We start from the raw sequence: 53,590 nt of genomic DNA, 5'->3' as shown, positions 1-53,590 counted from the left end.
GACATACTTCGGGGGCAATTTCCGCCTAAATTCACGCCGGTTGACATACTTCGGAGGCAATTTTTGACAAAAAACACACCGGTTGGCATACTTTGGGGGCAATTTTCGCCAAAATTCAGTATGGTTGACATACTTTGGGGGCAGATTTCGACAAAAATCAGACCGGTTGACATACTTCGGGGGTGATTTTTGACAAAAAACACACCGGTTGACATACTTCGGGGGCAGATTTCGACAAAAAACACACCGGTTGACATACTTTGGGGGCAATTTCAAACAAAATCCAAGCCGGTTGACATACTTTAGGGGCGATTTTCGCCTAAATCCAGGTCGGTTGACATACTTTGGAGGCGACAACCGACAACCAGCAATGGGCAGCCCCCAGCCAACCACCGCCCCAAGCAAAAACCGCCAAGCCCTAAGGCTTGACGGTTTACTTTACTTTTCAACAAATGAGGCATCCGGCACCCGGATTAGGTAAAAGCACTTGGCGCTCTTGCTAGCGTGCATCCCCAGCCCGTTGGCCGCGGTGTTCTTGTAGCTCGCCTCGTACACGGCTACGTAGGCCTTCTGGTACTGGGCGTCCTTTTTTACCAGGGCCGCCTTGCTAAAGGGCACCCCGCTCGTCGAAGCGGCGCCGGCCGGACTGGACCCCGTCACCACGGCCGCCTTGCCGGTCGGTACAGTATACTTTTTGCCATTTATATAGTAAGCGTAGCTGCCAGCCGCCTCCTTGACGTAGTAGCTCTTGACCGCGCTAGGCTCCAGAACCAGAGCGTGGTAGGTCACGCGGCTTTCGACCTGCGACCGGTCCGTCAAGTCCGGCTTTTTAAAAAGAGTCTCCCAACCCAAGAAGGCGATGGCAACTAGCAACACAGCAACTTCCAGGCAGCTGAGAAGAAAATTTTTGACCTCAAAAGTCCGCTGGCGGGTGATGATCATCTTGAGGCGCCGCTGGCGGATATTTTTAATGACAAAAACTAAATAAACAATGACGGCGACCCACAGGGCCACCCCTAAAACATTCCAGCTCCACATGGCGCGCCCACCTTACTTGGCAGCCTTAGCCTCCTTGGCAGCTTCCCGGGCAGCCTTCTCGTTTTCCTTGATCTGCTTGATCTTCTCGCTCATGGCGGAGGTCAAGAGGTCAGTGGCCTTGTCCGGGTCGGCAACCAGGTCCTCGCCGTCCATCAGGAGGTCGATGCGGAAGTGGGAGGCGTTCAGGTCGTCGTTGGCCGTTTCAAAGTAGACCTTGACCGGCACCTCCTCGTCTTCGTCAAAGAAGTTGATCAGCTTTTTATAATAAGCTAGTGGCAAGTTGACAATGTTGGTTTCCAGAGCAAAAGTAATCGGGCTCTTTCCTTCCAAAACCAGCTGGACCTGCATGAGGGAATTTTTCTTCAAAGCCAGCGCCACCTCGCTAACCATCTTAGCGGCATGCTCGCGGAGCTTCTTTTTACTCCGGGAAACGTCCGCGTACTTGATGTTCTCCATGTCGGACAGGTAAGCCTGGTCTTCGATTGCTTGCGTTAAGTCTTTCAAATTTATCTTCATTTTTTCCGCCTACTTACTTGCATGATTCTGTATTAACCTTAACCAAAAAAAGGCCAATGTGCAAGCATCTTCATTCGAAAAAAAGAGCCGGCCAGAGCCGGTTCTCATTAGGATTAATAGGAAAATATAGGTTGTCACCAGCACTTGACTGATTTATAACCTCCCGGCATCAGAAACATGGGGAAAACACTGATTGCCAGGGAAATAGAGTCTCCTCTATTACCCGCTTATTTTACCATATTTTTATACGCAAATCTTGGAAAAAATGATTATGATGCGGTACTAAACGCAACTATTAAATCCCTATAACCAAATTCCGCTAACATCCTAGCAATCTTCTCTTGTTGTTCTACATTCTCTAAAGCTACCGCTTTATAATACTTGGCTAGCAGTTTATTGATCATTTTCGATTTTAGATTAAAAATTGTGTCGTTGAATTCCCAAAGCAACGATGATTTTCCGAAAGAGGTACACACCAATAGTTAAGCCAAGAAAGTTTGACCAAAATGTACTAAACGACAATTTCTCAAATAAGTATTGGATTGGCAGAATGCAGGCAAAAAAGATTGTCAATGAGATAGCAGCTCTTGCATACTTATTTTTCGGCATTTTCTTTTTTAGCTTATCCATATTTTCTCCCATCTTAATCTAGATAATACCAAATTACACCATATAATTATATGCCTGTTCGCTGACTTTTCCTGCTACACTACCTAAGAAAAGATCATTCCAAGCTTTTTTGAATTTCTTTAATGAGATTTTTTTCATGACAGCTTTTGGCAATTTCTTGGTTACAAATATTTTGCCAGACATAGTTCAAAAAATCACAAAAATTTCAGATTTGGTAACCTTTTTCATATTTTCATTTCTCACTTTGATGCCGATGCAGCCGGCTAACTCAGGAATTTTTTCTCAAAAAGCGCCCGAGCCCGCTGCTTGTCAGTCTCCGACAAAGCCAAGTTTGCTGAGATGTTGTCCAAATACTTATCGGCGCTATACACGGCCAGCAGTTCCTGGGGGTTAATCTTGTCAAAGGAAAAAGTGATCGCGACAATTTCGTTATTCCGGCCCCGTTTGAGCTCATATTTAAGATCTCGGAAAAACGGTGCTAACTGCAAAACAGCCTCGTCTAGCTTTCTTACAACATAAGTATTTCGGTAACATGGCTGAATGCCAAGCAGACTGCGCAAGTCCGGGAACGACGCTTGGTAAGCCCCTTGGTTGGCCAATTGAACAAACTTGCGAAACAAGGTTTTAGCATTATTTGATTTAATCTTGCTAAAAATCCAATTATTCCAAGAAATAAAGTCTGGCGTGTACTGGTTAAACAGCGGCAAGTCCCGGTCATTGAGCGTCACGCTTAAATTACCAGATTCAAACTTTGCCTGCCGGAAAACTGGCATTTCCTGCATTACGGCAGCAAGGTTGCCGATCAGCACCTCAAACTTTTTATGGTCTTTGCTGCGATAACCCGCTGCCTCTTTCAGCTCATTAGCGGTTAAACTGATCTTTTGCCGGCCTTGACCATAGAGCCGCCCAACAATAATCCAAAAAAGATTCTGCTGCGTAGCATTTAGGCCAGTCATCGGCAAATCGTTAAGCTTTTTGGCATAGCAAATATTCTGCTCAACTGGCAGATGCCAGCTAACTGTTTGTTCCATTTGTACCAGTTTGTCAAAATGCTGCTGAGTCAGCTTAAAGCGAACATTATCCAGATACACTCGCTTATTTGGAAGTCGACTTTTCTGAATAATCCGCGTAATATCCTGAATTTGCTCTGCCCTTAAATAGCACTGGTTAAAGCCCTCGCTCACGGTTATTGTGAGCTCACCTAAGGTGCTAACCCTAGCCCCTTTATGCTCTAGGCTAGTTTGACCGTTAAAATCAAAGTTTTCATGATTATCTCGAGCAATGACGACAACAATATTTTTGACAAGGTTATTAGGAACAGAATATCCTGCACTTTGCAAAGCTTGTTTGACAGCTTCTTTATGGAAGGTAATTTGTTGGTAGATGGCTGGCGAAAGATTTTTTACATTAAAGTAGTTGCCGGTAAAATTGCGCACCTTAACTTCAATGCAGTAAATGCCAGTACTGGTAACGACCAAATTATCAATTTGATTATCAAAGTCCCCATTTCTTTGCCCGTATTGATAAGGCAGAAGAACATCATGAAAAACGATGGTAGTCTGGTTAACTAGCTTCCTTAGTGCTTGATCAACTAGTTGCTCGCCTGCATCCCCAGTGAGCAGATAGTTGACATTGTTCAACTGATCCTGGGACAAAATCGGGTACGGATCGCTAAGTCCAAGCTGGTTGTAACTATTTAAAATGTTGTTTATCCAATTGATTCCGGGCATGTTAGTCGTGGACAGCTGAACCGGATAGGTATAACTAGGATTGTAAATCAGCTCACTTTTGCGGGCTGATTCAATAACAGTGTCATTATCGATTTGTTCTTCATTGGTTGTGGTAAACCAATGGTCAAAAATTCTGTTCATGGTAATCCCCCTTCACTTATTATTACAACAAAAAAGCCAAAATCACCGAAATTAGTGGCTAAAAAGTAGGTGGTATTTGACAGTTTTCGTTTTTGTAAAGTTGGAAGGTGGGGGGTGGTGCGGCTGGGGTGGACGGGGTGGCTGGGGCAGCTGAGGTGGACGATGCAGCCCCCAAGTTGACTCAACCGGACTGGGGTTTGACGTTTTTCGCCCCCAAGTTGACTCAACCGGACTCGTTTTTGCGGTTTTTTGCTCCCAAGTTGACTCAACCGGACTCGTTTTTGCGGTTTTTTGCCCCCAAGTTGACTCAACCGGGCTGGGTTTTGACGTTTTTTGCCCCCATGTTGACTCAACCAGGCTGGGTTTTGACGTTTTTCGCCCCCGAGTTGACTCAACCGGGCTGGGTTTTGACGTTTTTCGCCCCCGAGTTGACTCAACCGGACTCGTTTTTGACGTTTTTGGCCCCCAAGTTGACTCAACCAGATTTGGTTGACATACTTCGGGGGCTTTTCTCACCTAAATCCAGACCGGTTAACATACTTTGGGGGCGATTTCGGACAAAAAACAAACCGGTTAACATACTTCGGGGGCAATTTTCGCCTAAATCCACGCCGGTTGACATACTTCGGGGGCAATTTTCGACCAAATCCACACCGGTTGACATACTTCGGGGGCAATTTTCGACCAAATCCACACCGGTTGACATATTTCGGGGGCAGTTTTTGCCAAAATCCACACCGGTTGACATACTTCGGGGGCTTTTTTCAGCAAAAATCAAACCGGTTGACATACTTCGGGGGCTTTTTTCGCCTAAATCCACGCCGGTTGACATACTTTGGGGGCGGTTTTCGACCAAATCCTCGCCGGTTGACATACTTCGGGGGCGATTTCGGACAAAAAACAAACCGGTTGACATACTTTGGGGGCAGTTTTCGACCAAATCCAAACCGGTTGACATACTTTGGGGGCTTTTTTCGGCCAAAATCAAACCGGTTGACATACTTTGGGGGCAATTTTTGCCTAAATCCACACCGGTTGACATACTTTGGGGGCTTTTTTCGGCCAAATCCACGCCGGTTGACATACTTTGGGGGCGATTTTCGGCCAAAATCAAACCGGTTGACATACTTCGGGGGCGATTTTCGGCCAAAAACAAACCGGTTGACATACAACAGCAACGGCGATCCACGCCAACAAAAAAGGACCCTGTTACCAGGGTCCTTCTATCAAGGCGGCCGAATTGTCAAAAATCAGTACGGCATAGACGGCCGTGACTCCTTCTCGTTCACATCAAGGGTGTGTCAGCATCGACGCTTCCCGCGTCTGGCAGTTAAGCCGGATGCCCTCTATCTCAAAATACGCACCATGCGTTTTTCTCGACTCGTCAGTCAACATTATAGCCCCTCCGGGCCAAATTGTCAAAAAGCCTACCGCCGCAGCCGCGCGCGCCGACGCTTAATCAGCTTGTTCAGCGCCTCCTGAAACAGGGTCGACAGCAAAAAGCCCAGCGCGATCGCCACCGTGATGATGGCGACGCGCATGATCATCTGCATCCCTGCCATGTAGTGGCCATCGATAAAGCGCCGCACCGCCATGTAGGCCGGCGCCCCCGGCACCAGCGGCACTAGCCCCGGCACACTAAAGAGGGTCACGGGACACTTTTTCCATTTGGCAAAAAGGACCGCGACTAAGCCTACGACGAAGGCACCAGCCACGTTGGACAAGAGCCGTCCCGCCGACGCCAGCGTCAACAGCCAGTAGACCATCCATCCGGCCAGCCCGCACAGGCCGCTGTAGTGGATCACCCGGTGCGGGATGTTGACCGTCAAGGCAAAGCCGACCGTAGCGATGTAGGAAAAAATCAAATTGATGACCAGGTCAAAGCTGGTAAAGTGGATCCCCATCATGGCTAGGCCCCCAAAAATCTAATCACCATCCCGACGCCGCCGCCCAAGGCGATCGCCGTCATCGCGGCCTCGACCATGCGGACGATGCCGGACACCCAGTCGCCCATGAAGAGGTCGCGCAGGGCGTTGGTCAGGGCTAACCCTGGCACCAGGGTCATCAAGGCGCCGACCAAGATGTTGTTCAGGTTGCAGGCCGGCCACAGGGCATGCGCCCCCACGGCGAGCAGCCCCATCACGGCCGCTGATACCATCTCGGCCAAAAAGCGCACGCGGGTGTGGCTGTTCAGCCAGTCGTCAAACCAGTAGCCAAAAGCACCGATCACCCCGGCCACCGGCAGGTCCAGCCAGTCGTACACGTTCAAAAAGAGCACCATCAAAGTCGCACTCAAGGCGCCGGCGCCCAGCACCTGCAGCCACAAGGGAAAAGTCGGCGTGCGCTCGTCGACGTCGCAGAGCCGGTCCTCCAGCTGGTCCAGGTCGATCCGGCCGTCGGCGAATTCGCGCGAAAGCTCGTTGAACCGGTCGACCAATTCCAGGTTGATCGACCGCTTTTTAACCGACTCAAGCTCGGTCACCGTACTATTGGTCCCGTCGTCTAGGGACACGAAGATCCCGGTCGGCATGCCAAAAACGTTGACCTCCTTGATGCCGGCGTTTACCGCAATCCGCCGCATCGTGTCTTCAACCCGGTACATTTCACTCCCGCCGATCAGCATCAGCCGGCCCGCCTTCAGGCAGGTATGAACCACTCTCTTGGTGTAGGCATCTGTACTCATAATTTTTACCAAATGAAAAAACTTACATCGTTTCTAAGTCAACGACCTTGTCCACCCAGTCGCCTTGGAAAAAGTCTCGCTCGTGGCTAACGACGATAATGCCGCCCGGAAAAGCCATGATGGCCTTACGCAAACTGTCCTTGGTTTCGTTGTCCAGGTGGTTGGTCGGTTCGTCCAAAAAGAGGAGATTGGCCGGCTCAAACTGCATCTTGGCCAGCTTAACCTTTTCCTGCTCGCCCCCGGACAATTCTTTTAGCGGGCTCATCACTAATTGGGCGGTCAGCCCCATCCGGGCCAGGGCCTGGCGGAGCTCTTTGGGCTTAACCTGCTCAAACTCGCTGGCCAAATACTGCAGAGGCGTCATGTTCTGGTTGGGCCAGGTCAGGTCCTGCTTAAAGTAGGCTAATTTGACCGTTGGCGACATTTCAAAGCCGCCATAAACCGGGTCCAATGCCCCTAGCAAAGTTTTCAAAAGCGTCGTCTTCCCGATCCCGTTGAAACCGGTGATGGCGACCTTTTCCCCATTGGCCACGCTGAAGTTAAAAGCCGTCTTGACCAAGGCTTGACCGCCGTAGCCGATGACCAGGTCCTGGGTCTGCAAAAGCAAATTAGAAGCCGTCGCCACATAAGGGAAGGTGAAGTTGGCCTTTTTCCCCTTGGTTGGCGGCGTCAAGACCTCTAGCTTGTCCAGCTGCTTTTGCCGAGAACGCGCACTTTTGGCCCGGGTACCAGCCTTATTTTTCCGGATATAGGCCTCGGTCTTGGCAATCTTGCGCTGCTGGTTGGCGTAGGCCTTGAGGTAAGTGACCCGGTTGGCCTCCTTTTGCCGCAGGGCCTGCTTCAAGGTCCCAGTGTAGCGAGTGATGGTGCCAAAATCGATGTCGATCACGCAGTTGGTGATCCGGCCCAAGAAGTCGTAGTCGTGGCTGACCACGATGAAGGCGCCGGCAAAAGCGTTCAGGTAGTCGACCAGCCAGTCAATGTGGCCCACGTCCAGGTAGTTGGTCGGTTCGTCCAAAACCAGGACGTCCGGCTTTTCCAGTAGCAGCTTGGCCAAAATCAGCTTGGACCGCTGGCCGCCAGACAGCTCGCTCACATCTTGGTCCAGGCGGGCAAAGCCGAGCCCGCGCGCCACTTGGTCGATTTCCGTGTCCAGGTCGTAAAAATTGTGCTCCTCTAAGTCGGTCTGGAGGGCCCCGGCCTTGGCCAGCAGCTTGTCGTCGCCGCTTTCGCCGTAATCGACGTAAAGTTGGTTTAGCCTTTTTTCTTCCTCATAGAGCCCCGCAAAGGCCGTTTGCAAAAAGCCGCGCAAAGTCAAGCCCGGCGTTAACTTGGCGTACTGGTCTAAGTAGCCCACCGTGACCTTGTTTTGCCACTTGACGCTTCCGCCATCGGGCAGGATTTCCCCGGTCAAAATCTTGATCAGGGTCGACTTGCCGACCCCATTTTGCCCAGTGACCCCCATGTGGTCTTCTTTATTTAAGACGAAATTGGCATCCTCGTACAGGGTCTTGTCGCCAAAGCCCTGACCTAAGCCTTCAACAGTTAGTAAACTCACAGTGCACTCCTATAAGTGGAAATTCTCGGCCTGATCGCGTTCCCGGTCGTATTTTTTCAAGATCTTGAGGATTTTTGGCCAAAAATAGCGCGGCGCCGTCAAGTGCAGGCGGTCGTCAGCCACCCGGAAGTAACTGGGCGACATGTTGGTCAATTTGGACAAAAATTCCTCGTCCAGGTGGTACTTGTCGGCAATCCGCTCGATTTCGGCGATCGCGTATTCCGTGTAGGAGGTGCTGGCAAAAACCAGAACCGCACCGATCACGCCCCAGATGGCGGACAGGCCGGTGGTCATGGCAAAGGAGTGCCGGCAGATGTAGAACATGGCGATAAAGGTTAAGAAGCCGGAAAAGGCTCCGTAGAGATAAGGGTAGTACTTTTTCAAAATTTTTCCCTCCTTAAATTTATACATTTATCTTAGCTTATTTAGCCGCAAAAAACAGGCCCGAACAGAAAAAACTAGGGCGCGGGGCCCTAGTTTACCAGCCGCTGTGCGGCGTGAGTGAATTCTCATTGTAGATGGTGTAAGTGGTGATCACGCTGGACGAGGTAAAGTCAACTCCGTTGTAAGTCTCATTCAGGGTGTTCTGGCGCGTCTCCTGGTTGGACAGGGTCTGGGTTGCCAGGCCCAGATTTTTCCGCAGCTTGTTGGACCACTTCTGGAGTTCCTTGGTAGAGGCGATCTGGAAGCTGGTCCCGTCGATCGTGGCGTCGTGTCCCTGGATGTAGCCGCTTTGGATGTTGGCCGCCGCTGCCCGGTAGTTGAGGGCTAGGCTGGTCATGTCGCCGAAGGTCAGGTTGGTCTTGACGTATTTGGCAAAAACCTTCAGCAGCTTTTGGTAGTTGGCCACGCCATTGACACTGAGGGCCTTTTTGACCACGGCTTGGATGATCTGCCGCTGGCGCATCTGCCGGCCATAGTCACCCTTGGGGTCGTCATACCGCATCCGGGCGTAGGCAATGGCGTGGCGGCCGTTTAAGTGCTGCCAGCCCTTTTTAAAGGTGCACCAGTCATAGGTAAAGTTAAAAGGCACCTTGACGTCCACCCCGCCAAGAGCGTTGACCAGGCTCTTCAGAGCCTTCATATTGACTTCGACATAATAGTTAATTGGCACATTGAGCATGGTGGAAATCGTCTTGACCGACCCGCTGCTGCCGCCAAACTGGTAGGCGGAGTTGGCCTTGAACATGAAGTAGCTGGTGCTGGAGCTTTCGCCCAGAATCTCGGTCAGGGTGTCCCGGGGAATCGAGGTCATGGTGGTCTTTTTGGTCGTCGGGTTAACGGTGACCAAGATGATGGTGTCGGAATTCCCCTGGTCATGGCGCCCCTCCATCCCCTGGTCCACGCCCAAAATCAGCAAGGAAATCGGCTTTTTAGCCGCGATCTGGAGGCTGGTCGCCGTGTTGCCGGTCTTGTTCATGCTATTGGCGGCGGAATTGATGGCAAAGTAGGCATGGGTCGCCCACACGCCTGCCGCCACTAAGGCAAAGCAGATGACGAAGAAGATCGCCGCTGGGCCCTTTTTCATTTTTTTTCTCGCAGGCTTGCGGCTGACCAGGGTCACGTTGCGCAAAAGTTTCTGCTGTTTTCTCTTGTTCCTTCCTTGATCCATGCCCCTAGTCCTTCCTTGAAATGTCTTGTAATATTTTCTCATTAAAAAGCAACATAATAAAGGAAAAAGGATAAAATTTTAAGCTATCTTATTTTTTGGCAAAAAAGCTTCGAAGATAGTAGAATACTAGTATTCAGTTAAGAACCAAAAAAGAGGTAACAACATGGAGATTCCATTACGCGGACAGGTGCCAGAAAGCGAAACCTGGGACTTGAGCCGGATTTTTAAGAGCGTCAGTGACTGGCAGGCTGCTTGCGACCAACTGGACCAGGAAGTGGAGCAAGTGGGCGATTTAGAAGCTGACTTTACGGCCAGCGGCCGCCAGCTCTACAAGAATTTGACGCAGATTTTTGACCTAGACCGGCGGGTATCCAAGGTCTACGCCTATGCGGGGCTGGCTAGCGACGTCGACACCAGCGACAAGTTCTTGCTCGGGGTCAGCGCCAAGGCCCAGCAGCTGGCCGCCAGCTACCAGGCCAGCGTATCCTTTATCTCCCCGGCGCTGCTAGCCTTAGGGGAAGAAAAGCTGGAAGCTTTTTATCAAGAAGAGCCGCGGCTGGAAAATTACCGCCACTATCTGGACCAGATCATGCGTAAGGCCGACCACGTCTTGCCAGCTGAGGAAGAGCGGTTGGTGTCTTTGGCAGGGGATGCCCTGGGCGCGTCCAGCAACACTTTTAACGTTTTGAACAATTCGGACCTGGAATTTCCCTTTGTCGAAGATGAAGATGGGGACACGGTGCAATTGACCGAGACCCGCTACGACCTCTTGATCCAGTCAACCGACCGGGACCTGCGGATGGACGCCTTTGAGGCGCTCTACTCTAGCTACGAGCAGTTTGAGTCGACCTTTGCTTCGACCTTGGCCGGGAACGTCAAGGCCGACAACTACCGGGCCCTGGTCCACGACTACCCCAACGCCCTGGTGGCAGCGCTAGACGAAAATGCCATTCCCGTCTCCGTTTACGAGCAGCTGGTCGGGACCGTCCACCAGCACCTGGACTTGCTCCACCGCTACGTGGACCTGCGGGCGCGGCTGCTTGGTTTAACGGAGCCTGAGGACGAATTTGGTATGTGGGACATGTACGTGCAGCTTACGGGGACTCCAAGCTTGTCCTACAGCTTTGCCGATGCGAAAAAAGAGGCCCGCGCGGCGCTGGCGCCGCTGGGGCCGGACTACTTGAGGCATCTTGATTACCTTTTTAACAATCGAGTAATCGACTACGTGCCGAACATGCACAAGCAAGGCGGGGCTTACTCGGGCGGGTCATACGATACGGATGCCTACGAGCTTTTGAATTGGCAAGGCGACCTGGACTCGCTCTACACCCTGATTCACGAAAGCGGCCACTCGGTCCATAGCATGTACACGCGCGAAAACCAGCCTTACGTGTACGGGGACTATCCAATTTTTACCGCAGAAATTGCCTCCACAACCAACGAGAATCTGCTGACCAACTACTTTTTAGACAAGGTTACCGATAAAAAGACCCGGGCCTTCCTCTTGAACTACTACCTGAACTCCTTCAAGGGGACGGTCTACCGGCAGACGCAGTTCGCGGAATTCGAGTGGTTTATCCACAAGAGCGACCAAGAGGGGCAGCCTTTGACGGGCGATTACCTGTCAAACTACTATGACGACTTAAACCGCGCCTACTACGGACCACGGATCGAGACGGGAAGCGAGATCCGGCTGGAATGGGCGCGGATCCCGCACTTCTACTACGACTTCTACGTGTACCAGTACGCGACGGGCTTCGCGGCTGCCACGGCCCTGGCCAATAAGATCAGCTACGGGACAGTAGAGGATAAGGAGAACTACCTGAACTTCTTGAAGTCGGGGTCCAGCTGCTATCCAATCGCCACCATGCAAAAAGCCGGCGTGGACATGACCAAGCCGGATTATTTGGAAGATGCCTTTAAGATCTTTGAAGAGCGCCTGGATGAGTTCGAAAAATTGATGACTGAGCTTTAGTTAGGTACGGAAGTGCCCCCGTGAGGGGGTGCTTCCTTTTTGTTTTTGGGTTGCGGTGTGCGGGGCGTTGGGGGACGTCGGGGGCGTCGCCCCCGGTTTGACTCAACCGGTGTGGATTTTGCCATTTTTCGCCCCCAAGTTGACTCAACCGAGCTCGTTTTTCCCGTTTTTTGCCCCCGGTTTGACTCAACCGAGCTCGTTTTTCCCGTTTTTCGCCCCCAAGTTGACTCAACCGGGCTACTTTTTCCCGTTTTTCGCCCCCAAGTTGACTCAACCGAGCTACTTTTTCCCGTTTTTTGCCCCCAAGTTGACTCAACCGGGCTACTTTTTCCTGTTTTTCGCCCCCAAGTTGACTCAACCAAACTCGATTCTCCCGTTTTTCGCCCCCAGTTTGACTCAACCGAGCTCGGTTTTCATATTTTTCGCCCCCAAGTTGACTCAACCGAGCTCGTTTTTCCCGTTTTTCGCCCCCAAGTTGACTCAGCCGAGCTACTTTTTCCCGTTTTTCGCCCCCAAGTTGACTCAACCGAGCTCGTTTTTCCTATTTTTCGCCCCCGGTTTGACTCAACCAAACTTGGTTGACATACTTCGGGGGCAATTTTTGACAAAAAACACACCGGTTGACATACTTTGGGGGCGATTTTGACCAAAATCCACACCGGTTGACATACTTTGGGGGCAATTTTTATCAAAATCTAGACCGGTTGACATACTTTGGGGGCGATTTTGACCAAAATCCACACCGGTTGACATACTTTGGGGGCGATTTTGACCAAAATCCAGACTGGTTGACATACTTTGGGGGCGATTTTTATCAAAATCCACACCGGTTGACATACTTTGGGGGCGATTTTGACCAAAATCCACACCGGTTGACATACTTTGGGGGCGATTTCGACCAAAAATCGGACCGGTTGACATACTTTGGGGGCAATTTTTACTAAAATTCACACCGGTTGACATACTTTGGGGGCAATTTTTATCAAAATCTAGACCGGTTGACATACTTTGGGGGCGATTTTGACCAAAATCCACACCGGTTGACATACTTTGGGGGCGATTTTGACCAAAATCCAGACTGGTTGACATACTTTGGGGGCGATTTTTATCAAAATCCACACCGGTTGACATACTTTGGGGGCGATTTTGACCAAAATCCAGACTGGTTGACATACTTTGGGGGCGATTTTGACCAAAAATCGGACCGGTTGATATACTTTGGGGACAATTTTGACCAAAATCCAGACCAGTTGACATACTTTGGGGGCCACCCCATGCCTACACTCACATCAGCTAAAGTCATCCTTCTCGCCTTTTTTTCTCACTCACACACTTAATATCCTTTAAAAAAGTCGCGCGCCCATCTTTAGTTTAAAAAATAAGCACCCCCAAGCCCATCAAGGGCCTGGGGGTGCAGCGGTTTAAAAAATTACAGATTTACAAAACCATCCTCTTAGTGGTGGGATGCACCAGAAACAGCATCAGTGCCGTCTTTCTTAATTTGGTTCACAGCAGTTACCGGGTAAGGCTTGCGAACGCGTGGGTCCGTGCTGGATGGACGGGTGTCGCCTGCGTATTCAAAGTGGGTCAAGCGCGCGTGCTTAACGTCTTCGATGGTCTTGCAGCCAGTCAGTTGCATGTCGATCTTCAATTCGTCGTTCAACTCGTTAATTACGGAAGCAACCCCGTGAGGGCCACCCAAGGCCAAGCCGTAAAGGTAAGGACGGCCAATGCCAACCAGGTCAGCGCCAAGGGCCAAGGCCTTGAAGATGTGGGAACCGCGGCGAACGCCACCGTCGAAGATGACTGGTACGCGGCCGTTTACCGCCTTCACAACTTCTGGCAAAACGTCGATGGTTGCTGGTGCACCGTCGATTTCCCGGCCACCGTGGTTAGTAACGTATACGCCGTCGGCACCAGCAGTCAAGGCGACTTCAACGTCTTCAGCGCAGTTGATCCCCTTGACGATGACTGGCAAGCCGGACATTTCCTTGATCCGCTTGATGTCGTCTGGACCGATGTTTTGCGCACTTGAAGCGTACATTTGGGCAACAGTTTGACCTTCACCCTTGGCACCTTGGAAACGAGTGAAGAAGTCAAGTGGTACTGGGAAAGCGAAGTCAGTCCGCAAGTTAGCTTCCCGGTAGCCTGATACCAAGGCATCAACCGTCAGCAGGATTGCCTTGTAGCCAGCAGCCTTGATAGCATCAAAGACCATTTGGTTGAAGTCCCAATTCTTTGACAGGTAAAGCTGGAACATCCGCGGTGCGTCTGGAGCAGCTGCTGCAATTTCTTCAACTGGCTTGTTGCCATAAGTTGAGGAGCTGAACATAGCGCCGGCTAGAGCAGCACCCTTTTGAGTAGCAACTTCGGCATCAGCGTGGGAAATCCCATGGCAGGCAATTGGGGAAATCATGATTGGGGTTTTCAGCTTCATCCCCATGAATTCCGTTTCCGTTGATGGGTTGTCCATCCCCGTCAAGGAGCGAGGCACGATTTGGTAGTGGTTGTAGGCGTTGGTATTGTTTCTCCAAGTCCATTCGTATTCTGAACCAGAAGCAACGTAGTAGTAGGCGCCTTCTGGCATGACTTCCTTGGCTCTTTCTTCCAATTCGTCAACGTTAACAAACTTTAAATCTTCATCTGCTTCGCTTTGTGGGAAGCCCTTAATGTAACGAGTCATTCGCTTTTTCTCCTAATCATTTAAAAATTACTATCAATTACTTATTACTCACAAGATTTATCATAGCATTTAATCGCTATCAAAGTAGCACTTTTTTCTAGGACTTTTTTAATTTTTCAAAAAATCTTCCCGTTAAAAATGCAAGTTGCCAGTTGCCAGACCGACTGCGTACAAGAAGACGCAGATGATCACGGTGTAGATCCCGCACCACTTGAAGGCGCGCTTGAGGATTTCCCCTTCACTGCCTTCTTGGCCGATGGCCGTACTTGCGACCGCGATGGATTGCGGGGAGATCATCTTCCCGGCCGTGGCGCCGACCATGTTGTTGGCAACGACCCAGGTCTTGTTCACGCCCAGGGTTTGGGCGGCTGAGTATTGCAACTTAGCAAAGAGGATGTTGGAACTGGTGTCTGAACCAGTGACAAAAGTTCCAAGAGCCCCGATCACTGGTGCAATCAGCGGGTATACTGGACCCATCAATTTAACCAGAGCAACAGCGATAGCACTGGTCATGCCGGCATAGCCCATGACCTTGGCCAGGGCCACGATTGAAGCGATGGTGACGGCCGTCTTGCCGATCCCCTTGATCACGTCACCCAAGACGCCGAAGATTTCGCCAACCTTCATGCCTTGGATCAAGGCCCCGATAAAGGTGGCAACCAGGATCAAGGTACCAGGTGAAGACAGCCAGTTGAGGGAGAACTGACCAGCATTTTTACCAGTGTAGATCTGGAACTTGATGGTGGCTGAGTTCAAAGCCTGGTTGATGGCTGGGAAGAGTGAGGAAGCAGCCAGCACAAAGACGAAGACCAAGATAAATGGTGCGCAGGCTTGAAGGAGCTCGCCGGCCGTGTGCTTAGGTACCTCTTCTGACGCTACGGCGTATGTTGGGTCATCCTTGTGCTTTTTAGCCAGAAGAGCCGTAACCAGGATGCAGACGATGGCGCCGGCGATAGCTGGCAGTTCGGCGCCGACATACTTGGAAACCAAGACCTGCGGCAAGGCAAAGGCCAGACCGGACATGAAGGTGATGAAGCCCACGCCCTTGATGGCCTTAACGCCGCCAGTCAGCCCCACCAAGATGTAAGGGATGACCAGGATCAAGACGCTCAGCTGGAGGGAGACGATAAAGGCGGTGTGCATCACGTCCAGGCCGGCGGTTTGCGCCAGGGTGATGACTGGCAGGCCGACTGCCCCGAAAGCCGTTGGGGTGGTGTTGGCCACCAAGCAGATCACGGCCGCTTCGATGGGATTAATGCCAAAAGTCATCAGGATCGAAGCCGGGATGGCCACGGCCGTCCCAAAGCCAGCAATCGCTTCGAGGAATCCCCCAAAGCCCCAGGCAATCAGCAATACCAAGATCCGTTTGTCAGTCGTCAGGCTGCAGAGCATGTCTTGGATTTTTTGCATGGCACCGGATTTAAAGGTCACCTTGGAAGTGAACATGGCAGCCACGATGATGTAGACGATTGGGAAGATCCCACCGACGATCCCTTCTAAGGCCCCGGTGGCCGTGTCCAAAACTGGCAATTTAAAGGCAAAAATTGCCAAAAGCATGGCCAAGAGCAAGGCGATAATCCCGGCGCGAGCTGCCGGCATTTTCAAGGCGGTTAAAGAGACCACCAGCCAGACGATCGGGATTAAGGCAAAGATAAAGTTAACCCACATACTAAAACTCCATTCTTACGGTTAAAAATATTCTTCTATAAATATTTTTTAGCCTAAAATTTGTCATTTATTTCTTCACGCTTTTTATTATACATGAAAGCGCTTAATTTGTCATGTGAATTTTTAGATTTTTTCCCGTCCTACCGCCCTTTAAAAAGCACTTTTTTTCACAAAGTCTGTCTATCCAATGAAAGAAGCAAAGAAAAAAGCCCACGGCTGTGGGCTTTTGTTCAATATTCACAAATGTCATTTGTAACAAATTGTGCAAAAAACACTAAAACTTTTTCTATTATTTAAGTATTATCGATTAGCTTTTTATCAAAAAAGCCAGCCTAAACCCGCTTGCGGCGGGAATGGGTGAAGTAGACCGACAGGTAGGCCCCCACTTCAATAATAGAGATGAAGAAGGTGACCGGCCAGTTGGTGATGTAACCCAGGCACAGGCCAATCCACACCCCGGCCAGAGCCAGGCCGACCGACCAGGCGATCATGGACGGGATGGACTTGCCCAGGTACTTGGCCGTGGACGGCGGCATGGTCAACAAAACAAAGACCAGCATGGAGCCGACCACCTGAGAGCCAATAGATACCGCCATGGCCAAAGCGACTAGGAACAAGACGCCAACTAGGCCCGTATTTAAGTGGTGGGCCACGGCCCCGATGTGGTCAAAGGAGTCGTAGTTGATCGGTCTTTGAATGGCCAGGATGAGGATCAAGACAATGATGGACAGGCCCACCAGCTGGTAGACGCTAGAGCGCGACACCCCGATAATGGAGCCAAACAAAATGTTAGTCGCGTAGCTGCTGGCTGAGCTGGACAGAGACAAAAAGAGGATGCCCAGGCCGACAAAGAGGGCCGAAATGGCGGAAATGGACGATTCCTTTTGCTCAGTCCGCATGGACAATTCCCCCACCCCAATGGAGCCTAAAAGGGCAAAAATCAGCATCCCCGTTAAAGGCTTGAGGCCCATCAAGACGGCGAAGGCCGCCCCAGCAAAGCCGATTTCCGACAAGGTGTGGGCCAAAAAGCTAAAGTTGCGGGCAACGACGTAGACCCCCACCACCCCGCAGGTGATGGCGATGAAAGTCGCAGCCCAAAAGGCATTGCGCATAAATTCATAAGCAAACATCAGTTGAACCTCTCCTTAAAATCTGCCATCTTCCCCTGCTGGACCGTGCCGCCGCTCAGGTACAAGTAATCCTTCATGTAGCGCTTGGCCAGGGCCAGGTCGTGGGTCACGAACAAAACCGTCATCTTGTGCTCTTCATTTAAGTGGGCAATCAGGTTCATCAGCTCTTCTTTAGCCTTAGGGTCCAAGCTGGCCGTGGCTTCGTCTAAGATGATGAAGTTGGGCTGATCAAGCAGGGCCTGGGCCAGGTAGGCCCGCTGCTTTTGCCCGCCGCTGGCCTCCCCCATCCGGATGTCAGCCAAGCCCTTCAGGTAGGTTTCCTGCAGGATGTGGTTCACCTGGTCCTTAACTTTTTGACTCTTGAAAAAAGGCGTGTTCAGCTCAATAAAAGACCGGATGGACAAGGGATAGTCGGGGTCGATGTTGCGGAACTGCGGCACGTAGCCGACCTTGACGTCGTCAGCCAGGTCATAGTAGCCCTTGGTCGGCGTCAGCATCCCCATCAAGATCCGGACCAGGGTGGTCTTGCCTGCCCCGTTGGGGCCGAGCAGCGCCGTCATGGAGCCCTGTTCCAGGCTGAAGTTCAGCTTATTAAAAATCTCCTGGTCGCCAAATTTCATGCTTAAGTCGACCACTTGCAAAGCTTTGCTCATAGCTTCTCCTATCTACTTAACAAATCCAGCATCTTGTCTTGGACGGCACTTTCGTCGCTAGACCCAATCAGGTGATTGGCGGCGCGCTTGGCTTCAGGCAAAGCCGTCGCTGTTGCGTAGCTGGTGCCGGCATATTCCAGCATGGCCACGTCGTTGCCGCCGTCGCCAAAGGCCACCATTTCGCTTCGCTTGATGTCATAGCGCTGGCCGAGCAGCTTCAGCCCAACCGCCTTGTTCATCCCTTCCCTGCTGATGTCAACGGCAGCGTTAGACCCAGCCACCATGTCCAGGTTCGGGTACTTTTGCTTGAGCAGGCGGGCCATGTCGCTGGCCTTGCCGACCTCAGTTGAAATGGTGAACTTGAAGATACGGTCGTTCACTTCGCTGTAGTCATCCACCACCGTCATTTTTTCGTAAAAAAGGTGCAGGTGCTTGATAAAGTCTTCCCCATACCGCTTCAGGGTGTAGGCGCTGTTGACCCCGGCCAAAACGGTCTTTTGGTCATCGTATTCTTTTTTGATCTGCCAGATGGTGTCTAATTCTTCTTGGTTCAGGTCAATGATGTTCAGGATTTCCCGGCCCTTTAAGACGTAGGCCCCATTTTCCGCCACAAAGTAGAGCTGGTTCAGGTATTCCTTAGGAAAGCGGGTCAGCAGGTTTTCGTACTGGTTGCCGCTGGCGATCACGAATTTGACGCCTTGTTCCTTAGCCAGTTTCATGATCTGCTCGAACTTTTCGTGGTCGTATTCTTTTTTAGAATTCAGCCAAGTCCCGTCCATGTCAGTTGCCATTAATTTAATCATATTTTTCGTTTCTTTCTAAGTTAGTTCTGGGTTATTTTTCACTTACAAATCGTCAGCAAATTCGTAAGATTTGAGTGTAACAAATTTTTCTCAACAAGTCTAGTTTATCATTTTTAAGCACGAAAAAAGCGAAGACTGCTTAGTCTCCGCTGATTCCGGTTATTGTTGTTAGTGTAGTTAAAAATTAATTACTTGTTTTCTGAAACTGGCTTTTTCCAGAAGCCCAAGATCAAGGCAGCGACGATTGAGCCGGCTGCTACGGCTAAGAAGTAGCCAAGTGGGTTGGAAGCCAGGGCGATAACCCAGAAACCACCGTGAGGGGCTGGAACGCCAACGTGCAGGAGACCTACCAAGAAGCCGCCGACAGCACTACCGATGATTGAGGAAGTGATGACGCGCAGTGGGTCAGCACTGGCAAATGGGATGGCACCTTCAGTGATGAAGGAGAAGCCCAAGATCCAGTTGGAAACGCCGGCGCGGCGTTCGTCTTCAGTAAACTTGTTCTTGAAGAAGGTAGTAGCGATGGCAGTTGCAAATGGGGCAACCATCCCGCCGACCATAACGGCAGCCATCAAGATAGCGGCAGTCTTAGAGTTAGGGTCGTTAGCAAAAGCACCAGAAGCGAAGACGTAAGCAGCCTTGTTGAAAGGACCACCCATGTCGATACTCATCATGCCGGCCAAGATCGTGGTCAACAGTACCAGGTTGCCAGTACCCATGCCGTTCAAGAAGGCAGTGATTACAGCGTTCAAGGCACCAAAGATTGGGTTGACGATGTAGTACATGATGAGCGCTACAAGCAGCAAGCCAAAGATTGGGTAAAGCAGCATTGGCTTCATCCCTTCAACGCTCTTAGGCAAGTTAGCAAACAGCTTCTTCAGGCCCAAGATCAGGTAACCAGCGATGAAACCGATGGCGATCCCGCCTAAGAACCCAGCTGGGGAAGCAGCCTTGACGTTAACGTTAACAGCATAGCTGCCGCCCAGAGATGAGTTGGTGATGGAGGCCATGAAACCGCCGACGAAACCAGGCATCAAGGCTGGCAGGTCACCGATTGATTCAGCGATGTAGCCGGCCAAAACTGGAACCATGAAGGCGAAGGCCAAGTTACCAGCACTGTTCAAGAAGATGAAGGCTGGGCTCTTCGCACCGCCCATGTATTGTTCAACCAGGAAGGAGATGGCCATCAAGATACCACCACCGATAACGAATGGCAACATGTGAGAGATACCACTCATCAGGTGCCGGTAGATGGTTGACCAAACGCTGCCGTCGCTTGAAGCAGTTTCGGTTTGTTCACCAGCTTCTGCGTGGTAAACGCTGCCCTTGCCGGACAAGATGTCGTCAATCAATTGGTCTGGCTTGTTGATCCCGTCAACAACTGGGTGCTTTACCAGTTCCTTGCCGTCGAAGCGGGCCATCTTAACTTGCTTGTCAGAAGCAATGACAACGCCGACAGCACGCTTGATTTCGTCAGGAGTCAATTCGTGCTTAACGCCTTCAGAACCGTTGGTTTCGATTCTCACTTCAACGCCGCGCTTTTCACCGGCCTTGATCAGGGCTTCTTCAGCCATGTAAGTGTGGGCAATCCCGTTGATGCAGGCAGTAACGCCGACGATCAATGGCTTTTCGCTGTCGTCAGCCTTAGCTGCTTCAGCCTTCTTGGCTGCTTGCTTGGCTTCACGTTCAGCGTCTTCCTTGTCCTTAGCAGCTTCAGCTTCGGTGAAGAGGTCAATGACTTCTTCAGGCTTAGTAGCACCCTTCAGCTTGGCAACCAGGTCAGGGTTGATCAAGAGACTGCTCAATTTTGCCAAGGCTTGCAAGTGGGTGTTGTCAGCGCCGGCAGGAGCAGCGATCATGAAGAAGAGGTGGACTGGTTGACCATCGAGTGAGTCGTAGTCAATCCCCTTTTCACTTTTGGCAAAAAGCACTCTAGCCTTGTTGATGTATTCGTTTCTAGCGTGTGGCATCGCGATGCCTTCGCCGATACCAGTAGTGCCTTCCTTTTCTCTAGCCCAGATTGATTCAACAAACTTTTCCTTGTTGTTGACAATGCCGGTTGCGACTTCTAGGTCAGCCATTTCGTTAATGGCTTCTTCCTTGGTAGTGGCCTTCAAATCCATAATCATGGATTCAGGGCTCAAAATATCCTTAATCCGCATTAGCTTTTCCTCTCACTCTTTACTTTATTCAACAGTGTCAATCTTAATTTGTGGCAAAACCGCGTCGATTTGGCTCTTAACGGCGATGTCTTCGGTGAAGGCCGTAGCCCCGCCGCAGGCACTGCCGACTCTCAAGGCTTCGGCTGGGTCATGGCTTTCAAACCAGGTTCCAACGAAGCCGGCAATCATGGAGTCGCCCGCGCCAACTGAGTTAACGGCAGTGCCCTTAGCTGCGTTTGCGTGGTAGACATGGTCCTTGGTTACCAGGTAAGCCCCTTCGCCGGCCATGGAGATCATCACGTTTTGGGCGCCCTTTTCCAGAAGCTTTTTAGCAGCTTCCAGCATATCGGCAGTCGTGTTAAAGCTGGTGCCAAACAAGTCGGCCAATTCGTGGTGGTTAGGCTTGATTACCAGTGGATTAAACTTCAGAGTTCTGAGCAGGGCTTCGCCAGTGGTGTCAACAACGAATTCTGCGCCCTTTTCCCGGATTACTGGAAGCAGGCTTTCGTAGAAGTCAGTTGGCAGGCTTGGTGCCAAGCTGCCGCTTAAGACAACCACGTCGCCTTCCTTTAAGTCGTCCAGACGAGCCTTGAAGGCAGCAACTTCTTGATCGGTGATGTCAGGACCGGCAGCGTTGATTTCCGTTTCTTCTTGAGCGTGGATCTTCACGTTCACGCGGGTGTCGTCGCTGATTCTGACGAAGTCGCTGTTGATCTTTTTAACATTCAATTGGCGAATGAGTTCTTCGCCGGTGAAGCCACCGACAAAGCCCCAGGCAGTGTTGTCAACTCCCAGCTGGTTCAAGATTTGGGAAACGTTGATCCCCTTGCCCCCAGCTAAGAATTGCGTATCATTTGACCGATTGGTTTCCCCATCCTTAACTTCTGGCAATTGCAAAACATAGTCAAGGGCTGGGTTAACAGTCACGGTATAAATCATTATTCAGCCTCCTCAAGTTGAATATTTACTGGTAAATATTGCCGATCTTCCTTTTTTAGCTTGGAAATCAGGGTGACCTCTTCGCTTTTAGCAAATTCGGCAAAGGTTACTTCGTTGATCTTGCTGCGATCCAGCAAAACGAAGGCGTGCTGGCTCTGGGCGATGGCCGTCTTCTTCACTTCGGCCTCTTCCGTGTCGGGCGTAGTCAGGGAGCCTTGTTGGCTCAAGGCATTAGCCCCGATGAAGGCTGAATTGAAGTTCAGCTGCTTCAGCTTGGCCACCGTGGTTACGCCGACGGTCGCGTGGGTCTCTTCCTTGACCCGGCCCCCCAGCATGCAGGTGGAAATGCCTGCGTCCGTGAGCGCCAGCGCCGTGTCCATGCCGTTCGTCACGACGTGGAGGTCCGGAATCTTGGCTAAGAAGGGCACCATTTCGTAAATGGTCGTCCCCGCGTCTAGAAAAAGGTAGTCGTGGGGGCGGACCTTGCTGGCGGCCTTCTTGGCGATGGCTTCCTTGTCGGCGTGGTTCATGGTAAAGCGAATTTTCTGCGCCACGTCCTGGCCAAAAGTCTGGATGCTTCTAGCCCCGCCGTGGACCCGCTTGAGCCGGCCTTGGTCTTCCATTTCGCTTAGATCGCGTCTAATCGTCGATTCAGATGATGACGTCAGTTGGCAAAGTTCTGCTACCCGGCAGATTTGATGTTCGTCAACATAGCGGGCAATTAGTTGTTGTCTTTCTTCCGTCAGCATCTTCGTCTCACCTCGTATAATATTGTAAAGGCTTTCTCAGTCAAAAGCAATCAAAAACAGTCAAATTTGTGCATGAAATTCTGTGAAATTAGAATTTAATCTTTTCAGGCGATGGGAAGGGGTTTAGTTGGGTGCCACGCTTGGTTTTATTAGCTTTTTATGGGGGATTTGTTTCGCTTTTTAAGTAGGTGGTGCGGGGTGGTTGGCTGGTGTGGCTCGGCCGTGATTGTTTTTGACTGATTTGGATGGACGCGGTGACCGCTTTCATAGAAGTGTGTGCTGTCGGGAGCTTGTTAGGTATGGATCTGGTGTAGGGCATCGTTGCAATGTTGGTGCGGGACACATGAACTTACCCAACCGGACTGCTTTTTCTAAAATTTCGCCCCCAAGTTGACTCAACCGGACTGCTTTTTCCAGGAATTTCGCCCCCAAATTGATTCAACCGGACCACTTTTGCCGAAATTTCGCCCCCGAGTTGACTCAACCGGACTACTTTTTCTTAAAATTTGACCCCGAGTTGACTCAACCGGACTACTTTTTCTTAAAATTTGCCCCCGAGTTGACCCAACCGGACCACTTTTGCCAGAATTCCGCCCCCGAATTGACTCAACCGGACTACTTTTTCCGAAATTTCGCCCCCGAGTTGACTCAACCGGACTACTTTTTCTAAAAATTTGCCCCCGAGTTGACTCAACCGGACTACTTTTTACGAAATTTCGCCCCCAAGTTGACTCAACCGGACTACTTTTTCTGAAATTTCGCCCCCAAGTTGACTCAACCGGACTACTTTTTCTTAAAATTTGACCCCGAGTTGACTCAACCGGACTACTTTTTACGAAATTTCGCCCCCGAGTTGACTCAACCGGACTACTTTTTACGAAATTTCGCCCCCGAATTGACTCAACCGGACCACTTTTGCCAGAATTCCGCCCCCAAGTTGACTCAACCAAACCTGGTTGACATACTTTGGGGGCGAATTTCACCAAAATCCAGAACGGTTGACATACTTCGGGGGCAAATTTCACCAAAATCCAGACCGGTTAACATACTTTGGGGGCAAATTTCACCAAAATCCAGACCGGTTAACATACTTTGGGGGCGAATTTCACCGAAATCCAGACCGGTTGACATACTTTGGGGGCGAATTTCACCGAAATCCAGACAGGTTGACATACTTTGGGGGCGAATTTCACCGAAATCCAGACAGGTTGACATACTTCGGGGGCAAATTTCACTGAAATCCAGCGCGGTTGACATACTTTGGGGGCGAAATCCGCCTAAAATCAGACCGGTTGACATACTTCGGGGGCGAATTTCGACAAAATCCAGACCGGTTGACATACTTTGGGGGCGAATTTCACCGAAATCCAGACCGGTTAACATACTTTGGGGGCGAATTTCACCAAAATCCAGACCGGTTGACATACTTTGGGGGCGAATCCAGCCTAAATCTAGCGCGGTTGACATACTTTGGGGGCGAATCCGGCCACGCGCCACGCAACCCACACACACCGGCTGCGCAGCGACGCAACGCCGACCGCACCAACACCGCCACACACGCATCAAAAAAAGACCGAGGCAACGCCTCGGTCTTACATAACTAATCAAATAAATATTTTTGGCAAGCGGCCTTCGGGTCCGCGCCGGCGCGGATCTGCAGAGCTAGCTTAATCGTTACGTCAGCCAGGATCGACTGCGGATCAATCACGTGGTACGGGTGGTCCGGCGCTTTTTCCTGAGCCAGGGACAATTCCGTGCAGCCCAACAGCACAACGTTGCAACCGTAGTCGTCGTGCATCTTGCGCAGGATTTCATGGTAGAGGTCGCCGTCGACTTCGCCTTTTTCCTTGATGTCCCGGTAAATCAGCTCGGTCACCATCGGCTGGATCTCCGGCCCGCCGAATTCAACTTCCCGACCAGCCCGGTGGATCTCGTCTTCATACAAGTGGTCAAAAATCGACCCTTCCGTCGCAATCAAGCCGATCTTTTTTTCATCGGGATACTGGTCCACAAACTGATGCACCGCGATGCGCATCATGTGTAAAAAAGGAATATCGGTCAAAGCGGCCAAATCATCATAAAAGTAGTGGGCGGTGTTACACGGCATCACCATGAAGTCCGGCTTCAGCTGGGCTTGCCCCAAAACATCTTCTTTCAGATCGTAGAAAAAGTTAGGCTTACTGTGGTCCATGATGTAGGACGTCCGGTCCGGAACCTCAGCATCGTTGACCAAGATATAGTTCAAATAGTCCTGGTCCTTTTCGATCTTTACCCGGTGGTTGATCAGCCGGACATAGCTCTCGGTGGCAATGGTCCCCATGCCACCAATAATGCTAAAGAAATGTTTCAAAAAATATCAATCCTTACTTTTCTAATTCTTGGATCACCCGGCGGGCCACCACGATGTCGCCATCGTATGGGGTGTCAACGCCGCGGATCTTTTGGAAGGCGTCAGCGCCCTTGCCGCAAAGGAGCACCACGTCGCCAGTCTTGGCTTCTTGGATGGCTTCCTTGATCGCTTTTTCCCGGTCGAGCTCGATCACGGTCTCGCACTTGGAGTGGTCGATGCCACTGTCGATTTCTTCGGCGATGTCTTGGGCGTTTTCAAAACCAGGGTCATCCGTCGTCAAATAAGCCTTGTCGGCTTCGGCAGTCAGACTTTCGCTAAAGCCTGGCCGACGGGAAATCCCCTTGTCGCCTGGGGCGCCAACAACCACGATTACACGCGGGTTGGCAAATTCCCGGCGCATGAATTTCATCAAGGCCAGCATTGAGGCCTTGTTGTGGGCGTAGTCGACCACTACCAGACCGTGGTCCTTGGTTACAACGGTTTCCATCCGGCCTGGGATAGTCACGTGGCGGATGCCCTTAGCGCAGTTTTCGTAGTCCATGCCGGCTAAGCCTGCCCCGATGATGGCACCAGTTGCGTTAGTTTCATTAAAGTCGCCGATCATCTGCAGGGTGTATTCACCGGAAATTGGCAGCTTCCGCGCCTTGCTGGAGGCCGTAGTCAAGCTAAACTTGGTTTCCGCCAGGTCAGTTTCAATGGACTTGTAGCGGAAGTCGATTGGCTGCTTCAGGCCCGGAATTTCAAAGCCGTCTCTAGCAAACAGGTAGATGCTGTCTGGGTTGGTCGTGGTCGTTGCTGCTGCATAAACGTCGCTAAAGCGGTCGGTTTCAGCGTTGATGATGCACTTGCGGGAGTTGACCAAAAGCTGCAATTTGCAGTGGAGGTAGTCTTCAAAGTTCGGGTGCTCGTTGACGCCGATGTGGTCTGGGCTGATATTTAAGAAAAAGCCCAAGTCGTAGGTCAGACCGAAGACACGGTTCTTTTTATAAGCTTGAGAAGAAACTTCCATGACCATGTGGGTCATGCCGTTGTCGACAGCCCGGCGCATGTCCCGGAAGAGGTCCAGGGATTCTGGCGTGGTCAGGCTAGACTTAAAGGTGTCTTCTGGCGCACTCCCCAAAATATTGTTGACAGAAGAAAGGAGCGCGGTCTTGCCGCCATTTAACTGGTCCAGCATCCCCTTCAAAAAGTAAGCAGACGTGGTCTTGCCCTTGGTGCCGGTAAAGCCGACCAAGAAGAGGTCGTCTTGCGGGAAGCGGTAAAAGGCTGCTGACAAGAGAGCCATGGCCTTAGCCACGTTGCGCACAATCAAGGCGTGCATCCCCGTGCCTTCTGGGTAAGGCTGCTCAGCCACGTAGGCAATGGCGCCGTTTTCCTTGGCCATGGTCAGGTAAGTTGGCCGGAAGCCCGCACCCTTGCAGAAGAAGAGGCTGTTGTTTTGCACGTCGCGGGAGTCGTAAGAGACGGCTTCCATTCTGGTTTGGACCGTGTCTTGGATCGCGCTTGACTTAAGCAAGTGATGTTCCTTTAAGATTAAAATACAGGTATTTAATGAGATACTCATTGTTCTCCTCACTGTCAAATAGAATTCAGTTCAAATTATACCACACGCTGGCTAGCCGCGCCGTTCAGCTTGGGCGTTCTGGGCAAAAGGATGATGAAACTGGTCAGCTTCTCGTTTGATTCACAGCGAATCGTCCCGCCGTGGAGCTCGACAACGCCCTGGACGATGGACAGGCCAAGCCCCGTCCCGCCCGTCTTGGTGTTGCGGGAACTTTCGACCCGGTAGAAGCGGTCAAAAATCTTCCGCAGCTTATCTTGCGGGATCGGCTCACCATTATTTTCCACCCGCAGCTCAACCTGCTTTTTGTTGATCAGGTTGGCTACGAGGTTGATCTCGGTCGCCCCGGCTGCATACTTCAGGGCGTTAGAGATCAAGTTGTTGTAGACCCGGACCAATTTTTCCACGTCAGCATTGACTATCAGGTCTTTCGGCCGGGCTTTGATGTTAAAGACGATGCCCTTTTTCTCTGCTTCTAGCTCAAAACCAGCAGCCACCTGCTCCATCATGCCCGCAATGTTGATCGGCGTCACGTTCAGCTTAGTCTTGGTCGACTTCAAGGTCGTGTACTCAAAGAGGTCGTTAGCCAAAGACTTCATCTGCTCGGCCTTGTTGTAGGCGATATTGATGTACTTGATCACGTCGTCGTGGTTGGTCACGGCCCCATTTTTTAACAAGCCCAGGTAACCGATAATGCTGGTCAAAGGGGTCCGGATATCGTGAGACACATTGGTGATCAGTTCGTCTTTAGACTGCTCGATCGCCTTTTCCTCATTGATGGCGGCCACGGTCGAATCAACCAGGGAGTTGATCGAATCAATCACCTTCTGCATGTCGGTATTGACGCTAAAAGAAATCCGGTGGTCAAAGTGGCCATTGGCGATGTAGTGGAGCTCGGAAATAATGTGCCGCAGCTGCATCTGGTGGTAGCGGCGCACGAGGCGCCAGTAAACGACGATGACGTCGGCGATCCCCATGATGACGATCCCGACACGCTCCCAGGACCAAAGGTGGTAGCCCGGCCCGATGGTCATGGTCTGCTTTAAAAAGTAAATACCGTCAACCAAGCTCTGGTCCTGCAGGATGGCCAGGTGGTAGAGGATGATCACCGACATGTTTAGTAGCAGCATGATGATGATCGTCACGACGGCTTCGGCAAAAAGCTCACTCTTCTCAGCGGCGGTCAGCTTGACCCGCGGCTTCTTCCCCTGAACGACGGCCTGATTTTTATGCTTATTAGGCTTCAACCTTGTACCCTACACCCCAAACAGTCTTGATTACTTCTTCGCCGTCAGTTGCCTTTTGGATCTTGTCACGGAGGTGTGACACGTGGACCATGACGGTCTTGGCGCTGACGATGGATTCTTGTTGCCAAACGCGCTCAAAAATTTCATCGGCAGAAAAGACCCGGTTTGGGTGACTGGCCAAGAGGTAGAGGATGCCAAATTCCAAGGCCGTCAGCTGGATTTCCTTGCCTTCCACGGTCTTGACTTCGTGGGAGTCCTTGTTGATGATCAGCGGACCAACTTCCAAGACGTCTGGCTCTTCTTCTTTAACCTGCTTTTGGCTCCGGCGGAGCAGTGACCGTACCCTGGCCATGACTTCCAGCGGGTTGAAAGGCTTAGACACGTAGTCGTCGGCCCCAGTGATCAGGCCTTGGATCTTGTCCATGTCGCCGGTCTTGGCGCTGACGATGATGATCGGAATATCGGAGTCCTTTCTGACTTCCTTAACCACGTCGATGCCGGACATATTAGGCATCATCACGTCCAGGATCATCAGGGCAATATCAGGCGTGGTGGACAATTTAGTTAGGGCTTCCTTGCCGTTGTAAGCAGCGATTGGCTCATAGCCTTCATTTTTCAAGTAAATGCTTAAGAGTTCCACAATTTCGTGGTCGTCGTCGACAACGAGAATTTTTGTACTCATCTAAAAAATCTCCTATCTCATAGTATCCTACCGTATATTGTAACCTATTTATTGCCCCTAATAATAGCAAAAAGAGTGTCCTTTCCGGGGCACTCCTTGCTTGATTTTATCAAAACTTATAAACAATCCATGTGAAAAACTACTGGATTTCCTTTTTGCCAGTGTAGAGCTCGTAGTAGTAGCCCTTCTTGGCCAAAAGCTGATCGTGGTTGCCGGCTTCGATGATATGGCCGTGGTCCAGAACCAGGATCAAGTCAGAGTTGACGATGGTGGACAAGCGGTGGGCGATGACAAAACTGGTCCGGCCCGCCAACAGGTTGTCCATCCCGGATTGAACCAGACGCTCAGTCCGGGTGTCGATGGAACTCGTGGCTTCGTCCAAGATCATGACTGGCCGGTCAGCGATCATGGCCCGGGCAATGGACAAAAGCTGCAATTGCCCTTGGGACAGGTCGCTGCCGGAGCCATCGATCACCGTTTCGTAGCCATCATCCAGTTCGTGGATGAATTCGTCGGCTCTGGCCAGGCGGGCTGCTTGGTAGACGTCGTCATCACTGGCATCTGGCCGGCCAAAGCGGATGTTGTCCATGATGGTCCCAGTAAACATGTGGGTATCCTGAAGGACAATCGCCACGGATTGGCGCAGCGAATCCTTTTGGATGTCGGAAATATCAATCCCGTCGTAGCTGATAGTCCCAGAGTTGATCTCATAGAAACGGTTGATCATGCTGGAGATGGTCGTCTTCCCGGCACCTGTTTCCCCAACCAGGGCCACCTTCATGCCGGGCTTGGCATCCAGGGAGATGTCATACAGGATCTGCTTGCCTGGCACGTAGCCGAAGTTGACGTGGTCAAAGGTAATGTGGCCCTTGACCGGCACAGCCTTAGTGCCGCCATTTTCTGGCACCTGCCATTGCCAAGCGTTCTTGACGCCTGGCTTTTCGGCGATGGTGACTTGACCATCATCGACTTCCACTTTTTCATCCAAAACAGCAAAAATCCGGTGTGCCCCGGCGATGGCCAAGACGATGGAGTTCAGCTGCTGGGAAATCTGGGCGATTGGCATGATGAAGGCCTTAGACAGCTGCATGAAAGAAGCTACGGCCCCGACCGTCAGTGGCAGGCTGCCGGCCAAAACGGCGGCGCCCCCGATCAAGGCGATCAAAACGTACAAGAGGTTGCCGACGTTACCCATGATTGGGAACAAGATGGTGGCAAAGGTGTTGGCATTGCCGGAAGCTTCTCTTAATTCTTCGTTGTAGCGGTCGAAGTCTGCTTCCGCATATTTTTCGTGGGAGAAGACCTTGATAACCTTCAGCCCGTTCAGCATTTCTTCGTTAAAGCCGTTAACTTCCCCGACCTTCTTTTGCTGGAGGTCAAAGAAGTAGCCAGACTTTTTAGTCAGATACTTAACGATGCCGATGGACAGAGCAACGACGATAACAGCGACGATGGTGAGCTGCCAGCTGAGGTAGAGCATCCCGAAGAAGACGAAGACCACCGTAAACATGGAGTTGCCAAACATGGGCAAGGCCTGGGAGATCATCTGCATCAGGGTGTCGATGTCGTTGGTATAGCGGGACATGATGTCGCCGTATTCGTTTTGGTCAAAAAAGGCGATCGGCAGCCGCTGCATGTGGGTGAACATTTCGTTTCTGATCTGTCTTTGCACTCTTTGTGACAACAGCATCATCAAGAGCGTGTACAGGTAGCTAGCAACCAACCCAATGGCGTAGACCCCAGCCATCAGCAAGATGGCGTGGGCCAGCGGGGCAAAGTTGGCAGTCTTTTCCTTCAGCATCGGGGTGATGTAGCGGTCAATGACCTGCTCGATGAAGAGAGAGCCGATAACCGTGGAGCCCGCTGCGATGATGACAGAGATAAAGGAAATGATCAGGGAAGCGGGACTAACGTGGTAAACATACTTGATCAGGCGCCAAAAAGTCTTGCCTGGTGCTGGCGTTTGTTGTTTTTTATCCAATTCGCTTCACCTACTTACTATTTTCTTCTTGGTACTTGGCGATGGAGCTGTAGAGGTCATTACGCTTGATCAGCTCTTCGTGGGTACCGATATCTTCAATCTTACCGTGGTTCATGACGATAATCCGGTCAGCGTCCTTAATGGAAACGATCCGCTGAGAAATAATGATCTTGGTCGTCTGCGGCAGGTCGCGCTTTAAGGCCAGCCGGATTTCCCGTTCGGTCTTGGTGTCGACGGCACTGGTCGAGTCGTCCAAAATCAGGATCTTTGGCTTCTTCAGGAGGGCTCTGGCAATGGTAATCCGCTGTTTTTGCCCACCGGAAACGTTGTTACCGCCTTGCTCAACCATGGTGTCGTAGCCGTCTGGCATTTCTTGGATGAAGCCGTCAGCGTGAGCTATCTTGGAAGCCCGCAGGATTTCTTCGTCAGTGGCATGCTCATTGCCCCACTTCAGGTTGTCCTTGATGGTCCCGGTAAAGAGGACATTTTTTTGCAAAACAACAGCAACGTTGTCTCTCAAGGCCTTGAGGTCGTAAGAGCGGACATTGTGGCCGCCGACTCTGACGGCACCGCCGGTTACGTCATAAAGGCGCGGAATCATGGAGATCAGGGTTGACTTAGAAGAACCCGTTTCCCCGATGATCCCGATGGTTTCCCCGGACTTGATGGTCAAGTTGATGTCCTTTAAGGCGTAGTGGTCGTCGTCTTTGTCGTACTTGAAGTCGACGTTGTCAAAAACGATTTCCCCGTTAGTAACGTCCTCAAGTGGTTCCTTGACCGGGTTGGTGATGGTTGGCTGAGCGTTTAACACTTCCGCCACCCGCCGGCCGCTGGCCTGGGCCATCATCAGCTGGGTGAAGATCATAGACAGAATCATCAAGCTCATCAAAACGGACATGGTGTATGAGAACATGGAAACCAGTTGCCCCGTTTCCAGCTGGTGACCCACGATCAGCTTGGCCCCAAACCAGGACAAGGCCAGCATAACGCAGTTAACGGTCAAGGTCATGACTGGACCGTTAGTGGCCATGATGACCATGGCCTTGCTAAAAAGCTTGTAGATCTTGCTAGTGGACTTTTCAAAGTTTTCGATTTGTTCCGTTTCGTGGACAAAAGTCTTGACTTCCCGAACCCCGCGGATATTTTCCCGGACCTTCCGGTTCAGTTCGTCGTAAGCCCGGAAGATTCTAGGGAAGTATGGACGCGCGCCATTGATGATCAAGATCATGGCGATGGTCAAAAATGGCACGGCCACCAAGAAGACCATGGTCAACTTGGCACTGATCATCACGGCCATGATCAAGGAAATGACCAGCATGAACGGTGCTCTAACCGCCATTCTGATGCTCATTTGGTAGGCCATCTGGATGTTGTTGGTGTCCGTAGTAAGCCGCGTCACCAAACTGGCACTAGAGAACTTGTCGATATTTTCAAAAGAAAATTCCTGCATGTGGTAGAACATGTCGTGGCGCAAGTTGGCGGTAAAGCCAGCTGCCGCATGAGCGGAAAAGTAGCTGGCCGCAGCCCCCAAGACTAGGGACAATAAGGTCAATAAAATGGTGAACAGACCCATTTTTTGCACATAGGCCATGTTGCCCTTGTAGATGCCGTTATCGATCAACATCCCCATGATGTACGGAATGTACATTTCGATGAAGACTTCGGCAATGACGCACAAGGGAGAAAGAAGCGTCTCTTTCTTGTACTGGCGCACGGACTTAAGCAAAGTCTTAAGCATTTATGCCTCCCTTTTAATCAATTACTTTTAAAAAAACTGTACTCAAACAAAAACAAATAGATGAATCCTCACCTATTTGTTTATCGCTTATTTAGTTTACACCTTTTTTAAAACAAAAGCACGCTATTGAATTTATTTTTTGTCCATGGTCAAGGTGTCTGGGCTAAAGGAACTGCCGTGAATGCCGTAGTGCTTGCGGATCAGGTACCAAGCCCCGATGGCAACCGCAGCTACCAAGAGGTCGGCCCAGCCTGGCAGAACTGGGTTGATGACCGCCAGCGGCTTAAGAGACAGGATTAAGACGATGGCCATGATCAAGACCAAGGACCCGATCAGGCCCCAAATGACCTTGCCCCAGGCAGTCTTGCCGGTCTTTGGATCTGGCTTCATCCAGTTGTTGTATTTGGTGAAGTACCAGCCCATGGCAACCCCCATCACGATCAGGGTCAAGATGCCAGAACCATTGGCAGTCTTCTTGTTGTCGTTAGTAAACAGCTGCATCAAGCCGAACATCCCGGTCAAGATGGCCGTGTAGATGAGGGCACTGTCAACGCCCAGTAGCCAGTTTGGCACCTTGGTTGGCTTGACAACCGGGTGCAGGATTTGCCCAGCCTTGATGGTTGGGGATACCCCAAAGAGGGTACCGGCTGGATGGCCCTTGATTTGAGCAGCGTAGATGTCTGGCAACAGGCTGTCGATTTCGGCGTCAGCCTGATCTTCCTTCATCCCGCCCGCGATCAATTCTTTTCTCAAACGGAACAAGTAGTCTTGGTTCTTGTTGGACAGCTTCTTGGCCAAGTCCTTAGGGGTTTCTTGCTTGATTTCGGCCTTAGCGGCTTCAGCTTCACCCTGCTTTTTCAGTTTTTCTTGCTTTTCAGCTTGAACCTGCTTTTCTTCAGTCACTGATTAGTCTCCTGCTTTCTGCTATTTTTGCTTTTTTTAAAAATTAAACGTTGAAGCGGAATTCGATGATGTCGCCGTCTTGGACTTCGTAGTCCTTGCCTTCCAGGCGCACCCGGCCAGCTTCCTTGATCTTTTGCATGGTTTCGTACTTGTCCAAGTCGTCAAAGGAAACGACTTCGGCTCTGATGAAGCCCCGTTCAAAGTCAGAGTGGATGATCCCGGCAACTTGCGGTGCCTTCATCCCCTGCTTGAAAGTCCAGGCTCTGGTTTCTTTGCCGCCGGCAGTGAAGAAGGTTCTAAGGCCCAAAAGGTGGTAAGCAGCCCGGATCAAGCGATCCAAACCTGATTCTTCGACGCCTTCAGCAGCCAGCATTTCAGCCTTTTCTTCATCGTCTAAGCCAGCAATTTCTTCTTCGATAGCGGCAGAGATGCCCAAGCAGCCAGCACCTTCCTTATCGGCGTGAGCCTTGACAATTTGGTAGTACTTGTCAGCTTCTGGGTCAGCCATGGACTCTTCGGCGATGTTAGCTACGTAGATGACTGGCTTAGAAGTCAAGAGGAAGAGGCCCTTCACGATCTTGGCTTCGTCGTCCGTAAACTTAATGGAGCGAACTGGATCGCCAGCTTCCAAAACCGGCTTGATCTTTTCCAAGACGGCATATTCAGCCATGGCTTCCTTGTCCTTTTGCTGAGCCATCTTTTGCACCTTGGAGATGCGGCGGTCAACAGAGTCAAGGTCAGCGTAAACCAGTTCCAGGTTGATGGTGTTGATGTCTTCTTCTGGGTCCACCTTGCCGGAAACGGAAGTGATGTTGTCGTCGTCAAAAGCCCGAACCACGTGCACGATGGCATCGGTTTGGCGGATGTTTTCCAGGAACTTGTTTCCAAGGCCTTCACCCTTAGAAGCCCCCTTAACCAAGCCGGCGATGTCCGTAAATTCAAAAGTAGTGTGGACGACCTTCTTAGCCGGGATCAGTTCTTGGATCCGGGCCAGGCGCTTGTCAGGCACTTCGACCATGCCCACGTTAGGTTCGATGGTGGCAAATGGGTAATTAGCCATTTCCGCACCCGCCTTGGTAATAGCATTAAATAGAGTTGACTTGCCGACGTTTGGCAAGCCGACGATACCAGCAGTTAAAGCCATGTTGTATATTCCTCTTTCTTGTCTTGTGTATGTACTTGTCTATTTTTGGCCTTTTAGCCTGATTAGTCAATAACTAGCTAAAGTTTGGCCGGGCAATTTCTTCTTTAGGCACGTAAAAGTCGCTCTTTTGGTTGACCGGGTCGTTGGCCTTGGCCAGCAGCTTTTTTACTTTTTTATTGAAATCAGCCCGCGGCATCATGACCACGTGCCCGCAGCCCATGCACTTGAGGCGGATGTCAGCGCCTAAGCGCATGACTTCCCAGTTATTGGTCTGGCAGGCATGGGGCTTCTTCATTTCCACAGTATCTGCTAAAGCAAAAGTAAAGTTTTTAGTCATCGAGATTCACACCTAATAGATCTAAAATGCGGTTTAATTCTTCAGGGCCGGCAAAGTCAATGGACAAGTGGCCCTTGCCCTGCTTGTTTTCCGTGATGCTGACGGGAGAGCCAAACTTAGCAGAAAGCTGGCTTTCGCTAGCCTTGACAAAAGGCGACTTGCCCGGCTTCTTCTTCCGCTTTTGCCCGCGCTCATTCATTTGGGAAACGAGGGCTTCCAGCTTGCGGACCGGCATCCCTTCCTTGACCACCCGCTTGGCCAGATCATCGATCTTGGTCTTGTCCTTTAAGCCAAGCAGGGTTCTCGCCTGCCCCATGGACAGTTCGCCCCGCTGCAAGAGGCCCTTGGTCTTTTGCGGCAAGGTTAAAAGGCGCAGGTAGTTGGTGATGTAAGGACGGGACTTGCCCATCTTCTTGGACACTTCTTCTTGGGTTAAGCCGAGATTCTTTTGCAGCATCTCGTAGGCCTGGGCTTCTTCTAAAGGAGTCAGGTCTTCTCTTTGCAGGTTTTCCAAGATGGCGACTTCCATCATCTGGCTTTCGTCAAACTGGCGGATGATGGCCGGGATGGTGGCCTTGCCAGCTAGTTCTGACGCCCGGAAGCGGCGCTCACCGGCGATGATTTCATAGCCAGACACTGACCGGCGGACGATGATCGGCTGTAAAACACCGTTTTCCTTGATGGATTCGGCCAGTTCGGTCAGCTTTTTTTCATCAAAATTCTTTCTTGGCTGGTAGGGGTTAGGCCGAACTTCAGCCAGGGGCAGGTCTTCGATTTCCTCAGCTGGCTTTACTTGGGGCTCGTCTTCAAACAAGGCGTTAAGCCCGCGGCCCAGGCCCCCTCTTTTCTTCTCTTTGCTACTTCTTGAGTCTCTTGCCATGAGCTTTCAGCACCTCTTTTGCTAAGTCATCGTAAACCTTGGCGCCGCGGGAATTTGGCGCGTATTCCGTAATTGCCTGGCCATAGCTTGGGGCTTCAGCCAGCTTGGTGATCCGGGGGATGATGGTCTTATAAACCCGGTCGCCGAAGTATTCTCTTACTTGCTGCACCACGTCAGCCCCCAAGTTGGTCCGGGCATCCAGCATGGTCAAGAGCACGCCTTCAACGCCCAAGTCCTTGTTGAAGTGCTTTTGAACTAGGCGCACCGTGTTCAGCAGCTGGCTCAAGCCTTCCATAGCGTAGTATTCGCTTTGGACCGGGATCAGGATGGACTGGCTGGCCGTGAAGGCATTGATGGAGAGCTGCCCTAGAGATGGCGGACAGTCGATAAAAATAAAGTCGTAGACGTCGCCCAGGTCGTCGATGGCCCCCTTCAAACGGGTTTCCCGGGCCATCATGCTGATTAATTCCGTTTCGGCACCCGCCAAGTTGATGGTGGCCGGCACGATATCCAGGTTCTTGCTGGTGGTCTTTTTAATCGCTGAAGCAATCGGAATTTCGTCGATCAAGACATTGTAGACGTCGTATTCAATCGTGGACTTTTCAATACCCAGGCCTGAAGTAGCATTGCCCTGGGGGTCAATGTCCACAATCAAGACCTTATAGCCTCTTTTAGCAATTGACGCAGCCAAGTTGACGGTCGTGGTCGTCTTGCCGACTCCGCCTTTTTGGTTGGCTACCGCAATAATGCTTACCATGCGCTAATCCTCCTTTTTACCAGGCGCCTGATTCTTCATGACGATGGTAATCGTGTATTCGTCAGACGTCTTCTCTTCCTTAACTTGCACCTTGGTGCCGGCTTCTTTGGCCAGCTTCACGGCCTGCTTGATCGTGTTGATCTGGACGCGCAGGTCCTTGCTGTAGCGGATTGTCGGCTTTTTCGCCTTCTTGGGGGCAAAATAGTTGTCAAAGTCAGCCGCAATTTTTTCCGTTTCCTTGACGCTCAGGTCCTTGTCCAAGATTTCCTTTAAGAGCCGCCCTTGCTGGTCGACATCTAGGGCTAACAGGGCCCGGCCGTGGCGGGCACTGATCTGCCCTTGGGACAGGCTTTGCTGGACGCTCGGGGCCAGTTTTAAGAGGCGCAATTTATTGGCCACGTAAGACTGGGACTTGCCGATATTTTGGGCCAGCTGGGTCTGGGTCAAGTTGTTGATCTTCATCAATTCCTGGTAGGCCAGGGCCTCATCAATCGGATTCAGGTTCTCCCTTTGCAGGTTTTCGATCAGGGCCAGAGAAGCAGTCTGGGCGTCAGACAGGTTGTTGACGATGGCTGGAATTTTCTCCCAGCCCAAGCTCTTGGCTGCCCGGTAGCGGCGCTCGCCGGCCACGATTTCGTAGCCTTCGCCGTCTTCACGCACGATGATTGGCTGCAAGAGCCCCTCTTCGTCCAAGGTCTGGGCCAGTTGCTTAATTGATTCCTCACTAAAAGTTCTTCTAGGCTGATAACGATTAGGGTGAAGCTGCGCGATTGGCAGATCCTGGACCTGCTTGTTTTGGGGCAGGTCATTTTTATGGAAAAAGCTAAAAGCCATACGGTTTCCTCCAAAGACTTATAAAGGCTTGCGGTTCGGGGTGCCGGCTTGGCGCGGGTACTTCTTCGGCGTAGCCTGAACCTTATCGGTCACGATGATGGTCCGCTCTTCGCTGCTCTTTGGCAGGGTGAATTCCTTAACTAATGCAGTCTTGCCGCCGAGGGTCGCAAGCGCCTTTTTAGCATCATCCAGCTCGCTTTCGGCCTTAGGCCCCTTTAAGGCGACGAACTTGCCGCCCACTTTGGCCAGGGGCAGGCAGTATTCGCTCAAAACGCTCATGCGGGCAACGGCCCGGGCGGTCACCAGGTCAAAGTGCTCGCGGTATTCTGGGTTTTGGCCAACGTCTTCGGCCCGGCCATGAACCAGGTTGACGCCAGTGATGTCCAATTTTTCCATTAGATCCTTTAAAAAAGTAAGCCGCTTGCCTAGAGAGTCGACGATGGTCACTTCCAAATCCGGACGCAGGATCTTGATCGGCAAGGACGGAAAACCCGCGCCGGCCCCCACGTCGCAGAGGCTGGCGCCTTCAGTAAAGACTTCTGGCACGAGCAAAAGCGGCGTAATGCTATCATAGAAGTGCTTGAGGTAGACTTCGTCTTCGTCAGTGATTCTGGTCAAGTTGACGTATTCGTTGACCCGGACCAATTCTTTAAAATAAGTTTTAAATTGTTGCTCTTGGCGGCTAGACAACTTAAAATTATTTTTTGATAATGTTTCTGCAAAAAGTTCAGGATTCATCGCGTTTCACACCCTTTAAATGTAACGCAAAATAGTATCTTGCGCAAAAATGTTACACAAACTGTCTTTATAAATTATGGATTATTTTGGCCCTAAGGTCAAAAAATTCCGTAAAAAATCATGAATCAAAGAATTTAGAAAGAAGATCACCATGCTTTTAGTAATTTTCGTCATTTTGTATCTTGCCTGGCAAACCTACAAGGGCTATCAGGTCGGCTTTTCCAAGCGGATCGTCAACCTGATTTTTGCCGGGATCGTCTTCATGATCGCCATCATGCTGCAAAACCCGGTCGGCAACTTGGTTTACAAGTTTTTTATCGGGCAGAGCAACACCGCTAGCGCCGTAGCCTCGGACAACTCCAGCCTGGCTTTGCAGATCTGCCGCTTCGGCGCCTTCTTCGTCTTGCTTTTTGTGTTGAAGCAAGTTACCAAGATTTTTAAAAATTGGCTCCCAGAACAAAGCAACAAGGTTGGTTTCACGGCGGCTCTGGACCACACCGCCGGCGCGGTCGTCTCTTTCGTTGCTGCCTATTTCTTCATGTACGTGGTCTTGTCGATCCTGAATTCTGTAGGGAGCGACTTTTTCACCCAGACAATTTCTGACTCAGGCTTTTTGACCTTCATCGTCAAGGACACGCCGGGCTTGTCAACTGGCGTCTTCAAGACCCTGTTCAGCGTCAGCCGGACTACGGCGTAATTTCATTTTTGGAGGACTTTTAAATAGCGGGCTAAAAAGATGAAGTGATGGAAGAAGCATTTGAGCTAGAGATCAGGTATTATAAAATCAGCTGTGGTGCCGGTGGCCTCGGCGCGGTTACGGCCAACCAGTCAGTCAAGGCTGACGTAACGACCAGCGCCCAGATCGCAGCTGATCAAGCTAAGGCTGCTGCTAACTTAACTGACGCCCAAGCGGCCGCCAAAACTGCTGCCGATGCCAACAGCAAAGCTGCCATTTTTGTCGGCATCCTCTCAATCTTGAGCAGTGCACCCCTTCTCTTCTTCCTTTTTGGCAAAAACTAATTGTTAGGTAAAAAGGTCAAGATCCATGAAATGGGTCTTGACCTTTATTTTATCTCAGTGTTAGGTACAACTTTACTCTTAGCCAACGTAGGTGCTTGTACAAAATGATAGCAACCCAACTCATCTTAGCTAACTCATAACTCCGGTTAGCATTATTTTGGGCAGTTCATTGCTTCGGTTGACATCGTTTTGGGCAGCCGTCCCCAAATCTATGTCAACCAAACTGCTTTTTCTTAAAAACGGCCCCCGTTTTATGTCAACCGGGCCACTTTTTACTTAAATCTGCCCCCGTTTTATGTCAACCGACCTGATTTTTCCTAAAAATTGCCCCCGTTTTATGTCAACCGACCTGATTTTTCCTAAAATTAGCCCCCGTTTTATGTCAACCGACCTGATTTTTTCTAAAAATTGCCCCCGTTTTATATCAACCGACCTGATTTTTTCTAAAATTCGCCCCCGTTTTATATCAACCGACCTGATTTTTTCTAAAAATTACCCCCGTTTTATGTCAACCAACCTGATTTTTCCTAAGAATTGCCCCCGTTTTATATCAACCAACCTGATTTTTCCTAAAAATTGCCCCCGTTTTATATCAACCGACTTGATTTTTTCTAAAATTCGCCCCCGTTTTATGTCAACCCAACCCGGTTGAGTTAACTCGGGGGCAAAATTGAAAAATTTCAGCACCGGTTGACATACTTTGGGGGCAAAAAATCAACTCTCCAGCGTCGGTTGATATACTTTGGGGGCAAAAAATCGAAATTCCAGCGTCGGTTGATATACTTTGGGGGCAAAAAATCGAAATTCCAGCGTCGGTTGATATACTTTGGGGCAAAAAATCGAAATTCCGACGCCGGTTGACATACTTCGGGGGCAAAAATTCGAAATTCCAGCACCGGTTGACATACTTCGGGGGCAAAAAATCGAAATTCCACCACCGGTTGACATACTTCGGGGGCAAAATAGCCAAATTCCGGCGCCGGCTGACATACTTCGGGGGCAACCCGCCAGCTCAGCACCGCAGCAGCCAACACCACACAAAAAAACAAAAACGAGGCCCAGCCCCCAAGGGGGCCGAGCCTCATGAATACCTAACAAACTAATAATCTAATCCCACCTTCTCGACGCGCTCGTCGTTGTAGACGTAGACTGCGCCGAGACGGTTCTTGTTAACCCAGTGGTCTAGCGCCTTGCCGGCAAAGAAGCAACGCTTGCACTCGATCTCGGCATCAACTGAGTTCTTGGTAAAAGTCGTCACGCCAGCAACCGGGGTTTCTACCGGGTAGCCGGTCCGCGGGTCGATCAAGTGGTGGTACTTGTGCCCATCCACTTCCAAAAAGCGCTCGTAAGTCCCGCTGGTGACCACAGAACATTCCGGCACCATGACCGCCGTGATATTTTCGCCCCGGGTCTTGATTGGGTCCTGAATGCCGACGGTCCACATCCCGTTGGCCCGCTTAGGACAAGGGTTGACGAACAAAACGTTGCCGCCCAGGTTGATGATCCCGGCTTCCACACCGTAGGCCTGCCACAGATCGCGCAGGCGGTCGGCCGTCCAGCCCTTGGCGATCCCGCCCAGGTCCAGCTCCATGCCTTCTTTTCTTAAAAAGACGGTGTGGTCATCATCGTTTAAGTCCACTTGCCAAGGGTCGATCAGCTCCATCTTTTCTTGGATCTCGCTGTCACTTGGCACATGCGCCCCCTTAAAGCCAATGGACCAGAGCTTGACAACTGGGCCAATCAAGGCGTTGAAGCCAAAATTCTCCCGGCTGGTCTTAACCGCCAGCTTGATCAGACCGTAAACGGCGCTGGACACCTGCACTGGTTCCTTGCCGGCGGCGTCGTTGACCCGGGTCACTTCGGACAAGCCATATTTCGGGTCATCAGGCTTGCGGTTTACCGTCAAAATGTCTTCAAAGTGGTCGATCAGGTCGCAGCTCTTTTGCAAGATGCCTTCTGGGTCTTCCCGGGCCCCGAAGATCTGCAGGGTGATGTGGGTCCCCATCGCTTCATGGGTCGCCGTCACCTGATCGGTTGAAATGTATTTAATAATTCCCATAATTTAATTCCTTATTTTTCCAGATACTTTTCCTGCAACTTACGCCGCAAGTCTGGCGTGACGGCGATTTCTTCGGCCAAAAAGCGTTCCATCCCGCCATAGTTTTGCTCAATCGCCACCAAGGCGCTGTCCAGGTACTCATTGTTGACCGTGCCCAGAGACCGCAGGTTGGCCCGCTGAATTAGACTTTCGCCGTTGGCGCGCGCCTCTTCGTCCCGCTTTTTCCGGTAATCGTTCAAGGCGGGGCCAGACGCTAAGTAGTCCTGCCGGATGGTCTCTTCGTCCACGCCCAGCAGGTAGAGCAAGAGCACCGCCGTCATCCCCGTCCGATCCTTGCCTTCTGAGCAATGAAAAATCGTCCCGCCCTCAGCTTCGGCCAAAAAGGTCAGGATCCGGTGAAAAGCCTTCTGCGAATGCTCCGCCGTCACCATTCGCTGGTAGGTGCCCAGCATGTGCTTAAAGCCGGCCAAAGGATCAGCCTTGTAAAGCTCAGCCAGTTCTTTCAAACTGGCCCCTGCCTTGGTCCGGTCGCGGCTAGAGACCGGGATGTGGAGGTCCTTGATCCCTTCAATCGCTGCGTCTGGCCGGTTCAGGCATTCAGCTGGCGAGCGTAGATCGATAATGGTCTTTACCCCGTAGCGCTGCAAAAAAGCCGCATCTTCAGGCGTGATGCAGGAAACTGTCCCGGTCCGCAGGAGCAGGCCGTCTTTGATTTTGCGGCCATCCGCGCCGACGTAGCCGCCCAGGTCGCGGGGATTGCGCACTGATTTTAAGGGTAAAAACTTCGCGTCCATCTGTCTCTTCCTTTAGCTTTTAATCGTTGTCTTTTTTATAAAAAAATAAGGCGGAATAGTCAAGCCATCCGCCTTATCTTCAGCTTTACTTGTGAGCTTGCTTTACAAAGTCAAAGAAGTTGTTCATGACCTTGTCCAATTGGGCCAAGGCAGCTTCGTCGACTAATTCGCCGCTTTCTTTGTTGAAGGTGGTGTAAGCCCGGCCGATCAGCAATTCGTTGCCTGGCAAAACGTTAGCCGTCATGTCTGGAGAAAGCAAGATTTCACGGGCGTCTTCTTGAGCTCTAGAAGCACCTTGGCCGCCAAGGGAAACCCCAACGACACAGGCTGGCTTCATGGCCATCACATTGGCGCCGGCGTGGGAGCCCAGCCATTCCAGAGCGCTCTTCAAAGCAGCTGGAATCGCGTGGTCGTATTCAGGAGTTGAAACAATCACCCCGTCAGCGGCCGCAATCTTGTCTCTAAAGGCAGCTACGCGTTCATCAGCTTGCCCTTCCTTGTAAAAGGCTGGCAAGTCAGCGATTTCCAACACTTCGATGTCAGCATCTCCAGCGTACTTTTTAGCAATAAACTGGCACAAAAAGCGGTTAAAAGAAAAGTCAGCGTTCGTTCCTACAAGAGCTACTAATTTCATGGTCAATTCCTCCTACTTCGTTACTTGTGCGTACCAAGCGTCAACTTCGTCAAAGAAGTGGTCCAAGAACTTGACCGTACCTTCGATCTTCAAGTCGCCGTTTTCGTCGAAGTCGCCTTCTGCGCCACCCATCATGAATTCGTCACCGTTAAACACGATTGGGTGCAAGCCTGGGGAGGACAAGATCGTCTTCAGCTTAGTTTGAGAACGCGCTGCCCCTTGCGCCAGTGGTGAAGTAGATACGATTACGACTGGCTTGCCATTGAAGGGGTGGGTGTTGGTTGACAGCCATTCCAAGGCGCTTTTCAAAGCGCTGGAAACTGAGTGCTGCTGTTCAGGGCTGGCGATCAAAACCAGATCAGCTGCTTCAACTTGAGCGTTGAGCTTGAGGACTGATTCAGGGTCTTCTTCGCCTTCCTTGAACATTGGCAAACCCTTCACGCTTGCGTATTCAAAGTCATACTTACTTGCAAAATGCTTTGCAATAAACTTTAACAACATACCATTGTAGGATTTATCGGCATTAGAACCATTAAGAGCTAAAACCTTCATAAAAACCACCTTTCAAAAATTACATTACTATCCTTATTATACCGGATTCATAAAAAATTGAGCATGGTTTTTGTGAAAAAATTACAAACATTGGCAGGGCTTACTTATCCTGGGGCATCACGGTCTTTAGCTGGCGGTCGATTATTTGAACAAAGTAGTCTGAATCGTAGTCAATCAGGCCATCGACCAGCATCACGGCTAGGCCGTTGGTGATGATCCAGTTTAAGGCGATAATCTTGCTCTCTTCTTCCTTAGAAAACTGATCGCCGAACTGCTCATGCAGCTTGTCTTTAACCGAATCGATCAGGGTCGATCGAATCAGATCATCGCCGAATTCCCCATTAACGAAGATCGTGGAAAAAAGACTCCGGTGCTCATGAGCGAACTTCAAATAGGCCAGGTCGACATCGTATAATGGCTTGCCAATAAAGAACTTTTGCAGGATCTGGTCCCGGAGGCTGTTTAAGACCCGCTCTAAGACTTCTTTTCGCAGGCCCTTCATGTTCTTAAATTCCAGGTAAATCGGCTGCGTGGAAAAGTGACCGATCTCGGCAATGCTCCGCGCCGTTAAGTTTTCAATTCCCTCTCTAAGGGCGATTTTATAGGCAATATCTAAAATTTTCTCTCTGTCAATTTCTTTTTTTCTAGCCATCACTGCGTTAACCACCTTACAATCTCTAGACTTTTATACAAATACATTCCTAAATATAAGAGTAAATTTATGCACCAACATTACTCGATAATAATAATTTGAAGCAGTGAAGGCTATAAAAAACACTTATCATCCTACCTACTATCTTAACACAATCCCGCACCGCAAACACTTTTTTACCCAAAAACTTCTACTATCTTATTGATTCCAGATTGGCGGGAAATAAGGTAGAATCAACTTATGAATAAATAATACGCATATCAGATTTAGGAGATAGAGAAATGACAACACTTGGACGATCATCTTGTACTTCAATCTTAATCGGGAAAAAGGCCACCATTGACGGCAGCGTAATTATCGGCAGAAATGAAGACTCCCGTACCGCCTGGCCCAAGCACCTGGCCTTCCACCAAAGAGTAGAAACAGAAGGCAATGTCTTTAAATCTCACGGCAACAAGTTCAGCCTGGACTTGCCAAAGACAGCCTACGCTTATTCTTCTACGCCGGAATGGACCAAGAAGTACGGCGTTTTTGAAGAAGACGGGATCAACGAATATCGCGTAGCCATGAGTGCAACCGAAAGTGCCTACGCCAACGAGCGGATCTTGGCCATCGATCCCTTTGAAACGGAAACCGGGATCCTGGAAGAAGCCATGGTCACGGTCGTTTTGCCTTACGTAAAGACCGCTCAAGAGGGGGTTAAGCTTTTAGGCAAAATTGTTGAGGAAAAAGGGGCTGCCGAAGCCAATGGCATCCTCTTTGGCGATGAAGACGAAGCCTGGTACATGGAAATTGGCTCTGGCCACCACTGGGTGGCCCGCCGCATCCCTGACGACTCCTACACGGTCGTTGCCAACCAGTTGTCCATCCAGGAAATCGACTTTAATGATCCAGCCAACTTCCTTTATTCTCAAGGCCTAGAAGCCTTCGTTTACGACCACCGCCTCTGGCCAAAAGACGCGCCTTTTATCTGGCGGGACATTTTTGGCACGAGAAGTGAAAGCGACCTCCACTACAACACCCCGCGGGTTTGGTACGGGCAAAAGCTGTTGACCCCATCAGTCAGCCAAGAGCCGCAATCCTTTGACCTGCCATTTTTACAAAAGGCAGATCGGCCGCTCACGGTGCAAGACGCGCAAACCGTCTTGGCCAGCCACTACTCTGACACCGACTACGACCTAACCAACCCAAAGAACGCTGGGCAGGCTACTTTCCGGCCAATCGGCGTGGCCACGACACAAGAATCCCACCTCTTGCAGGTTCGCGGCGAAGACCTCTACCACTGGCTGGCCATGGGGGTTACGGCCCAAAGCGTCTACATCCCCTTCTTCCCGCAAGGCAGCAAGACGCCTTATATGTGGGGCAACGGCAAGGTTGACTACAGCCCAAACTCCGCCTACTGGATTTTCAAGCTGGCCGGCGTCCTAGTCGACCGGGACTGGAACAAGTACGGTAAAGACCTGAGCACGACTCAAACTGAAGCCAAGGAAAAGGTCACCCGCCTGCGCTATGAATACGATCAAAAGCTGCACGGCTTGACCGATCCAGCTGAAATCACGGCCCTGGCTGACGAAGCCAATGCCAAGATGGCTAAGACGGTAACCGACATCTACAACAAGCTAATCAGCACCTTGATCACCAAGCAGACTGGTGATTCCCCGCTCAGCTTCCAGATGGATCCTAACTTGTAAAAAAGATTTTTACCAATACAAAAAGTCCAAAACGGCTCGTGCCGCTTTGGACTTTTCTATTTCTAGCTAAATTTGAACTGATATTTAATAAACTTCCCGCGTTCAGGGTTGGCAAGCAAGTACAAAACCGCAGTCTGCCCTTCTGGCGGATCCGTAGTAATTGTCACCTGATTAATGCCTTTTTTCAGGTGCTCACTATTTTGACCATCAACTTTTGCATCAGTAAATTGGTCAACCGCTTCTTGATCGCCACGATATAAATAAAACTGTGACAAAGACAGCTTGCATGCCCCTTTGGCTTTGACCAAAAAGGTTGCCGAATACTTTTTCCTGGTTACTTGCTCTCTTAACGCTTTGATTTCAAGTTTTTGAGAAATGCGAGTATAGTCTTTTTTCGTAATTGCTTCCTGGGTTACTTGAAAGTTTTGGTATAGTTCATTTACCCTCAACTTGGAATAAGCTAGCCATACCAAAAGTACCGCTACTAGTAAAAGGCTAAGCCTTTTAAGCCAAACCTGATTGCTTTTCAATTTCTTTGACGATCCTTCCCTCACTGAAGACAAAAATGTGGTCTGCTACTTGATCCAAGAATTCCTTGTCATGACTAGAGACCAAAACTGTCTTGCCCTCTTGCTTAAGCTCTAGTATTAGCTTTGCCACAAAGTCTTGCCCCTCTTCATCCAAAGCATTAGTTGGCTCATCCAAAATTATGATTTTATTGTCACCTAGCAGAGCTGCAGCAATCAAAAGCCTTTGCCGCATCCCTAGCGAATACTCCTTTAGCTTTAACGGATTATTGGGATTCAGTCCAACTCTTTGCATAATCTTTTTTGAGTCACTGCTTTGGTCTTCATTTAAAACCTTTAGCAATTCCAAATTTTCCAAACCAGTCTTATCCTCAAGCAAGCCATATTCCGAAATTGCAAAAGCCGTATCTGGAGCAAAAATTACATCTTTGCGGATTATTTTTCCTTCAACCTTAACGGTTCCAGTAGTCGGTCTTACAAAACCCAAGATTGTTTTAAAAGTTACTGACTTCCCCGACCCATTTGGTCCTCTAAAACCATAAATTTTATTTTCCGCAATGGTTAAAGAAATATCATTTAGTGCCAGCTTGTTTTTAAACTTTTTAGTCACATGATCTAGTTCAATAATGTTTGACATTTTTTACCTCACATTATGCAAAATCTACATAGTATAAAAAGTGCGTCATTCCAAAAGAAATTACCAAAGTCAGCAAAGATCCACATAAGTTATCAAGTTGATGGCTAGTCCATCTAAGCGCCATTAAGACCGATAAAAAGGGAAAATCGTTAAAAGTAATTACTAGTGCAAACAGCGTTGCAAAGATCATCAGCACCAAAACCGGATCAATAAAGAGTTGTAGACTGGCAAAAAGGGCACTTAAAGCTAATAAACACAACAGGCTCTCAAAATAAAAAAGCAAACTTCCTGGGCAAAGCAGATACCAAGTTGTTACTGTTATACCCACCAAAAAGAAATTCAAGCCATATATTGTTGCTAGGTACTCTTTCAACATAACGCGATGAACTGGCAAATAAGCTTTAAGTAGGCTTCGAGGATTATCACCAATCATTAAAAAGATTGCTAGAGCAAAGAAGTACCACTCTAGCGGGAAACTAAAAGATGGTGGTATCTGGTAAGCCCCCGCAAACACATCTTTAGCAGTTAGTCCATTAAAACGGTTAATCAAAAGAATAGCAGCTGATGCGGAATAGGCGACAATAAAACGATATTTGATGTTTTCCAAAAATAGGTGAAAATTTCTATTAAGCAGCAAGCTATGCATAATTAACCTCTTGCAAAAAGTCCTTGCTTGACAGATAGCGAAGCAATAACAACAAATATGCTAAGTACACTGCAGGCTCTATTAGGAAATTTATTGTTTGTCCAGGTAAATTAACGAGTCCATGAGTTAAGAGCAGTGACCAGCCATAGTGGCTTAACAGATAATTATCAGCTAGCACAAATAATTCGATCAGTATTCCCGATTTCAATTTGCCAATTAGCAAAGACAAAAGATCCAACACTAAAATAATGATCATTAGCCCAAATAAGCAATAAATCAAAGAGAGAAAGTCAATTCCAAAGTCAAGGTCTATCCACGTTAGTTTTGAAAAGCAGCCAGAGATTATTCCAGCAAGTATAAGACTAAAAATTAAGCTGATCTCTACTAGTACACAGTGCCATAGCAAGTATGACAATAATTTTTTCCTTTTTACCAAGAAAAAATATTCTACTGCATGAGGAAGTGGAAAGTCGATTAAGTTAACCACGATAACAGGCGGGAGAATAAAGTAAAGTTGATTATGTAAGTTGGTAGCCGTTACGCTTAAATTTCCTAAAACTGTAGCATTGCTAATAATTCCGCCAATATTGCCTAGCGCCAAAACTGAGAATAAAGCTGAAAAAGCAAGTGTTGATGCTAATAATTTTACCCAAATTTTCCTGGAGCTTTTCTGCCATAAATAATCAATTAAAGATAATTTTTTTAATGCCATAATTGAAGCACCCTGCAAAAAATACTAAAAATATAGCTAACTCAGTGATCGCCCATCCTAAAGTGGGTAGATAAACTGGACACTGCGGAATTGCAAATAAAGTTGGCGAAAAAATAGCTTGCTGAGTATTGGCTGCCAAAACATCGGCAATTAAGGATAATAAGAACATACCTGCAAAGTCAGTAAAGATATTCCTTGTCAAACAGATTAATACAAGTGAACCAGTCGCAAATGTTCCACCAACCAGTCCAGCTAGCAGTACGTAGAAGAGAACATGTACAAACGGATTAGAATAATATACCCCAGTTAGATAAGTTAGGTCGGGAGTCAGCATCTGGTTAGCATTTAAAATTTGATCCGGCTTTAGATTGGGTAAAGTACAGTAATACAAAATAAAATTTAAGAGCAAGGGCAGACAGGTAGTAAGACATCCACCGATAAAGGTGGTCAAGAAGCTATTGAATATATATTTCCTATGTCCGATTTTTTTAACAACATAATGAATATAACCGCTTTTCAAATCTTGATAGACAAGTTGGTTAACGGATAAGCTAGCTAAAATCGGGATCAAAGTATAATAAAAAACTGTCCAAGGGCCTAAATTGTATCCAATAAAGCGCGTATACGGAGTAAATATCCTAGCGTTACCATTTAATTGCGGAGCCAAGATAACATAGTCACTAATAAACTGAAAGGCCGTTATTATGCACCCAATTAGCAAACCTGTATATAAATTATAGGATCTGAGTCTCCCCCTGTAATACATTTATTACTCACTTCCTAAAAAAATATTGATATCTTAATCTTATGGGCTAACATTCACATTGTAGATCAATAGTTACCAAGCTTCAATATATTTTTTATAGTTTCGTATAGGAGATGGATCAAGTTGAAACTAAAAATCGAAACTGTAGTAATTGCAGCTTTGGCATGCTGATCACTAATACTTGCACGACTAATAACTATTAATCACACAAAAAGTCCAAAGCGGCTCGTGCCGCTTTGGACTTTTCTATTTATCTCTAATTTAATTATTGTAGCTGATCGTCTGAACCGCCCCTTTGGCATTGATCTGCCTGAAGAAAGTCGGAGAAGACAGCCCCTTCAAAATAAAGTCGTTGGTGTAGGTCACGACCACCGTGTCATCATAGCCCAGTTTTTCGAGCAAGTGCCGGTTCATGGTTGCCAGGAGCTGCCCTCTTTTCACCTCTTGTCCGGACTCAACCAAGATATCGCAGCCGCTCCCGGCCAGTTCGATCGTGTTCAGGCCTAGGTGGATCAAGAGGTCCAGCCCTTCCTTGGTCCGGATGCCGATCTCGTGGTTGGTCGGGAAAATTGAGGTAATCACCCCGTCTAGCGGTGCGTAGATCAAGTCGCTCTCAGGCTTGACCGCAAAGCCCTCGCCTAAGCCCTTGCTGGCAAAAATCTCATCTTGAACGTCTTCTAGAGGAAAAAGTTTTCCCGCAACCGGAGCTAGAACCTTGGTTAGCTTCGGCCTTTTTGCTAAAAAATCAATCAATCTCGTAATTCTGATCATCTGTGTCGTCCTTAGTTGTAAGCCCTCCTTCGTAATGTAAGCGCCATCACTAAGGACTATTTTACCATTGCTATGGTAAAAATACAAAAATATTTGCTAGGACTTATTATTTATGGTGCTTTCAAAGATCAATTCGCCACCAAAAGCTTCTAAGTAATCAACGTCAGTCAAGTTAACTTGGCCCGCAAAAGTATCATACTTATGAGATGGATATTGCGCTAAAGTTAGCGCATCTCCTTCTTTATCCTTCAAAAGGCCGAAGTTAGGCTCATCCCAAGCATCTTTAGCAAAAGACACAACTTGTCCTGTAGCTAAGCGCCAAAAATCAGCTACTTGCGTAATTTGCTTAGCCTTATCACAAATTTCGAAAGGATCAGCTAAGCTTTTTTCCAGCAGCTGCCGGTGACAGCGGGTGATATCTTGGAGGTAGGCTGATTGATCAACCACTTCATCAACAGCCTTCTTGTTAACTAGCATCAAGGAGTCATTGCGTCCGACTTCGTCAACAGTCAAATATAGGCTATAATCATTTTCCTCACACAACAGTTGACCAACCGCAAAGGAATCATCCGCTTTGAAATGAACTTCGTGGAAACCATCGGCTGTAGCATTCCCGGTTTGGGCTTCCTTCAATTCCGGGTTGTCCATAATCCATTCGCCAGAAAAGGCAGCTAAGCGCCGTATCTGACCAAAATCAACCTCTCCAGTAAAGTTCTGATATTTGACAGTTGGATAGTCGATAAAGCTAAACTTCCCGTCAGAAAGATCCTTAAGGTAGCCCCATTGTTGATAGTCGTTGCCTACTAGGCCGAAATATACGACCTGGCCTGGCAGCATTGATAAGAAGCTTTCAACTGCTTGGTCTGGCTTAAGTTGTCTAACTTTCGCGCTTAAATCAAACGGATCAGCCAAGCCCTTTTGGTTCAGCAGTTCCCGGCGGCGCGAGATCTCAGTCAAGTATTCTGACTGATCAACCAGTTGCTTAACTTCTGATTTTCTGATCAGCAGCAACGAATCATTCCGGCCCAATTCATCCAGGGTCAGATATAGACGAAAGTCGCCTTCTTCAAAGAGCAACTGTCCTACTTCAAAGCTTCCATTTGCTGCACCTGTGTAAATTTCTGATATTTTTTCCATCCCGATCAGCTCCGTTTATCACTACAACTATTTATTTTTCAATTCTAGTCAAAATTATACCCCTTTTTCTTTTGACTATTTTCAAAAATTCAAATTCGGTCGATTTTCTGCGGATTTGGTCAAAAAGGCCCCGCGCCTTGCGCGGAGCCTTCATATTACTTATTTTCTTTGCGTCAGCTGCCCATCCATCATATCGTAGATGTGGTCAGCGTATTTTTCCAGTCGAGGGTCATGGGTGACCAGGATAATCGCCTTTTGCCGGTCCTTGGCAAGCTTTTTAAAAAGCTGCCCAACTTCTTCCACCCGGGCGCTGTCCAGCGATGCTGTTGGCTCATCGGCCAGCAGGATTTCCGGGTTAGCGTACATGGCACGGGCAATCGCTGCTCGCTGCTTTTGCCCGCCGGACAGTTCGCCAGGGTACTTGTTGACTAGACCGCTGATGCCCAGGTCTTCTAGCAATCCTTTCAGATCTGCTTGACTGAGATTGCCGGACTTTTTTACCCGGTCCAAAAGCTGGAACTGCTCCTGCACCGTCAAATACGGCACCAGGTTGTAGGCCTGGAGGACAAAGCCCAATTTGTTCAGGCGCAGGCGGCTGCGGTCCTTTTCCTTTAACTGGGTAATGTCTTGCCCGTCGATCTTGACCGTACCGCTGGTCGCCGACTGCAGCGCCCCAATGATGGTGAGCAGGGTGCTCTTCCCCGCCCCGCTTGGCCCCATCAAGAGGACCACTTCGCCTAAGTTGGCCTCAAAGTTCACGCCCTTTAAGGCAACGGTTGCGGCGTCGCCTTTGCCGTAGACTTTTTTCACGTTTTTAATTTCAACTGCTGTCATCGTTTAGCCCCCAATCGCTGCTACTGGATCAATCTTCAGGATCGTCTTGACCGGAATCAGCCCGCCGATTAAGGCCATGGCCAGCATCCCGCCGATCGCCGAGGCAAAAATTTGTCCGGTAAAGGCCATTGGCGCTGAACTTGGCATGGCAGCTGCCGTGCCCCAGATGGCCAAGAGCGCGATCGCTAAGCCAGCCACCGTCAAGAGCAGGCTCTGGCTGATCGTCGCCCAAACCAGGGTCTTGGCCGGTATCCCTTGCGCTCTTAAAACCGCGTAGTTCGGGAGTTTTTGGATGGTCAAGATGTATAAAAAGACCCCAACGATCATCAGCGAGATGATGAACATGAAAGCAATCATCAATTCAAAAGTCAGATTTTGGGCGGAATAGCCCGGCAACTTTTTGATAAATTGCTTGATGCCGTAAGACTTGTAATTTTTGCCCTTAACGCTGCGGCTGCGCTTGGAGATGACGCCGGAAGCGGCGATAGTTGGCATGGCGTTCTTCAGCTTTTTCCAATTAGCCAAGGAGCCGTAAATGATCGGCTCGATGTTGATCTTGGCATCTTGGACAAAGCCGACAATCTTGTACTTATGGCTTGACCCATTCAAGGTCACCTGATCGCCCAGCTTGTAGCCCTTGTTCTTCAGGCTTTCGTCGGCAGTTACCTCGTACTTGCCCGTTGCCTTGCGGCCAGAAACCAGCTTTTGTTCCTTGTAGGCAAACTCGCTCTTGCGCACCCCCATGTACTGGGCGTTGATGCCGGTTTTGCCTGATTTTTTCAGTACAACCTGGATTTCGCCAACCACGGCATCCTGGTCGGTTAGGTCGATTTTTTTCAGGTCATCCTTGGTCAGGATGGAGCTGTTCATGGACAGGTTGGCGTTCTTGTTTAAAACGACGCTCTTGGCCTGCCAGTTTTCCAGCGCTACCGTGTTTTCCCGGGCCAGGCCGTAAGCCAGACCCCAGGTGGCCAAGATCATGTAGGAGATCAAAAAGATCATGAACACGATCAAGCCGTAGCGCATTTTTTCATGCTTGATTTCTTTAATTGCTAAAAACATTTTGCTTATTCCTTCTTTACTTGTTGTGCTTGAGGACGGCCTCGAGGGCAACTTTTTCTGCATCAAGATAGATCTGGCTGTTGTCCGGGTCGAGCATGGACTCGCGGATAGCGGCGTGAGAGATGACCATGGCGGCCAGGGCCCGCGGCGGAAGATTTTTTCTAGGCTGGTGTTGAGGCAAAAAGGCCTCGTTGTAGATGTAGTGGAGGCGGATCAGATCATAGTAGCGGCCGTTTTGGGCCTTGCTGATAAAGTCCTTGGTCGTCTGGTAAATGTCGGCGGCGGTGCTGGAGCGGCCTACGCCGGTATGCAGGTCCTGCATGGCCTGGTTGAACAGGCACTGGTAGGCATCGGTCAGGTCGTCGAAATATTTGTAAAAAGAGCCGCGGCTAATGCCGGCGTCTTTGACGATCCGCGCCACTTGGGCGTCAGCCAAGGGGTGGGCGCTGAACTCCTTGAGCAGGGCCGCGGTGACGGCGGCCTTTTTTTCTGCGTTTAAGTTGGTGAATGTTGCTTTAACCATGCCGCTTCCTCCTTTGGACGGTGTGTGGTGACGCTATGTCACTATTATAGGCACAGTGGTGACACCATGTCAACTTTTTTTGTTGGGTGGGGCTGGGACGGTACAGCTAGCCCCCCGTTCTATGTCAACTGGGTTGGCTTTTGGATGAAATTGCCCCCATTCTATGTCAACCGGCTCGGATTGGGGGCGAAATCGCCCCCGTTTTATGTCAACTGGGTTGATTTTTGGACGAAATCGCCCCCGTTCTATGTCAACCAGCTCGGATTTGGGACGAAATTGCCCCCATTCTATGTCAACCGGATCAGATTTGGGACGAAATCGCCCCCGTTTTATGTCGACCAGATTGATTTTTGGCAAAAATCGCCCCCGTTCTATGTCAACCGGATTGATTTTTGGCAAAAATTGCCCCCATTCTATGTCAACCAGCTCGGATTTGGGACAAAATTGCCCCCGTTCTATATCAACCGGACTAATTTTTGGCAAAAATTGCCCCCATTCTATGTCAACCGATNTTCCAAAAAAGCAGACCGGTTGAGTCATTTCGGGGGCGAATTTTCGCAAAAAGCAGACCGGTTGAGTCATTTCGGGGGCGAATTTTCCAAAAAAGTCAGCCGGTTGAGTCATTTCGGGGGCGAATTTTCGCAAAAAGCAGACCGGTTGAGTCAACTGGGGGGCAATATTTCGCAAAAAGTCGACCGGTTGAGTCATTTCGGGGGCAATATTCCAAGAAAAGCCAGCCGGTTGAGTCAAC

At 49.8% G+C, this 53,590-nt stretch carries 56 protein-coding genes and 1 pseudogene; 7 read left to right on the top strand and 50 right to left on the bottom strand.

Going from position 1 to position 53,590, the window contains the following annotated elements; translation table 11 throughout:
- From FC20_RS09995 to FC20_RS02555, 11 genes and pseudogenes are all read right to left on the bottom strand, one after another.
- A pseudogene (locus FC20_RS09995) lies at positions 1-257 on the bottom strand (hypothetical protein); the annotation flags it as partial.
- A gap of 45 nt (positions 258-302) precedes the next feature.
- Complete coding sequence (locus FC20_RS10275; protein WP_156402943.1) at positions 303-449, bottom strand: hypothetical protein; 147 nt, start codon at positions 447-449, stop codon at positions 303-305.
- Positions 439-1,038 (bottom strand): LVIS_2131 family protein, encoded by a 600-nt coding sequence (locus FC20_RS02605; protein ID WP_008460342.1) that lies wholly within the window; start codon positions 1,036-1,038, stop codon positions 439-441. Before FC20_RS02605 ends, FC20_RS10275 begins: the two co-directional genes overlap by 11 nt.
- A 12-nt stretch (positions 1,039-1,050) precedes the next feature.
- Complete coding sequence (locus tag FC20_RS02600) at positions 1,051-1,554, bottom strand: hypothetical protein (RefSeq protein ID WP_008460341.1); 504 nt, start codon at positions 1,552-1,554, stop codon at positions 1,051-1,053.
- 893 nt (positions 1,555-2,447) lie between these two features.
- On the bottom strand, positions 2,448-4,055 hold the full coding sequence (locus FC20_RS02585) for an NERD domain-containing protein (protein WP_008460331.1): 1,608 nt from the start codon (positions 4,053-4,055) through the stop codon (positions 2,448-2,450).
- A 475-nt stretch (positions 4,056-4,530) separates the two neighbouring features.
- A complete protein-coding gene (locus FC20_RS10270; protein ID WP_156402942.1) occupies positions 4,531-5,223 on the bottom strand; it encodes a hypothetical protein in 693 nt (230 codons plus the stop codon).
- A 259-nt stretch (positions 5,224-5,482) separates the two neighbouring features.
- Positions 5,483-5,962: a threonine/serine exporter family protein gene (locus tag FC20_RS02575; protein WP_008462986.1), complete on the bottom strand. Its 480-nt coding sequence runs from the start codon at positions 5,960-5,962 to the stop codon at positions 5,483-5,485.
- Between the two features lie 2 nt (positions 5,963-5,964).
- On the bottom strand, positions 5,965-6,738 hold the full coding sequence (locus FC20_RS02570) for a threonine/serine exporter family protein (protein ID WP_056945304.1): 774 nt from the start codon (positions 6,736-6,738) through the stop codon (positions 5,965-5,967).
- Positions 6,739-6,760: 22 nt separating this feature from the next.
- Positions 6,761-8,296 (bottom strand): ABC-F family ATP-binding cassette domain-containing protein, encoded by a 1,536-nt coding sequence (locus FC20_RS02565; RefSeq protein WP_008462988.1) that lies wholly within the window; start codon positions 8,294-8,296, stop codon positions 6,761-6,763.
- A 9-nt stretch (positions 8,297-8,305) separates the two neighbouring features.
- Complete coding sequence (locus tag FC20_RS02560) at positions 8,306-8,680, bottom strand: hypothetical protein (RefSeq protein ID WP_008462989.1); 375 nt, start codon at positions 8,678-8,680, stop codon at positions 8,306-8,308.
- A gap of 94 nt (positions 8,681-8,774) precedes the next feature.
- A complete protein-coding gene (locus FC20_RS02555; RefSeq protein WP_008462990.1) occupies positions 8,775-9,908 on the bottom strand; it encodes an LCP family glycopolymer transferase in 1,134 nt (377 codons plus the stop codon).
- A 163-nt stretch (positions 9,909-10,071) separates the two neighbouring features.
- Here FC20_RS02555 and pepF point away from each other — a divergent pair, with 163 nt between their 5' ends.
- On the top strand, positions 10,072-11,883 hold the full coding sequence (gene pepF, locus FC20_RS02550; protein WP_008462991.1) for an oligoendopeptidase F: 1,812 nt from the start codon (positions 10,072-10,074) through the stop codon (positions 11,881-11,883).
- A gap of 39 nt (positions 11,884-11,922) precedes the next feature.
- Entirely contained in the window at positions 11,923-12,465 is a 543-nt protein-coding gene (locus tag FC20_RS10265) for a hypothetical protein (RefSeq protein WP_156402941.1), read from the top strand.
- Here the strand turns inward: FC20_RS10265 and FC20_RS10735 are convergent.
- The 9 genes from FC20_RS10735 to FC20_RS02495 form a co-directional block, all read right to left on the bottom strand.
- Positions 12,448-13,140, bottom strand: a complete 693-nt coding sequence (locus tag FC20_RS10735; RefSeq protein ID WP_156402940.1) for a nucleoporin — start codon at positions 13,138-13,140, stop codon at positions 12,448-12,450. The genes FC20_RS10265 and FC20_RS10735 overlap by 18 nt on opposite strands.
- 196 nt (positions 13,141-13,336) lie before the next feature.
- Positions 13,337-14,566, bottom strand: coding sequence for a lactate oxidase (locus tag FC20_RS02530; RefSeq protein ID WP_008460377.1), 1,230 nt, complete (start codon positions 14,564-14,566; stop codon positions 13,337-13,339).
- A 132-nt stretch (positions 14,567-14,698) separates the two neighbouring features.
- Positions 14,699-16,234 (bottom strand): L-lactate permease, encoded by a 1,536-nt coding sequence (locus FC20_RS02525; RefSeq protein WP_008460378.1) that lies wholly within the window; start codon positions 16,232-16,234, stop codon positions 14,699-14,701.
- 332 nt (positions 16,235-16,566) lie between these two features.
- Entirely contained in the window at positions 16,567-17,364 is a 798-nt protein-coding gene (locus FC20_RS02520; protein WP_008460379.1) for a metal ABC transporter permease, read from the bottom strand.
- The gene (locus FC20_RS02515; protein ID WP_008460380.1) at positions 17,364-18,017 is read right to left on the bottom strand and encodes a metal ABC transporter ATP-binding protein; all 654 of its coding nucleotides are present in this window, start codon (positions 18,015-18,017) and stop codon (positions 17,364-17,366) included. Before FC20_RS02515 ends, FC20_RS02520 begins: the two co-directional genes overlap by 1 nt.
- Before the next feature lie 8 nt (positions 18,018-18,025).
- Complete coding sequence (locus tag FC20_RS02510) at positions 18,026-18,820, bottom strand: Cof-type HAD-IIB family hydrolase (protein ID WP_008460381.1); 795 nt, start codon at positions 18,818-18,820, stop codon at positions 18,026-18,028.
- A 188-nt stretch (positions 18,821-19,008) separates the two neighbouring features.
- Complete coding sequence (locus tag FC20_RS02505; protein WP_008460382.1) at positions 19,009-20,982, bottom strand: PTS fructose transporter subunit IIABC; 1,974 nt, start codon at positions 20,980-20,982, stop codon at positions 19,009-19,011.
- A gap of 24 nt (positions 20,983-21,006) precedes the next feature.
- On the bottom strand, positions 21,007-21,921 hold the full coding sequence (gene pfkB, locus FC20_RS02500) for a 1-phosphofructokinase (RefSeq protein ID WP_008460384.1): 915 nt from the start codon (positions 21,919-21,921) through the stop codon (positions 21,007-21,009).
- The gene (locus tag FC20_RS02495) at positions 21,921-22,670 is read right to left on the bottom strand and encodes a DeoR/GlpR family DNA-binding transcription regulator (protein WP_008460385.1); all 750 of its coding nucleotides are present in this window, start codon (positions 22,668-22,670) and stop codon (positions 21,921-21,923) included. The genes pfkB and FC20_RS02495 overlap by 1 nt, the downstream gene beginning before the upstream one ends.
- A 579-nt stretch (positions 22,671-23,249) precedes the next feature.
- Here FC20_RS02495 and FC20_RS10255 point away from each other — a divergent pair.
- On the top strand, positions 23,250-23,474 hold the full coding sequence (locus FC20_RS10255; RefSeq protein ID WP_236697624.1) for a hypothetical protein: 225 nt from the start codon (positions 23,250-23,252) through the stop codon (positions 23,472-23,474).
- Between the two features lie 138 nt (positions 23,475-23,612).
- Here the strand turns inward: FC20_RS10255 and FC20_RS09960 are convergent, their stop codons facing one another.
- The 14 genes from FC20_RS09960 to rsmG form a co-directional block, all read right to left on the bottom strand.
- Positions 23,613-24,167: a hypothetical protein gene (locus tag FC20_RS09960; protein WP_201779603.1), complete on the bottom strand. Its 555-nt coding sequence runs from the start codon at positions 24,165-24,167 to the stop codon at positions 23,613-23,615.
- A gap of 103 nt (positions 24,168-24,270) precedes the next feature.
- Positions 24,271-25,020, bottom strand: coding sequence for an aspartate/glutamate racemase family protein (locus FC20_RS02490; RefSeq protein ID WP_039944026.1), 750 nt, complete (start codon positions 25,018-25,020; stop codon positions 24,271-24,273).
- A gap of 13 nt (positions 25,021-25,033) precedes the next feature.
- Positions 25,034-26,584 carry a UDP-N-acetylmuramoyl-L-alanyl-D-glutamate--2,6-diaminopimelate ligase gene (locus FC20_RS02485; protein WP_008462054.1) on the bottom strand — a complete coding sequence of 517 codons (1,551 nt, stop codon included), beginning with the start codon at positions 26,582-26,584 and terminating at the stop codon, positions 25,034-25,036.
- 35 nt (positions 26,585-26,619) lie between these two features.
- Positions 26,620-27,828: a sensor histidine kinase gene (locus FC20_RS02480; protein WP_008462056.1), complete on the bottom strand. Its 1,209-nt coding sequence runs from the start codon at positions 27,826-27,828 to the stop codon at positions 26,620-26,622.
- Positions 27,818-28,510 (bottom strand): response regulator transcription factor CroR, encoded by a 693-nt coding sequence (gene croR, locus FC20_RS02475; protein WP_008462058.1) that lies wholly within the window; start codon positions 28,508-28,510, stop codon positions 27,818-27,820. Before croR ends, FC20_RS02480 begins: the two co-directional genes overlap by 11 nt.
- A gap of 139 nt (positions 28,511-28,649) precedes the next feature.
- Positions 28,650-30,491 carry an ABC transporter ATP-binding protein gene (locus FC20_RS02470; RefSeq protein ID WP_056945300.1) on the bottom strand — a complete coding sequence of 614 codons (1,842 nt, stop codon included), beginning with the start codon at positions 30,489-30,491 and terminating at the stop codon, positions 28,650-28,652.
- 10 nt (positions 30,492-30,501) lie between these two features.
- On the bottom strand, positions 30,502-32,229 hold the full coding sequence (locus FC20_RS02465; RefSeq protein ID WP_008462068.1) for an ABC transporter ATP-binding protein: 1,728 nt from the start codon (positions 32,227-32,229) through the stop codon (positions 30,502-30,504).
- A 132-nt stretch (positions 32,230-32,361) separates the two neighbouring features.
- Positions 32,362-33,132 (bottom strand): DUF1129 domain-containing protein, encoded by a 771-nt coding sequence (locus FC20_RS02460; RefSeq protein WP_008462070.1) that lies wholly within the window; start codon positions 33,130-33,132, stop codon positions 32,362-32,364.
- A 43-nt stretch (positions 33,133-33,175) separates the two neighbouring features.
- Positions 33,176-34,276 (bottom strand): redox-regulated ATPase YchF, encoded by a 1,101-nt coding sequence (gene ychF / locus FC20_RS02455; protein WP_008462072.1) that lies wholly within the window; start codon positions 34,274-34,276, stop codon positions 33,176-33,178.
- A 73-nt stretch (positions 34,277-34,349) separates the two neighbouring features.
- Complete coding sequence (locus FC20_RS02450; protein WP_008462074.1) at positions 34,350-34,613, bottom strand: DUF951 domain-containing protein; 264 nt, start codon at positions 34,611-34,613, stop codon at positions 34,350-34,352.
- The gene (locus FC20_RS02445; RefSeq protein WP_008462075.1) at positions 34,606-35,493 is read right to left on the bottom strand and encodes a ParB/RepB/Spo0J family partition protein; all 888 of its coding nucleotides are present in this window, start codon (positions 35,491-35,493) and stop codon (positions 34,606-34,608) included. Before FC20_RS02445 ends, FC20_RS02450 begins: the two co-directional genes overlap by 8 nt.
- Positions 35,471-36,250, bottom strand: a complete 780-nt coding sequence (locus FC20_RS02440) for a ParA family protein (RefSeq protein WP_008462077.1) — start codon at positions 36,248-36,250, stop codon at positions 35,471-35,473. Before FC20_RS02440 ends, FC20_RS02445 begins: the two co-directional genes overlap by 23 nt.
- A 3-nt stretch (positions 36,251-36,253) precedes the next feature.
- Positions 36,254-37,084: a nucleoid occlusion protein gene (gene noc, locus FC20_RS02435; protein WP_008462079.1), complete on the bottom strand. Its 831-nt coding sequence runs from the start codon at positions 37,082-37,084 to the stop codon at positions 36,254-36,256.
- A gap of 18 nt (positions 37,085-37,102) precedes the next feature.
- Positions 37,103-37,822 carry a 16S rRNA (guanine(527)-N(7))-methyltransferase RsmG gene (gene rsmG / locus FC20_RS02430; protein WP_008462080.1) on the bottom strand — a complete coding sequence of 240 codons (720 nt, stop codon included), beginning with the start codon at positions 37,820-37,822 and terminating at the stop codon, positions 37,103-37,105.
- A gap of 151 nt (positions 37,823-37,973) precedes the next feature.
- Here rsmG and FC20_RS02425 point away from each other — a divergent pair, with 151 nt between their 5' ends.
- From FC20_RS02425 to FC20_RS10250, 3 genes are all read left to right on the top strand, one after another.
- On the top strand, positions 37,974-38,519 hold the full coding sequence (locus tag FC20_RS02425) for a CvpA family protein (protein WP_008462082.1): 546 nt from the start codon (positions 37,974-37,976) through the stop codon (positions 38,517-38,519).
- Positions 38,520-38,566: 47 nt separating this feature from the next.
- Positions 38,567-38,842: a hypothetical protein gene (locus tag FC20_RS02420; RefSeq protein WP_008462084.1), complete on the top strand. Its 276-nt coding sequence runs from the start codon at positions 38,567-38,569 to the stop codon at positions 38,840-38,842.
- Between the two features lie 295 nt (positions 38,843-39,137).
- Positions 39,138-39,494, top strand: coding sequence for a hypothetical protein (locus tag FC20_RS10250; RefSeq protein WP_236697623.1), 357 nt, complete (start codon positions 39,138-39,140; stop codon positions 39,492-39,494).
- Between the two features lie 62 nt (positions 39,495-39,556).
- On the opposite strand, the gene FC20_RS02410 is transcribed toward FC20_RS10250, so the two are convergent.
- The 6 genes from FC20_RS02410 to FC20_RS02385 form a co-directional block, all read right to left on the bottom strand.
- Complete coding sequence (locus FC20_RS02410) at positions 39,557-39,883, bottom strand: hypothetical protein (protein ID WP_236697622.1); 327 nt, start codon at positions 39,881-39,883, stop codon at positions 39,557-39,559.
- Between the two features lie 58 nt (positions 39,884-39,941).
- Complete coding sequence (locus FC20_RS02405; RefSeq protein ID WP_008460205.1) at positions 39,942-40,901, bottom strand: FAD:protein FMN transferase; 960 nt, start codon at positions 40,899-40,901, stop codon at positions 39,942-39,944.
- Between the two features lie 11 nt (positions 40,902-40,912).
- Positions 40,913-41,695 carry a tyrosine-protein phosphatase gene (locus FC20_RS02400; protein WP_008460207.1) on the bottom strand — a complete coding sequence of 261 codons (783 nt, stop codon included), beginning with the start codon at positions 41,693-41,695 and terminating at the stop codon, positions 40,913-40,915.
- A gap of 85 nt (positions 41,696-41,780) precedes the next feature.
- A complete protein-coding gene (locus FC20_RS02395; protein ID WP_008460208.1) occupies positions 41,781-42,329 on the bottom strand; it encodes an NADPH-dependent FMN reductase in 549 nt (182 codons plus the stop codon).
- A gap of 12 nt (positions 42,330-42,341) precedes the next feature.
- Positions 42,342-42,881 carry an NADPH-dependent FMN reductase gene (locus FC20_RS02390; RefSeq protein ID WP_008460211.1) on the bottom strand — a complete coding sequence of 180 codons (540 nt, stop codon included), beginning with the start codon at positions 42,879-42,881 and terminating at the stop codon, positions 42,342-42,344.
- Positions 42,882-42,981: 100 nt separating this feature from the next.
- The gene (locus tag FC20_RS02385; RefSeq protein WP_008460213.1) at positions 42,982-43,536 is read right to left on the bottom strand and encodes a TetR/AcrR family transcriptional regulator; all 555 of its coding nucleotides are present in this window, start codon (positions 43,534-43,536) and stop codon (positions 42,982-42,984) included.
- A gap of 278 nt (positions 43,537-43,814) precedes the next feature.
- Between FC20_RS02385 and FC20_RS02380 the strand changes: the two genes are divergently transcribed.
- The gene (locus FC20_RS02380) at positions 43,815-45,224 is read left to right on the top strand and encodes a C69 family dipeptidase (RefSeq protein ID WP_056945297.1); all 1,410 of its coding nucleotides are present in this window, start codon (positions 43,815-43,817) and stop codon (positions 45,222-45,224) included.
- A gap of 62 nt (positions 45,225-45,286) precedes the next feature.
- On the opposite strand, the gene FC20_RS02375 is transcribed toward FC20_RS02380, so the two are convergent.
- The 10 genes from FC20_RS02375 to FC20_RS02330 form a co-directional block, all read right to left on the bottom strand.
- Positions 45,287-45,754, bottom strand: a complete 468-nt coding sequence (locus FC20_RS02375) for a hypothetical protein (RefSeq protein WP_039943236.1) — start codon at positions 45,752-45,754, stop codon at positions 45,287-45,289.
- Positions 45,729-46,388 carry an ABC transporter ATP-binding protein gene (locus tag FC20_RS02370; RefSeq protein ID WP_008460222.1) on the bottom strand — a complete coding sequence of 220 codons (660 nt, stop codon included), beginning with the start codon at positions 46,386-46,388 and terminating at the stop codon, positions 45,729-45,731. The genes FC20_RS02375 and FC20_RS02370 overlap by 26 nt, the downstream gene beginning before the upstream one ends.
- A 13-nt stretch (positions 46,389-46,401) precedes the next feature.
- Positions 46,402-47,034 carry a hypothetical protein gene (locus FC20_RS02365; RefSeq protein ID WP_051011250.1) on the bottom strand — a complete coding sequence of 211 codons (633 nt, stop codon included), beginning with the start codon at positions 47,032-47,034 and terminating at the stop codon, positions 46,402-46,404.
- Positions 47,027-47,746: a hypothetical protein gene (locus tag FC20_RS02360; protein WP_051011251.1), complete on the bottom strand. Its 720-nt coding sequence runs from the start codon at positions 47,744-47,746 to the stop codon at positions 47,027-47,029. Before FC20_RS02360 ends, FC20_RS02365 begins: the two co-directional genes overlap by 8 nt.
- Complete coding sequence (locus FC20_RS02355) at positions 47,718-48,413, bottom strand: hypothetical protein (protein ID WP_236697620.1); 696 nt, start codon at positions 48,411-48,413, stop codon at positions 47,718-47,720. Before FC20_RS02355 ends, FC20_RS02360 begins: the two co-directional genes overlap by 29 nt.
- 360 nt (positions 48,414-48,773) lie before the next feature.
- Entirely contained in the window at positions 48,774-49,283 is a 510-nt protein-coding gene (locus FC20_RS02350) for a PTS sugar transporter subunit IIA (protein WP_008460224.1), read from the bottom strand.
- A gap of 96 nt (positions 49,284-49,379) precedes the next feature.
- A complete protein-coding gene (locus FC20_RS02345; RefSeq protein ID WP_008460226.1) occupies positions 49,380-50,420 on the bottom strand; it encodes a hypothetical protein in 1,041 nt (346 codons plus the stop codon).
- Between the two features lie 159 nt (positions 50,421-50,579).
- The gene (locus tag FC20_RS02340; RefSeq protein WP_008460229.1) at positions 50,580-51,254 is read right to left on the bottom strand and encodes an ABC transporter ATP-binding protein; all 675 of its coding nucleotides are present in this window, start codon (positions 51,252-51,254) and stop codon (positions 50,580-50,582) included.
- Between the two features lie 3 nt (positions 51,255-51,257).
- Entirely contained in the window at positions 51,258-52,316 is a 1,059-nt protein-coding gene (locus tag FC20_RS02335; RefSeq protein WP_008460231.1) for an ABC transporter permease, read from the bottom strand.
- Between the two features lie 16 nt (positions 52,317-52,332).
- Positions 52,333-52,839: a TetR/AcrR family transcriptional regulator gene (locus tag FC20_RS02330; RefSeq protein ID WP_008460233.1), complete on the bottom strand. Its 507-nt coding sequence runs from the start codon at positions 52,837-52,839 to the stop codon at positions 52,333-52,335.
- Positions 52,840-53,590: the final 751 nt, after the last annotated feature.

The sequence above is a fragment of the Lactobacillus equicursoris DSM 19284 = JCM 14600 = CIP 110162 genome (assembly GCF_001434815.1).
In the GTDB taxonomy this organism is placed as follows: Bacteria; Bacillota; Bacilli; order Lactobacillales; family Lactobacillaceae; genus Lactobacillus; species Lactobacillus equicursoris.
This window is presented reverse-complemented; position numbering and strand designations above follow the sequence as displayed.

Excerpts from the sequence above, each read along its gene's own strand:
- FC20_RS02425 (WP_008462082.1), top strand. The coding sequence starts at position 37,974 with ATGCTTTTAGTAATTTTCGTCATTTTGTATCTTGCCTGGCAAACCTAC.
- FC20_RS02340 (WP_008460229.1), bottom strand. The coding sequence starts at position 51,254 with ATGACAGCAGTTGAAATTAAAAACGTGAAAAAAGTCTACGGCAAAGGC.
- FC20_RS02605 (WP_008460342.1), bottom strand. The coding sequence starts at position 1,038 with ATGTGGAGCTGGAATGTTTTAGGGGTGGCCCTGTGGGTCGCCGTCATT.
- FC20_RS02515 (WP_008460380.1), bottom strand. The coding sequence starts at position 18,017 with ATGAGCAAAGCTTTGCAAGTGGTCGACTTAAGCATGAAATTTGGCGAC.
- FC20_RS02485 (WP_008462054.1), bottom strand. The coding sequence starts at position 26,584 with ATGAGTATCTCATTAAATACCTGTATTTTAATCTTAAAGGAACATCAC.
- FC20_RS02570 (WP_056945304.1), bottom strand. The coding sequence starts at position 6,738 with ATGAGTACAGATGCCTACACCAAGAGAGTGGTTCATACCTGCCTGAAG.
- FC20_RS02345 (WP_008460226.1), bottom strand. The coding sequence starts at position 50,420 with ATGGAAAAAATATCAGAAATTTACACAGGTGCAGCAAATGGAAGCTTT.
- FC20_RS02330 (WP_008460233.1), bottom strand. The coding sequence starts at position 52,839 with ATGGTTAAAGCAACATTCACCAACTTAAACGCAGAAAAAAAGGCCGCC.
- FC20_RS02360 (WP_051011251.1), bottom strand. The coding sequence starts at position 47,746 with ATGGCATTAAAAAAATTATCTTTAATTGATTATTTATGGCAGAAAAGC.
- FC20_RS02440 (WP_008462077.1), bottom strand. The coding sequence starts at position 36,250 with ATGGTAAGCATTATTGCGGTAGCCAACCAAAAAGGCGGAGTCGGCAAG.
- FC20_RS02510 (WP_008460381.1), bottom strand. The coding sequence starts at position 18,820 with ATGATTAAATTAATGGCAACTGACATGGACGGGACTTGGCTGAATTCT.
- FC20_RS02600 (WP_008460341.1), bottom strand. The coding sequence starts at position 1,554 with ATGAAGATAAATTTGAAAGACTTAACGCAAGCAATCGAAGACCAGGCT.
- FC20_RS02495 (WP_008460385.1), bottom strand. The coding sequence starts at position 22,670 with ATGCTGACGGAAGAAAGACAACAACTAATTGCCCGCTATGTTGACGAA.
- FC20_RS02335 (WP_008460231.1), bottom strand. The coding sequence starts at position 52,316 with ATGTTTTTAGCAATTAAAGAAATCAAGCATGAAAAAATGCGCTACGGC.
- FC20_RS02505 (WP_008460382.1), bottom strand. The coding sequence starts at position 20,982 with ATGCGGATTAAGGATATTTTGAGCCCTGAATCCATGATTATGGATTTG.
- FC20_RS02395 (WP_008460208.1), bottom strand. The coding sequence starts at position 42,329 with ATGAAATTAGTAGCTCTTGTAGGAACGAACGCTGACTTTTCTTTTAAC.
- FC20_RS02350 (WP_008460224.1), bottom strand. The coding sequence starts at position 49,283 with ATGATCAGAATTACGAGATTGATTGATTTTTTAGCAAAAAGGCCGAAG.
- FC20_RS10735 (WP_156402940.1), bottom strand. The coding sequence starts at position 13,140 with ATGTCAACTGGTCTGGATTTTGGTCAAAATTGTCCCCAAAGTATATCA.
- FC20_RS02520 (WP_008460379.1), bottom strand. The coding sequence starts at position 17,364 with ATGTTTGCTTATGAATTTATGCGCAATGCCTTTTGGGCTGCGACTTTC.
- FC20_RS02530 (WP_008460377.1), bottom strand. The coding sequence starts at position 14,566 with ATGACTCGTTACATTAAGGGCTTCCCACAAAGCGAAGCAGATGAAGAT.
- FC20_RS10270 (WP_156402942.1), bottom strand. The coding sequence starts at position 5,223 with ATGTCAACCGGTTTGTTTTTGGCCGAAAATCGCCCCCGAAGTATGTCA.
- FC20_RS02380 (WP_056945297.1), top strand. The coding sequence starts at position 43,815 with ATGACAACACTTGGACGATCATCTTGTACTTCAATCTTAATCGGGAAA.
- pepF (WP_008462991.1), top strand. The coding sequence starts at position 10,072 with ATGGAGATTCCATTACGCGGACAGGTGCCAGAAAGCGAAACCTGGGAC.
- FC20_RS02585 (WP_008460331.1), bottom strand. The coding sequence starts at position 4,055 with ATGAACAGAATTTTTGACCATTGGTTTACCACAACCAATGAAGAACAA.
- ychF (WP_008462072.1), bottom strand. The coding sequence starts at position 34,276 with ATGGCTTTAACTGCTGGTATCGTCGGCTTGCCAAACGTCGGCAAGTCA.
- FC20_RS02575 (WP_008462986.1), bottom strand. The coding sequence starts at position 5,962 with ATGATGGGGATCCACTTTACCAGCTTTGACCTGGTCATCAATTTGATT.
- pfkB (WP_008460384.1), bottom strand. The coding sequence starts at position 21,921 with ATGATTTATACCGTGACTGTTAACCCAGCCCTTGACTATGTTTTGCAA.
- noc (WP_008462079.1), bottom strand. The coding sequence starts at position 37,084 with ATGGCTTTTAGCTTTTTCCATAAAAATGACCTGCCCCAAAACAAGCAG.
- FC20_RS02525 (WP_008460378.1), bottom strand. The coding sequence starts at position 16,234 with ATGTGGGTTAACTTTATCTTTGCCTTAATCCCGATCGTCTGGCTGGTG.
- FC20_RS02445 (WP_008462075.1), bottom strand. The coding sequence starts at position 35,493 with ATGGCAAGAGACTCAAGAAGTAGCAAAGAGAAGAAAAGAGGGGGCCTG.
- FC20_RS02405 (WP_008460205.1), bottom strand. The coding sequence starts at position 40,901 with ATGGGAATTATTAAATACATTTCAACCGATCAGGTGACGGCGACCCAT.
- FC20_RS02400 (WP_008460207.1), bottom strand. The coding sequence starts at position 41,695 with ATGGACGCGAAGTTTTTACCCTTAAAATCAGTGCGCAATCCCCGCGAC.
- rsmG (WP_008462080.1), bottom strand. The coding sequence starts at position 37,822 with ATGAATCCTGAACTTTTTGCAGAAACATTATCAAAAAATAATTTTAAG.
- FC20_RS10250 (WP_236697623.1), top strand. The coding sequence starts at position 39,138 with ATGTCAACCGACCTGATTTTTCCTAAAAATTGCCCCCGTTTTATGTCA.
- FC20_RS02465 (WP_008462068.1), bottom strand. The coding sequence starts at position 32,229 with ATGCTTAAGACTTTGCTTAAGTCCGTGCGCCAGTACAAGAAAGAGACG.
- croR (WP_008462058.1), bottom strand. The coding sequence starts at position 28,510 with ATGAGTACAAAAATTCTCGTTGTCGACGACGACCACGAAATTGTGGAA.
- FC20_RS02450 (WP_008462074.1), bottom strand. The coding sequence starts at position 34,613 with ATGACTAAAAACTTTACTTTTGCTTTAGCAGATACTGTGGAAATGAAG.
- FC20_RS02555 (WP_008462990.1), bottom strand. The coding sequence starts at position 9,908 with ATGGATCAAGGAAGGAACAAGAGAAAACAGCAGAAACTTTTGCGCAAC.
- FC20_RS02390 (WP_008460211.1), bottom strand. The coding sequence starts at position 42,881 with ATGAAGGTTTTAGCTCTTAATGGTTCTAATGCCGATAAATCCTACAAT.
- FC20_RS02420 (WP_008462084.1), top strand. The coding sequence starts at position 38,567 with ATGGAAGAAGCATTTGAGCTAGAGATCAGGTATTATAAAATCAGCTGT.
- FC20_RS02370 (WP_008460222.1), bottom strand. The coding sequence starts at position 46,388 with ATGTCAAACATTATTGAACTAGATCATGTGACTAAAAAGTTTAAAAAC.
- FC20_RS02365 (WP_051011250.1), bottom strand. The coding sequence starts at position 47,034 with ATGCATAGCTTGCTGCTTAATAGAAATTTTCACCTATTTTTGGAAAAC.